The organism is Candidatus Binatia bacterium, from assembly GCA_036563615.1.
In the GTDB taxonomy this organism is placed as follows: Bacteria; Desulfobacterota; Binatia; order UBA12015; family UBA12015; genus DATCMB01.
In genome coordinates this window covers 57,672-115,342 of the sequence record DATCMB010000013.1, presented here as the reverse complement: position 1 = coordinate 115,342, position 57,671 = coordinate 57,672, and the positions used below count along the sequence as shown (strand labels likewise).

Annotated in this window: 46 protein-coding genes (2 of these 46 cut by a window edge); 20 read left to right on the top strand and 26 right to left on the bottom strand. The window is 71.6% G+C overall.

Going from position 1 to position 57,671, the window contains the following annotated elements; genetic code table 11:
* Nucleotides 1–365, bottom strand: partial view of a hypothetical protein gene (locus VIS07_10195; GenBank protein ID HEY8515870.1) — the 5' end (the start) only. It extends 523 nt beyond the left edge of the window; the window shows 365 of its 888 coding nt (coding positions 1–365); it begins with the start codon at nt 363–365; the stop codon falls past the left edge of the window.
* Between the two features lie 19 nt (nt 366–384).
* Nucleotides 385–1,524 (bottom strand): SGNH/GDSL hydrolase family protein, encoded by a 1,140-nt coding sequence (locus VIS07_10190; protein HEY8515869.1) that lies wholly within the window; start codon nt 1,522–1,524, stop codon nt 385–387.
* A 235-nt stretch (nt 1,525–1,759) separates the two neighbouring features.
* Here VIS07_10190 and VIS07_10185 point away from each other — a divergent pair, with 235 nt between their 5' ends.
* From VIS07_10185 to VIS07_10170, 4 genes are all read left to right on the top strand, one after another.
* Nucleotides 1,760–2,521, top strand: a complete 762-nt coding sequence (locus VIS07_10185; protein ID HEY8515868.1) for a GntR family transcriptional regulator — start codon at nt 1,760–1,762, stop codon at nt 2,519–2,521.
* Nucleotides 2,518–3,624 (top strand): ferritin-like domain-containing protein, encoded by a 1,107-nt coding sequence (locus tag VIS07_10180; protein ID HEY8515867.1) that lies wholly within the window; start codon nt 2,518–2,520, stop codon nt 3,622–3,624. The genes VIS07_10185 and VIS07_10180 overlap by 4 nt, the downstream gene beginning before the upstream one ends.
* A gap of 245 nt (nt 3,625–3,869) precedes the next feature.
* Nucleotides 3,870–6,212 carry a PAS domain-containing sensor histidine kinase gene (locus VIS07_10175; GenBank protein ID HEY8515866.1) on the top strand — a complete coding sequence of 781 codons (2,343 nt, stop codon included), beginning with the start codon at nt 3,870–3,872 and terminating at the stop codon, nt 6,210–6,212.
* 137 nt (nt 6,213–6,349) lie between these two features.
* Nucleotides 6,350–7,345 (top strand): MlaA family lipoprotein, encoded by a 996-nt coding sequence (locus VIS07_10170; protein HEY8515865.1) that lies wholly within the window; start codon nt 6,350–6,352, stop codon nt 7,343–7,345.
* 6 nt (nt 7,346–7,351) lie between these two features.
* Here the strand turns inward: VIS07_10170 and VIS07_10165 are convergent, their stop codons facing one another.
* Nucleotides 7,352–7,981, bottom strand: coding sequence for an ABC transporter substrate-binding protein (locus VIS07_10165; GenBank protein HEY8515864.1), 630 nt, complete (start codon nt 7,979–7,981; stop codon nt 7,352–7,354).
* Between the two features lie 136 nt (nt 7,982–8,117).
* Here VIS07_10165 and VIS07_10160 point away from each other — a divergent pair, with 136 nt between their 5' ends.
* Nucleotides 8,118–8,537: a hypothetical protein gene (locus VIS07_10160; GenBank protein ID HEY8515863.1), complete on the top strand. Its 420-nt coding sequence runs from the start codon at nt 8,118–8,120 to the stop codon at nt 8,535–8,537.
* A gap of 371 nt (nt 8,538–8,908) precedes the next feature.
* Here the strand turns inward: VIS07_10160 and VIS07_10155 are convergent, their stop codons facing one another.
* Complete coding sequence (locus VIS07_10155; GenBank protein ID HEY8515862.1) at nt 8,909–9,883, bottom strand: hypothetical protein; 975 nt, start codon at nt 9,881–9,883, stop codon at nt 8,909–8,911.
* Here VIS07_10155 and VIS07_10150 point away from each other — a divergent pair.
* The 6 genes from VIS07_10150 (at nt 9,882) to VIS07_10125 (ending at nt 13,782) form a co-directional block, all read left to right on the top strand.
* The gene (locus VIS07_10150; GenBank protein HEY8515861.1) at nt 9,882–10,553 is read left to right on the top strand and encodes an O-methyltransferase; all 672 of its coding nucleotides are present in this window, start codon (nt 9,882–9,884) and stop codon (nt 10,551–10,553) included. The genes VIS07_10155 and VIS07_10150 overlap by 2 nt on opposite strands.
* On the top strand, nt 10,550–11,026 hold the full coding sequence (locus VIS07_10145) for a peroxiredoxin (GenBank protein ID HEY8515860.1): 477 nt from the start codon (nt 10,550–10,552) through the stop codon (nt 11,024–11,026). Before VIS07_10150 ends, VIS07_10145 begins: the two co-directional genes overlap by 4 nt.
* Nucleotides 11,023–11,802, top strand: a complete 780-nt coding sequence (locus tag VIS07_10140) for an SDR family oxidoreductase (protein HEY8515859.1) — start codon at nt 11,023–11,025, stop codon at nt 11,800–11,802. Before VIS07_10145 ends, VIS07_10140 begins: the two co-directional genes overlap by 4 nt.
* Nucleotides 11,803–11,896: 94 nt before the next feature.
* Nucleotides 11,897–12,793: a GDSL-type esterase/lipase family protein gene (locus VIS07_10135; protein HEY8515858.1), complete on the top strand. Its 897-nt coding sequence runs from the start codon at nt 11,897–11,899 to the stop codon at nt 12,791–12,793.
* A gap of 114 nt (nt 12,794–12,907) precedes the next feature.
* Nucleotides 12,908–13,363 (top strand): MaoC family dehydratase N-terminal domain-containing protein, encoded by a 456-nt coding sequence (locus VIS07_10130; protein ID HEY8515857.1) that lies wholly within the window; start codon nt 12,908–12,910, stop codon nt 13,361–13,363.
* Nucleotides 13,364–13,365: 2 nt separating this feature from the next.
* Nucleotides 13,366–13,782: a MaoC/PaaZ C-terminal domain-containing protein gene (locus VIS07_10125; protein HEY8515856.1), complete on the top strand. Its 417-nt coding sequence runs from the start codon at nt 13,366–13,368 to the stop codon at nt 13,780–13,782.
* A 38-nt stretch (nt 13,783–13,820) separates the two neighbouring features.
* Here VIS07_10125 and VIS07_10120 read toward each other — a convergent pair whose 3' ends face one another.
* The 6 genes from VIS07_10120 to VIS07_10095 form a co-directional block, all read right to left on the bottom strand.
* Nucleotides 13,821–14,609: an alpha/beta hydrolase gene (locus VIS07_10120; protein ID HEY8515855.1), complete on the bottom strand. Its 789-nt coding sequence runs from the start codon at nt 14,607–14,609 to the stop codon at nt 13,821–13,823.
* A gap of 39 nt (nt 14,610–14,648) precedes the next feature.
* Nucleotides 14,649–15,230 (bottom strand): hypothetical protein, encoded by a 582-nt coding sequence (locus tag VIS07_10115; GenBank protein HEY8515854.1) that lies wholly within the window; start codon nt 15,228–15,230, stop codon nt 14,649–14,651.
* A complete protein-coding gene (locus tag VIS07_10110) occupies nt 15,227–15,874 on the bottom strand; it encodes a PqiC family protein (GenBank protein ID HEY8515853.1) in 648 nt (215 codons plus the stop codon). The genes VIS07_10115 and VIS07_10110 overlap by 4 nt, the downstream gene beginning before the upstream one ends.
* 14 nt (nt 15,875–15,888) lie before the next feature.
* Nucleotides 15,889–16,803, bottom strand: a complete 915-nt coding sequence (locus tag VIS07_10105) for an MlaD family protein (protein HEY8515852.1) — start codon at nt 16,801–16,803, stop codon at nt 15,889–15,891.
* The gene (locus VIS07_10100; GenBank protein HEY8515851.1) at nt 16,800–17,546 is read right to left on the bottom strand and encodes an ATP-binding cassette domain-containing protein; all 747 of its coding nucleotides are present in this window, start codon (nt 17,544–17,546) and stop codon (nt 16,800–16,802) included. The genes VIS07_10105 and VIS07_10100 overlap by 4 nt, the downstream gene beginning before the upstream one ends.
* Nucleotides 17,547–17,626: 80 nt before the next feature.
* A complete protein-coding gene (locus VIS07_10095; GenBank protein HEY8515850.1) occupies nt 17,627–18,784 on the bottom strand; it encodes an ABC transporter permease in 1,158 nt (385 codons plus the stop codon).
* 121 nt (nt 18,785–18,905) lie between these two features.
* Between VIS07_10095 and VIS07_10090 the strand changes: the two genes are divergently transcribed.
* Nucleotides 18,906–19,961 (top strand): formylglycine-generating enzyme family protein, encoded by a 1,056-nt coding sequence (locus tag VIS07_10090; protein ID HEY8515849.1) that lies wholly within the window; start codon nt 18,906–18,908, stop codon nt 19,959–19,961.
* A 101-nt stretch (nt 19,962–20,062) separates the two neighbouring features.
* Here VIS07_10090 and VIS07_10085 read toward each other — a convergent pair whose 3' ends face one another.
* The 4 genes from VIS07_10085 to VIS07_10070 form a co-directional block, all read right to left on the bottom strand.
* Nucleotides 20,063–22,945, bottom strand: coding sequence for an AsmA-like C-terminal region-containing protein (locus tag VIS07_10085; protein ID HEY8515848.1), 2,883 nt, complete (start codon nt 22,943–22,945; stop codon nt 20,063–20,065).
* Nucleotides 22,946–22,963: 18 nt separating this feature from the next.
* Nucleotides 22,964–23,416, bottom strand: coding sequence for a hypothetical protein (locus VIS07_10080; GenBank protein HEY8515847.1), 453 nt, complete (start codon nt 23,414–23,416; stop codon nt 22,964–22,966).
* Between the two features lie 110 nt (nt 23,417–23,526).
* The gene (locus tag VIS07_10075) at nt 23,527–25,425 is read right to left on the bottom strand and encodes a carboxylesterase family protein (GenBank protein ID HEY8515846.1); all 1,899 of its coding nucleotides are present in this window, start codon (nt 25,423–25,425) and stop codon (nt 23,527–23,529) included.
* Nucleotides 25,426–25,436: 11 nt separating this feature from the next.
* Nucleotides 25,437–25,973, bottom strand: a complete 537-nt coding sequence (locus VIS07_10070) for a VOC family protein (GenBank protein HEY8515845.1) — start codon at nt 25,971–25,973, stop codon at nt 25,437–25,439.
* 259 nt (nt 25,974–26,232) lie between these two features.
* Here VIS07_10070 and VIS07_10065 point away from each other — a divergent pair, with 259 nt between their 5' ends.
* On the top strand, nt 26,233–27,987 hold the full coding sequence (locus tag VIS07_10065; protein ID HEY8515844.1) for a phosphoenolpyruvate carboxykinase (GTP): 1,755 nt from the start codon (nt 26,233–26,235) through the stop codon (nt 27,985–27,987).
* An 80-nt stretch (nt 27,988–28,067) separates the two neighbouring features.
* Here VIS07_10065 and VIS07_10060 read toward each other — a convergent pair whose 3' ends face one another.
* Nucleotides 28,068–29,435 (bottom strand): ATP-dependent 6-phosphofructokinase, encoded by a 1,368-nt coding sequence (locus VIS07_10060; protein ID HEY8515843.1) that lies wholly within the window; start codon nt 29,433–29,435, stop codon nt 28,068–28,070.
* 86 nt (nt 29,436–29,521) lie between these two features.
* Here VIS07_10060 and VIS07_10055 point away from each other — a divergent pair, with 86 nt between their 5' ends.
* From VIS07_10055 to VIS07_10040, 4 genes are all read left to right on the top strand, one after another.
* Nucleotides 29,522–31,030, top strand: a complete 1,509-nt coding sequence (locus tag VIS07_10055; protein ID HEY8515842.1) for a glycosyltransferase family 39 protein — start codon at nt 29,522–29,524, stop codon at nt 31,028–31,030.
* Between the two features lie 484 nt (nt 31,031–31,514).
* Nucleotides 31,515–32,639, top strand: a complete 1,125-nt coding sequence (locus VIS07_10050) for a YCF48-related protein (protein ID HEY8515841.1) — start codon at nt 31,515–31,517, stop codon at nt 32,637–32,639.
* A gap of 335 nt (nt 32,640–32,974) precedes the next feature.
* Nucleotides 32,975–37,624, top strand: a complete 4,650-nt coding sequence (locus tag VIS07_10045) for a beta-propeller fold lactonase family protein (GenBank protein HEY8515840.1) — start codon at nt 32,975–32,977, stop codon at nt 37,622–37,624.
* A 1-nt stretch (nt 37,625) separates the two neighbouring features.
* Complete coding sequence (locus VIS07_10040) at nt 37,626–38,699, top strand: fatty acid desaturase (protein ID HEY8515839.1); 1,074 nt, start codon at nt 37,626–37,628, stop codon at nt 38,697–38,699.
* Here the strand turns inward: VIS07_10040 and VIS07_10035 are convergent.
* Genes VIS07_10035 through VIS07_10015 form a run of 5 tightly spaced genes read right to left on the bottom strand, consistent with a single transcriptional unit; the run spans nt 38,618 to nt 47,861 of the window.
* Entirely contained in the window at nt 38,618–39,802 is a 1,185-nt protein-coding gene (locus VIS07_10035; protein ID HEY8515838.1) for a class I SAM-dependent methyltransferase, read from the bottom strand. The genes VIS07_10040 and VIS07_10035 overlap by 82 nt on opposite strands.
* The gene (lnt, locus tag VIS07_10030) at nt 39,795–41,357 is read right to left on the bottom strand and encodes an apolipoprotein N-acyltransferase (protein HEY8515837.1); all 1,563 of its coding nucleotides are present in this window, start codon (nt 41,355–41,357) and stop codon (nt 39,795–39,797) included. Before lnt ends, VIS07_10035 begins: the two co-directional genes overlap by 8 nt.
* The gene (locus VIS07_10025; GenBank protein HEY8515836.1) at nt 41,354–45,967 is read right to left on the bottom strand and encodes an adenylate/guanylate cyclase domain-containing protein; all 4,614 of its coding nucleotides are present in this window, start codon (nt 45,965–45,967) and stop codon (nt 41,354–41,356) included. The genes lnt and VIS07_10025 overlap by 4 nt, the downstream gene beginning before the upstream one ends.
* On the bottom strand, nt 45,964–46,338 hold the full coding sequence (locus VIS07_10020; GenBank protein HEY8515835.1) for a hypothetical protein: 375 nt from the start codon (nt 46,336–46,338) through the stop codon (nt 45,964–45,966). The genes VIS07_10025 and VIS07_10020 overlap by 4 nt, the downstream gene beginning before the upstream one ends.
* Nucleotides 46,335–47,861, bottom strand: coding sequence for a sigma 54-interacting transcriptional regulator (locus VIS07_10015; GenBank protein ID HEY8515834.1), 1,527 nt, complete (start codon nt 47,859–47,861; stop codon nt 46,335–46,337). Before VIS07_10015 ends, VIS07_10020 begins: the two co-directional genes overlap by 4 nt.
* Before the next feature lie 300 nt (nt 47,862–48,161).
* Between VIS07_10015 and VIS07_10010 the strand changes: the two genes are divergently transcribed.
* Nucleotides 48,162–48,902: a hypothetical protein gene (locus tag VIS07_10010; GenBank protein ID HEY8515833.1), complete on the top strand. Its 741-nt coding sequence runs from the start codon at nt 48,162–48,164 to the stop codon at nt 48,900–48,902.
* Nucleotides 48,903–49,236: 334 nt separating this feature from the next.
* Entirely contained in the window at nt 49,237–50,397 is a 1,161-nt protein-coding gene (locus VIS07_10005) for a hypothetical protein (GenBank protein HEY8515832.1), read from the top strand.
* Nucleotides 50,398–50,467: 70 nt separating this feature from the next.
* Here VIS07_10005 and VIS07_10000 read toward each other — a convergent pair whose 3' ends face one another.
* Nucleotides 50,468–52,177 carry an AarF/UbiB family protein gene (locus VIS07_10000; GenBank protein HEY8515831.1) on the bottom strand — a complete coding sequence of 570 codons (1,710 nt, stop codon included), beginning with the start codon at nt 52,175–52,177 and terminating at the stop codon, nt 50,468–50,470.
* 12 nt (nt 52,178–52,189) lie between these two features.
* The gene (locus VIS07_09995; protein ID HEY8515830.1) at nt 52,190–52,786 is read right to left on the bottom strand and encodes a hypothetical protein; all 597 of its coding nucleotides are present in this window, start codon (nt 52,784–52,786) and stop codon (nt 52,190–52,192) included.
* Between VIS07_09995 and gap the strand changes: the two genes are divergently transcribed.
* Nucleotides 52,767–53,801, top strand: coding sequence for a type I glyceraldehyde-3-phosphate dehydrogenase (gene gap / locus VIS07_09990; GenBank protein ID HEY8515829.1), 1,035 nt, complete (start codon nt 52,767–52,769; stop codon nt 53,799–53,801). The genes VIS07_09995 and gap overlap by 20 nt on opposite strands.
* Nucleotides 53,802–53,924: 123 nt before the next feature.
* On the opposite strand, the gene VIS07_09985 is transcribed toward gap, so the two are convergent.
* The 4 genes from VIS07_09985 to VIS07_09970 form a co-directional block, all read right to left on the bottom strand.
* The gene (locus VIS07_09985; GenBank protein ID HEY8515828.1) at nt 53,925–55,844 is read right to left on the bottom strand and encodes an alkyl sulfatase dimerization domain-containing protein; all 1,920 of its coding nucleotides are present in this window, start codon (nt 55,842–55,844) and stop codon (nt 53,925–53,927) included.
* 378 nt (nt 55,845–56,222) lie between these two features.
* Complete coding sequence (locus VIS07_09980) at nt 56,223–56,420, bottom strand: hypothetical protein (protein HEY8515827.1); 198 nt, start codon at nt 56,418–56,420, stop codon at nt 56,223–56,225.
* Between the two features lie 61 nt (nt 56,421–56,481).
* Nucleotides 56,482–56,625 (bottom strand): hypothetical protein, encoded by a 144-nt coding sequence (locus tag VIS07_09975; GenBank protein HEY8515826.1) that lies wholly within the window; start codon nt 56,623–56,625, stop codon nt 56,482–56,484.
* Nucleotides 56,626–57,076: 451 nt separating this feature from the next.
* Nucleotides 57,077–57,671, bottom strand: the end of a protein-coding gene (locus VIS07_09970) for a PBP1A family penicillin-binding protein (protein ID HEY8515825.1). The gene runs 1,673 nt beyond the window's last position; the window shows 595 of its 2,268 coding nt (coding positions 1,674–2,268); its start codon lies beyond the right edge, outside the window — the gene reads right to left on this strand; its stop codon occupies nt 57,077–57,079.

Below are 57,671 nucleotides of genomic sequence, written 5' to 3'. Positions count from 1 at the left end.
AGACGCACCGACGCGCGCTGCGCGTCGCGCCGCGGGGCCGGGGCGAGCGACAGCAGGGTGTCGCCGGGCAGCCACGGCGGCTGCGGCACGACGCTCACCGCGGGCGCGCGCCCGTCCGCCGCCGCGGCCTCCGCATCACGCTCGAGAACGCACGCCGAGTGGCTGCGGTCGGGGTGGAGCCCCGCGTCGCGCGGCCGGACGATCCGCCAGCCGCCGAGCTCGCCACCGCACGGCGGCAGTCCGGGCTCGGCGCACGCGCCGACGCCGGTCGCGCACGCCGCGCCCGGACGCGCCGCCCGGACGCCGAATACGAGCGCGGCGACCACACAGAGCAGAAGGACGAGACGAGGGAGCGACCGGACCACGTTCGAGGGCAGGCGCCGATCAGCGGTTCGACGTCGAACGTCCGGCGGACTCGGCGAGCGCGCGCCGCACCGCGTCCGCGACCGTGGTGGCGATCAGCGCCTGACCCTCGGCGTTGGGGTGGACCCAGTCGAGGTGCAGGCGGTCGTTGCCGGCCGCGTCGAACACGGGTGCGAGGTCGATGACCTGCACGCCCTCGCGCGCGCCGACCCTGCGGGTGATGTCCTGGTAGACCGGGTGCGCCGCGATGTTGGCCTCGACCTGATCGAGCGGCTGGTTCCAGTGGCGCGCGATCGCCTCCGGCATGCCGGGCGGGATCGAGAGCGACGGGTAGACGAGTAGGATCGGCGTGCTGCCCGCCTCGCGCAGCGCGCGGACGGTGCGCACGAGCTGCTCCTCGTACTCGTCGGGTGCGACGTCGGGGACGTAGCGGCTCGCGGGCTTGGGCGGCGCGGGCGGCGCCTCGGGATCGGGCGCGGTCGCGACGTCGAAGAGCAGCGCGCAGGCGCGGCTGCGGAAGCAGGCGTACGCGGCGCGCCGCGCCCACAGGCTCCAGAAGCGCGTACGGGTCGCCGGGAAGTGGTCGTTGAAGCCGACCATGACGAGCGTCACCGGGGCGTGCGCGCCGTCGCGCTCGGCGAGGAGACGCGCCTCGTAGACCGTGTAGCCGGGCACGCCGAGGTTGCGGACCCGCACCGGCGCGCCGGATCCGCTCGCGAGCAGCGCCTCGAGCCGTGCGGGGTAGGTCTCGTCGTCCGGCACGCCGTAGCCGAAGGTGCTCGAGTCGCCGATGCAGTCGACGGCGACCTCCTCGGGGGCCGTGGGGGCGGTCCCGTGGACCCGGTTGCCGTTCGCGTCGGTGCGAAACGGGATCGCCAGGTCGAGCCCCCGGTAGTCGAGGTTCGGCTTCAGCACCCAGCCGAGCTCGCGATGCGGCTCGTACATCGCGGGAAAGCGCGGGAAGAGCGCCATCCGGGGACGCAGGTCGGGCGGCTGGTAGCCGGCAAGGCGCAGCGCGACCTCGAGCACGACCCAGGGGGCGAGCAGCGCCAGCAGGATACGGACGGCCGTGCCGGCGCGCCTGCGCCAGGGGCGGTCCGCCGGGCGACGTCCATCCCCGGCGTCGCGGGCGCCGTGCATCTCGGCGGGCAGCCCCGTCATGCCGCACCGCCGACGCAGCGTGCGGCGGCATCCGTGCGCTCGTCGTCCCTCATGTGCGCGGCCCGCGTCCGGGCGCAGTGTGGGGCACATCGGTCGGGCGCGCAAGGACGGCCGATCGCCGGGGGTGGGCAAGGCCGAGTCCGCACACGGACGGGCCGTAGACGGCCATATCAAGACATCAAGACCTGATCACCACCCGTTGACAATTGGTTGGACCATCAGATAGCTGGATCTCATGACCGCCACGTCGCGCACCGTCGTGCCCTTTCAGCCGCCACGGCGCCGCCGCCTGCACCAGGACGTCTTCGAGCAGCTGCGCGACGCGATCCTCGACGGCCGCTACCAGCCGGGCGACAAGCTGCCGCCCGAGCGCGAGCTCGCCGAGGAGTTCCAGGTCAACCGCACCTCGGTGCGCGAGGCGATCAAGGTGCTCGAGGGGATGCGGCTCGTGTCGGTCCGTCAGGGCGACGGCGCGACCGTGTTGCCGCTGATCGACGCCTCGCTCGACGTGCTGCCGGCGATGATCTTCCACGGCGGACGCGTCGACATGACGCTGCTCGCCGAGCTCAACGAGGTGATGCGGCCGCTGCTCTTCGAGATGGGCCGCCTCGCGATCGAGCGCAACGGCACGGCGCGCCTCCCGGAGCTCAAGGCGCTGCGCGACACCGTCGCCGACACGACGCTCGACCTCGAGGAGCGCGCACGCGCGCTGCGCGCGGTGCTGCTCGTCCTCTCGGACATGACCGGCAACCGCGTGTGGCAGATGCTCGCGCGCCGTACGCACGCGTTCCTCACCTCGGAGCCGCTGCAGGCCGCGCGCGGCAAGCTGCGTCCCGATCCCGGACGCGTCGTGCCGGCGATGGACGAGTGCATCGCGGCGCTCGAGGCGGGACGCATCGAGGACGCGGTCGCCGCGCTGCAGCGGGTCATCCGCACCATCGAGGAGAACACGATGCGCGATACGCGCAACGACAGCACGGACCGGAGGAAGGCATGACCGAGTTCACCATCGACACGCCGACGCAGGAGCCGCCGCTCGAGACCGCGATGAAGGTGGTCTACCAGTGGAGCTACGACCCGGCGGTCGACGAGCTGCGCAACCTGTACGTCAAGGCGACGGAGGCGCAGTGGGTCGCCGAGCGCGACATCGACTGGGAGCGCGACATCGACCACGCCAAGTTCGCGACCACGCCGCTCGGCTCGCCGCTGCCGATCGAGAAGACGTCGTACTGGCGCTCGCTCAGCGAGGAGCAGCTCTGGGAGATCACGCGGCGGACGGCGTCGTTCCGCCTGAGCCAGTTCCTGCACGGCGAGCAGGGCGCGCTGATGGTCGCGGCGCAGCTCGTCAACTCGGTGCCGCACACCGACGCGAAGTTCTACGCCGCGACGCAGACGATGGACGAGGCGCGTCACGTCGAGGTGTTCGCCAAGTACATCGAGAAGCTCCACGAGATCCGCCCGATCGCGGCGCCGCTGCGGCGCGTCCTCGACTCGACCCTGCAGACCGGCAACTGGCTCGAGAAGCTCGTCGGCATGCAGATCGTCGTCGAGGGGCTCGCGCTCTACAGCTTCAAGGACATGCGTAGCTTGACGCAGGAGCCGCTGCTCAAGGACCTGCTGACCTACGTCACGCGCGACGAGGCGCGCCATCACGCGTACGGCGTGCAGTACGTCGACCGCTGCGTTCCATGCTTGACGGAGGCGCAGCGCATCGAGCTCGAGGACTTCGCGCTCGAGGCGTCGCGCACGCTGATCGACAACCGCAACCAACAGGCGTTCCTCGCCGAGGTGCTGCGCGTGTGGTCGGAGGCGGGCGTCGACACGAACGAGCTGCTGAATTGCCTGCAGCGCGAGATGGACGAGCTGACGCGCGACGAGAAGAAGGGCAAGCGTCTCGGCCCGGTGCAGGGCTTCGTCATCCCGACGCTGCGTCGCTGCGGCCTGCTCTCCGAGCGCGTCGCCGCGCACTACCACGACTTCCTGCGCCACAACCTGACGCGCAACCTGGTCGGCGAGGACGTCGAGGAGTTCCTGCGCTACCTGCCGGACCTGCCCGAGGACACGGCGGCCTGGGTGCTGAGCGAGCTGCACGAGGCGTAGCGCGCGCGAGGTCGGGGTACGGCGCGGCGCGCTCGTGACCACCGAGCGCACGCGGTGCGCTTCGCCGTGCCCCGTGAACGATCTCGCGCCGCGCTGCGATGCGCAACGCACGGCGTCGCGCGCGCTGCGTCGGCCACGCGAGCCGGGATGGTGCATGCGCCGCAGACGCTGCGGTGCATCCAGGATGCTAGCGGCCGAAAAGTTCAAAGTCTCTAGCGGCACCGCCGATAGAGGTCGTGTCGGCCATGGCATTCGGCTCGATTCGGCGGCGTCTGCAGTTCCTCCCGCTCGGCGGCAAGCTCGCGCTGATCGTGGCGCTGTTCGGCGCGATCGTGGTGACGCTCGTCGTGGTCGCCGTCGTCGAGATGCGCATTCTGTCCGCCGTGCGCGCGTACGTCGGCGGCGAGGGGCTGTGGTCGAAGGGGCAGAAGAGCGCGGTGCTGCACCTGCAGCACTACGCGCGCACGCACGACACGGAGGAGTACCGCCACTTCCGCGAGGCGATCGCGGTGCCGCTCGGCGATCGCGACGCGCGCCTCGCGCTCGATCGCGAGGACCCCGATCGCGACGCCGCGCGCCGCGGCTTCCTCGCGGGCCGCAACCACCCGGACGACATCCCGGGCATGATCGACCTCTTCCTGTGGTTCCGCGACGTGCCGCAGATGGCGCGGGCGATCGAGGTCTGGGCCGCGTCCGACACCTACATCCTCGCGCTCGCGTCGCTCGGCGAGCGGATGCACGCCGCGATCTCGTCCGGTCGCACGCGGCCGTCCGATCTCGAGCCGCTGCTCGACGAGCTGCACGAGATCGACCGCGCGGCGACGGAGCTCGCCGACGAGTTCAGCGCGAGCCTCGGCGACGGCGCGCGTCGCGTGCGGCGGCTGCTGCTGGTCCTGATCGTCGCGCTCGCGGTGCTGCTGCTGTCGGTCGGCGCCTGGCTGTCGTGGATGCTCGTGCGGCACGTCCGCGAGGGCGAGCGTCGCTACCGCCACCTGCTCGACACCGCGAAGGATGCGATCGTCGTCACCGACCCCGCGACCGGGCGGGTCGTCGACGCGAACGCGAAGGCGGGGCAAATGTTCGGCCGACCGCTGCCGCAGCTCGTCGGCATGGCGGCGTCGGATCTGCACCTGCCGTGGGCGGCGCCGGACGGGACGTCGCACGCGCCGCTCACCGAGTCGCGCGCGACGCCGATCGAGATCGAGGCCGTCGCGGCGGACGGCACGCTCATCCCGGTCGAGGTCACGACCGCGGGTGCTGTGATCGACGGTCGTCGCGTCGTGCACGGCATCCTGCGCGACGTCACCGAGCGGCGTCGCGCCGAGGCGGCGCTGCGTGAGTCGCGGCGGCGCCTCGAGGAGGAAGCGTGCGTCTCGGCGGCGCTGGTGCGCGTCGGGCACGGTCTGATCGCGTCGCTCAGCGAGCCGGAGCTGCTCGATCGCCTCTGCCAGCTCACGGTCGAGGTCATGGACTGCGACGCGAGCCAGACCTGGCTCTCGCAGCCGAACGACGGTGCGCTGGTCGCGCGCGCCGGCTTCGGGCCGACGCCCGGCGAGGGCGAGCGAGGACGCGGCGTGCGCATCGCGCGCGAGGAGCTGCAGAGCTTTCTCGCGCGGCTCGAGCGCGAGCGCGTCGTCTGGTTGCGCGGCGACGACGTCGTGCGCGCCGGGCTCGGCGCGCTGGCGCAGCAAGGCGCGCTCGCCGACGGTCTCTACGTCGCGCTCCGTCGCGGCGACGAGATCGTGGGCTTCCAGACGGCCTGCCGAAGGGACGCGACGCGCGACTTCGACGCCGCGCAGCTGCGCGTCGCCGAGGGCATCGGACAGCTCGCCTCGATGGCGCTCGCCAACACGCAGCTGCTCGAGGAGCTCGAGAAGGCGAACCGCGTCAAGTCGGAATTCGTCGCGGCCATGTCGCACGAGCTGCGCACGCCGCTGCACATCATCGTCGGCTACTCGAGTCTGCTGCTCGAGGAAGCTTTCGGCGCGCTCTCGTCCGCGCAGGCCGACACCGTGCAGCGCATCGAGCGCGCGGCCGACGAGCTGTGCGAGCTGGTGTCGTCGACGCTCGACATGAGCCGCCTGCAAGCCGGACAGGTGCAGGTCCTGCCCGAGATGGTCGAGATCGACGACTTCCTGCACGAGATGTCGCTCTCCGTGCAGGTGCCGCGCGACAAGACCCGTCTCACGCTCGACTGGCGCCGCGAAGGCGTCGTCCCGCCGATCTTCACCGATCGTCTGAAGCTCAAGGTCGTGATCAAGAACCTGGTGCGCAACGGGATCAAGTTCACCGACGCGGGGAGGGTGAGCGTCACCGCGCGCGCCGTGCGCGGTGGCGTCGAGTTCGCCGTGCGCGACACTGGGATCGGCATCCCGCTCGAGAAGCAGGCCGAGATCTTCGACGCCTTCCATCAAGGCGCCAACACCGCCGAGCGGTCGTACGGCGGCGTCGGGCTCGGGCTCTACATCGCGAACCGTCTGGTCGCGATGATGGGCGGGACGATCACGGTCGAGAGCGCGCCCGGGTGCGGCTCGACGTTCCGCGTCTGGCTTCCGGCAGTGCTCACCGCGCACAGGCGGGCTGCGTGACGGGCGCGCGTACGGTCGTTTGCGGCGCCCGAGCGGTCTGTACGGCGGACGGGGTTTGGCGTAGCCTGATCTCGTCGCGTCGCACGCGGGCCCGAGCGGCGCGCGACGGGGGCAGGGGGAGCGTGCGGAAGTCGATCATGAGCCGATGGGTCGTGCTGTGCGCGCTGGCGTGGCCAGCGCTCGCGCTCGGCTGCGGTCTCGCGTTCGCGTCCGGTCGTCCGGATTCGGTGATGGAGGAGGTTCCGCCGCCGTCGCGGTCCGACGTGGATCCGCGGACGGACGATGAAGACGCTCGCCCGGAAGGCGCGGACGCCGCGGGAACCGCAGACACCAGCGCGCAAACCGGCGACGGCGAGGACGACGCCTTCGCGGACGACGAGCTCGAGCTCGAGATCGACGAGCGCCCGACGTCCTTCCCTGATCCCTGGGAGAAGTTCAACCGCCGGACTTTGAGCTTGAACCAGACCATCGACCGCTGGTTCTTCGCTCCCGTCGCGCGCGCGTACGGCTACGTCATGCCCGATCGCGCGAAGGAGAGCGTGCGCGACTTCTTCACCAACCTCGAGTCGCCGGCGGTGTTCGTCAACGACGTGCTGCAGGGCGAGCTGTCGGACGCGGCGACCACCTTCGCGCGCTTCTCGGTCAATACCATCTTCGGGCTCGCGGGATTCTTCGACCCCGCGAGCGAGCTCGGCATCGAGAAGCACAGCTCGGACTTCGGCGAGACGCTCGCGAAGAACGGCGTGGGCAGCGGGCCGTTCCTGATCGTGCCGCTGGTCGGCCCGACCACCGTGCGCGACGGCCTGGGCTCGCTGGTCGACGTCGCGATGCAGCCGAGCATCTACCTGCTCGGCCCCACACCGATCGTCGCCGCCGGGCTACAGGAGGGCACCTACGGGATCACGCTGCGCGAGGCGCACGGCGAGGATCTCGAGCGCCTCGAGCAGGGCTCGCTCGACTACTACGCGGCGCTGCGCAGCGCGTACTACCAGGACCGCATGGCGCACCTGGGCGGTGTCGGGGTCGCGGAAACGACGCCGGGCGCCGCCGCGACGGACGCCGCGAGCGACGCCGTCGACGGGTCCGCGCCGCTCGGCGACGCGGATCCGGCGGGAACGCCGCCGAACGGCTGATCGCCGCTACTTGACCTTGCCCGCCGCGAGGTCGGCGATTTTTGCATCGACGCTCGCGAGCAGCGCCGGGAAGCCCTCGCGCTCGAGGATCGCGGTGAAGTCCGCGCGTCGCAGCGACAGCTCGCTCACCGTGCCCTTCAGGTAGACGTCGATCACCTTCCAGCCCGACTTCGTGCGGCGCAGCCGGTAGGCGAGATCCATGTTCTCCGCGCCGGGGTCGATCAGCCGCGTGCGTACGAGCACGGTGTCCTGCGCCGCGGGCTCCTCGCCGAGGGTCTCGAAGCGCTGCCCGTCGTAGCCCTTCATCCGCCCGGCGTAGTTCGCGACCATGAAGCGCCGGAAGGTCGCGATCCAGCGCTGCTGCTCGTCCGCGGGCAGCTTGTCGAAGGCGCGGCCGAGCGACTTGCGCGCCATGAAGTCGAGGTCGAACGCGGTGTCGAGGAGCGGCTCGAGGCGTGCGGCGCGGGAGTCGAAGCTCGACGCCCCGGAGTCGCGCATGACGGCGATCATGCCGTCGTGCAGCGTCTCGATCACCTGCCTGGGTGACGCTTCCTGCGCCGCGTAGAGCAGGCTCACGCACGCGAGCTGCAAGACCCCGGCGAGCGTCATGCGCCCCTTCGTTCCGACCTTCCGCACCGTCACCTCCCGGGCTGCATGGCCAAGCTCAACGTTCACGAACGGCGCGCGTCCGCGCAAGGGCTTTGGCCTGGCGTCGCGCTCGGTGTAGAGCAAGACGCCGCGGCACGGCCGCCGTGGCGAAGGAGGAAAACGCATGACGAGCGCGCGGCGTCTCGCGGCATCGTGCCTGGCCCTGCTTCTGCTCATCTCGTCGGCGACCGCCGATCCCGCCGCGGACGGCTGGGACCCGGCCGCCTGGGCGAACGAGGACGTCATCGAGCTGCGTACCCAGGCGCCCGGCAAGGAGCCACACTGGTTCAAGGTCTGGCTCGTCGTGATCGATGGGCAGCTCTACGTGCGTCTCGGCACGCGCGCGGCGCGGCGCTTCGAGGAGAACGAGACGCGGCCGAAGGTCACGGTGCGCATCGCGGAACGGGAGTTCCCCGCGGTCGTGGGGACGCCGGCGCCGGAGATGGCAGAGAAGGTCGACGCGGCGATGGCGGAGAAGTACTGGACCGACGTCTTCGTGCGGTACTTCGATCATCCGCTGACGTTGCGGCTCGCGCCGGAGTGAGTCGTCGCGCGCGCTGACGTCGGCGCGCGGTGTTCGTGCCGGTGGGCGCGGGCCGTGCGCGCGGTGGCGCGCTCCGCTTGCGACGGTGGCACGGCTGTCGTGGTGACCGGACGGTCGCCCGCGCGCGGTCGGGCAGAGGGGGCCGCGCGCAGCGGTCGCGTGGCCGGGGCGATTGACGAGCACGTCGTGCGCGCCCTGCCGCGCGCGCGATTTGGTGCACGTGCTCGTCTAGATCGCCCCGTCCCCGTGCCCGCTGCGCGCTGACGTCGGTCCGACGCGGGGGCGTTGCGAGAGGATGGGAAGGGAAAGGGAAGGGGAAGGCTGTCGTCCGCAAGAGCTCGCCGGAGCCGAGCTCATTCCGCACGTAGTGCTCACTTCGCGGGGTCTGCGCAGTCGACGCGGTAGATGGGGCTGCCTTCGCCTTCGCCGGCTAGGAGGTAGGCGCGGCCGTCGAAGGTGTAGGTGATGGCTTCGCCCTGCATCTGGGTGGCGCTCGTGAGCGGGACGGGCTTGGCGGTGAACACCTCTTCGAGGGATCGCGCGCCGGGGCGGGCGAGCTCCCAGACGCCGGTGTAGGTGCGGAGCAAGACGCGCTCGCCGCTGGGGTGCTGGTCGGCGGCGGTCGTCAGGCGGGCGAGCGTGGCGGGTGTGGGGAGCGTTGCGACGAGCGTCGCCTTGCCGACGTGACCGTCGCGCATGTCGTCGAGACGGTAGACCTCGCCGAGGCCGTCGACCGATTTGGTGATGACGTAGAGGCGCGCGCTGCGCGGGTCGACGAGCACGCTCTCCGTGTTGCGCGCGCCGTCGGGGTAGCGGAAGGCGTCGGCCTCGACGTGCAGGACGCGGCCGTCGAGGGCGTCGGGCTCCTCGATGCGGCCGATCCACACCTCCTTGCGGCGCAGCAGGTTGTCGCCGGTGTCGGCGAGGTAGATGCAGCTCCTGCGACTGCCCGGTGCGCACGGGCCGACCGCGACGTCCTCGGCGTCGCGCGGGCGCAGCCCGCGCAGCGGAAAGCGCGCCAGCACCTTGCCGCTCTCGTCGATCGCGAACAGCGTGCCGTGGTTGTTGGAGTCGTTGTGCGCCCAGTAGACGCCGGGGTGGCGGCGGCTTGCGGCGATGCCGGAGAGCTCGTGCAGGCCTTCCTGCGTGCGTCCCGTGCGCACCGCCTTCTCCGCGTAGCGTGCGCACGCGCCGACCTCCGCAGCCGCCGCGGACGCGGGCGACATCGCGAGCGCGGCGGCGAACGGCAGCGCGAGCGCCGCGAGCGCCGTGCGCGGTCGGTTCGGCGAGCGCGGCACGTGGCGTCGTTGACATGCCGCGAGCGGCAGCGCCAATGTCCCGTCCATGTCCGACAAGTTCGTCCGGCTCACGCCCGAGATCTATGCCTACGTGCTCGCGCACCGCAGCGAGCGCGATCCCGTGCTCGCCGAGCTGATCGAGGAGACCACGCGGCTCGGCGGCATCGCGATGATGCAGATCGCGCCCGAGCAGGGCGCCTTGCTGACGCTGCTCGCGCGCATCTCGGGGACGCGCAACGCGGTCGAGGTCGGCACCTTCACCGGCTACAGCTCGATCTCGATCGCGCGCGGGCTCGCGCCGGGCGGCAAGCTCCTGTGCTGCGACGTCAACGAGGAGTGGACGTCGATCGCGCGGCGCTACTGGGAGAAGGCCGGCGTCGCGGACCGCATCGAGCTCAAGCTCGCGCCGGCGCTCGACACGCTGCGCGCGCTGCCGCGCGACGAGAGCATCGACTTCGCGTTCATCGACGCGGACAAAGTCAATTACAAGAACTACTACGAGGAGATCCTGGAGCGCATGCGCCCGAACGGGCTCGTCGTGTTCGACAACGTGCTCTGGGGCGGCAACGTCGTCGACGCGTCGAACCAGGACGAGAGCACCAGGGCGATCCGGGAGCTGAACGCCTTCGTCGCGGCGGATCCGCGCGTCGAGTGCGTGATGATCCCGGTCGCCGACGGCCTGCTGCTGGCGCGCAAGCGCGACGCGGAGGGGAGATGATTCGCGAGGGTGAGAAGGCGCCGTCGTTCTCCGGCGTGACCGCCGACGGCAAGACGCTGTCGCTCGACGACTTCCGCGGCAAGAAGCCGCTCGTCCTCTACTTCTATCCGCGCGACAACACGCCCGGCTGCACCAAGGAGGCGTGCGCGTTCCGCGACCACGCCGGCGAGATCCAGCAGGCGGGCGCCGCGATCGTCGGCGTCAGCATGGACTCGCAGGAGTCGCACCGGAAGTTCATCGCCGACCACCGTCTGAACTTTCCGCTGCTGTCGGACCGCGACGCGACGATCTGCAAGGCGTTCGGCGTCGCGCGCTTCGGCGGCTGGTTCCCGCCCAAGCGCGTGACCTTCGTCATCGACCGCGACGGCATCGTGCGGCGCGTGATCCAGAGCGAGCTCGGCATCTCGAAGCACATCGACGAGGCGCTCGCGACGCTGCGCCAGCTCGCCGCCGAGGAGAGGGCGCCGGCATGAGCGCGGCCCGCTTCGCAGGAAAGGTGGCGCTGGTCACCGGCGCGGCGGGCGGCATCGGCCGCGCGGTGTGCGAGCGGCTCGGACGCGAAGGGGCGCGCGTCGTCGCGGCCGACGTCGACGGCGACGCGCTGGCCTCGGTCGTCTCCGAGGTGTCGCGTCTCGGCTCGGAGGCGCACGCGGTGACCGGCGACGTCAGCCGCGCCGACGACGTGCAGCGCTTCTTCGCCGAGGCGACGCGTCGCTTCGGCGGCGTCGATCTGCTGGTGAACAACGCCGGCATCGAGGGCGTCGTCAAGCCGCTCGAGGAGTATCCCGAGGAGGAGTTCGACCGCGTGCTGGCGGTGAACGTGCGCGGCGTGTTCCTCGGCCTCAAGTACGGCTACGCGGCGCTCAAGGCACGCGGTGGCGGATCGATCGTCAATCTATCGTCGGTCGCGGGCATCACCGGCAATCCGTTCGTTTCCGCGTACATCGCAAGCAAGCACGCGGTGATCGGTCTCACGCGCGCGGCGGCGGTGTCGTATCCGGCGGCGGGCATCCGCGTGAACGCGGTGCTGCCGGCGCCGATCGAGACGCGCATGATGCGCTCGCTCGAGGAAGGCTTCGCGCCGGGCGCGGGCGACACGCTGAAGCAGACGCTGCTCACGCAGATCCCGCTCGGACGCTACGGCGAGCCCGCCGAGGTCGCGTCGGTGATCGCGTTCCTGCTCAGCGACGAAGCAGCGTTCGTCAACGGCGCGCTGTACACGGTCGATGGCGGAATGACTCCCTTCTGACCTGACCGTCAATCGCACGGGCGGCGTGCCAGGTTGAGTGACGACCATGGCGCAGCGGTCGCGAATCGGACGGACCCTGATCCGTGGCGGGGCGGTGGTTCTCGCCTCGCTGGTCGCGACCGCTGCGCTCGCCGAGGTCGCGCTGCGCGTCTCGTCGCTCTTCGTCGCGCAGCAGAGCTCGGGCTGGCGTCCGGGCGCGCGCGTCCGCGTGCTCGCCGTCGGCGACTCGCACACCTACGGCGGCACCGTCGAGCCGCACGAGACCTATCCCGCGCAGCTGCAGCGCTTCCTCGACGAGGCCGCACCCGGCGTCTACTCGGTGATCAACGTCGGCATCCCCGGCGTGAACACGGCGCAGGTGCGCAACCGCCTGGCGCTCAACCTCGCGCGCTGGGAGCCCGACGTGGTCGTCTTCTGGTGCGGCATCAACAACGCGTGGAACTCGGCCGAGACCGACGCGGCGACCCCCGCGGGCTGGCTCGACCGCACGCTGCTCGGGCTCAAGGTCTACAAGCTCGTGCGCGTCGTGCAGCACGACCGAGCGCTCCACGTCGCGGCGAGGGAGCACCTTCAGGACGGACGCCACGCGGTCCAGGGCGTCAATCGCAACACGAAGATCGTCCCCTTCTTCGGTGAGGTCGTGATGCGGGAAGAGCGCGAGGTGCGCGTCGACGAGGAGCGCGTGCGCGCCGCGATGGCGGACTACCGCGCGATGCGGCGGCTCACCGAGCGCGCGGGCGCGGTGCCGATCTTCATCTCGTACCACCTCGACTTCGAGCGCTTCACGCTGCCGAACGAGGCGCTGCGCCGACTCGCGCGCGAGGACGGCTTCACGGTGGTCGACGCGCGCGCCGGTCTCGAGCGCGTGCCCGAGGCGGTGGGCCGCTTCACCTGGGCGCTGCACCCGAGCGCGCCGATCTACGGCGAGGTGGCGCGCGACGTGGCGCAGCGCATCCTGCGGCTCGCGCCGCCGCCCGACCCGACGTTCTGATCTTCCGCAGCCGGCCGCTTCGCGCGACGCTTGCACCGACCCCGCTGGGTAGAGGAAAGTACCGATTCCGCCCGAATCCCATCGCGAGCGGATCCCAAAAAGGAGCAGCACAGCATGGCCGAGAATCCGAACCAGGCCCTCGTCGGCAAGGAGGGCCCGCCCTCGACGATCCACGTCGACAAGTCGCGCATCCGTCAGTTCGCGCGCGCGATCGGCTTGACCGACCCCGCCTACTTCGACGAGGCGGAGGCGAAGAAGCGCGGCTACCCGAGCCTGATCGCGCCGCCCACGCTGCCGATCGCGCTCAGCCAGGACGCCGAGCCGGGCGGCGGCGGCGGACCGCAGATCAAGTGGGACGTGCGCAAGCTGCTGCACGAGGGCACGGAGATCGTCTACGACCGGCCGATTTTCGCGGGCGACGTGCTCACGATGAAGAGCCAGCTCAAGTCGATCGGCACGCGCGAGGGCAAGTCCGGCGTGCGCACGATCTACACCATCGAGCAGGCGTTCTACGATCAGCAGGGCAATCGCGTGTGCGCGCTCCTGCTTCGCACCTCGGAGGGACAGTGACCATGGCGGCGCCGAAGTTCGAAGACGTCAAGGTGGGCGATGCGCTGCCGACGTACGTGCACGAGAAGGTGACGCGCACCGACCTCGTCAAGTACGCGGGCGCGTCCGGCGACTACAACCCGATGCACCACGACGAGACGCTCGCCAAGGCCGTCGGGCTACCGTCGGTGTTCGCGCACGGCATGTTCTCCATGGGCCTGCTGTCGAACGTGCTCGTCAACTGGGCGGGACCGGGGAGCGTCAAGCGCTTCGACGTGCAGTTCCGCGCCATCACCTGGCCCGACGACAAGATCACCTGCACCGGCAAGGTGACCGGCAAGCGCGAGGAGAACGGGCAGAAGCTCGTCGACGTCGAGCTGCAGTGCGAGACCAAGCCCGGCACGCGCACGATCATCGGCAGCGCGACGCTCGCGCTGTGATCTTCACCGAGCGGTGAACGCTCGGCGCGCGACGGTGCTCAGCGCACCACCGCGCGCAATCCCGGTACGACCGACCAGCCGCGCGGCTCGAAGGGACGCCACGTTCCCTTCGGCTGCGCGAGCCGGTCGGCGACCACCAGCAGCGCCGCGGGGTGATGGCCCATGCCGCAGTGGCTGGCCATCACCTCGACGTTCTCGCGCTGCTCGCCCGGCTGCTCGAGGCAGCTCCGCCACGCGACGATGCCGTCCGTGCGGCTGAAGATCGACGTCGTCGGCACGGGCAGCGGCTCGCGCAGCCGCTCGGCGATCGCGGCGATGTGCGGCGTCGGCAGCGGTCCGAGCCCGAACGCCGCGAGGCGTCCGACCGTGGTCGCCGACACGTCGCGGAACGGGCTCGCGAGCGTGACCACCTGACGGACGGCGTCGGGGAAGGTGCGCGCGAGCTCGCGCGCGAAGATCCCGCCGAGGCTCCAGCCGACGAGCGAGATGCGCTCGCCGTGGCGCTCGCGGATCTCGAGGAAGCGGCGCCCGAGGGCCTGGAGGATCTCCGGCGACGGACCCAGGTTCCGCCCGCAGCGCCAGCCGTGCACGTGGTAGCCGCGGTCGCGGAGGAACCAGCGCAGCACGCGCGTCGAGACGTCGTCCGACAGGTAGCCGGGCAGCACCAGCACCGGGTGGCCGTCGCCGGTGGGCGCGCTGCGCAGCGCCGGCAGCGCGGGCACGAGCCCGACGAGCTCGAGCCAGGCGCGGACCTCGAAGGGCAGGAGCGCGAGCGGCGGCGGAGGGATCGGTGAGCTCAGGGAGGAGGTCGCGGAGGCGGTGGTCATCGCTTCCCTTCTGACATCAGAGCCCGCCGGCGGGAAAGCTCAAAACGCGACCTGGCAGGCGGCGACGACGCAGTCGAGCCCCGCGGGACGCGGCGTGCCGAGCTTCGCCTTGCAGCTCGCGCAGTCGACGCCGGTGCGCACGTCGATCGCGCGTCCCGCGATGATGCGCCCGGTCGCGGTGGTGCCGCAGACGTCGGCCGTGCCGCCGTTCATGCGCGCGACCCGCGCGCAGCGCACGAGGCGGCCGGCGAGCGCCACGTCGCACTCCTCGCAGGAGTCGACGCGCGCGGTGCGCACGGTCGGGCAGGGCAGCACCGGGTTCGGTCCGCACACCCGGACGTTGCCCTCGATCGGCCGCGTGCGGCCGCAGCTCGAGCTCTGCGCGTCGCTCGGCTCGCGCGCCGTCGACGTCACGCGGACGTCCGTGCGCCGCTTGCCCGCGCGCGCCGCGTGGGCGACGCAGGCGAGGTAGTGGTCGTTGTCGCGCCAGCGTCCGCCGACCGCGGGACCGGAGCACGGGCAGGACGTCGCGAGCAGGTCGACGGCGGCGCTCGGCGAGGCGACGGCGAGCGCCAGCGCGGTCCCGACGAGCGCGAGGAGACGCCGCGTCGCCACGCTCATCGTCCGCGTCCCCCGCGTCGCGGCGTCGTCGGAATCGCCGACGCGATCTCCGTCGCGAGATCGCCGAGCGCCTCGCCGAGCGCCGTGACCGCGGCCGCCGTGCCGCCGCCGCTGATCGGCCGCGTGATCCACGCGTCGCGCGCCGCGACCACGTCGTCCCCCGCGAGCACCTGCCAGCGCGCCACGAGCTCCACGGTGCCGGCGTCGGTCGGCTCGAAGCGCGTCAGGTCGACGCGCACGCGGTAGTCCGGGCGGAACGAGCCGAGCCAGGGAAAGGTCGCCACCGCGGCGCCGCCGAGCCGCGCGGAGAGGTCCTGCGCGAGCACGGCGCGCACGTTCTCCGCGAGCGGCTCGCCCCACTGCTCGTTCTGCGCGAGGCGCAGCTCGTTCGGCGCGACGCGGGTGACGATCTCGCGCCGGTCGAGGTAGCCCGGCAGCGTCACCGGACCGAGGCCGACCGCGAGGCCGCTTCGCAGGGAGCTGCTCGCGCCACCGGCGCCACTCGGTGACGCCGTCAGCACGAAGTACTGGACCGGCACGTTGCGCGGCGTGAACAGCGAGCAGGCGGGCAGCGCGCTCAGCGCCACGCAGCACAACGCGACGCGGAGACGAGCACGGGAGGAGAAGAGGGCGTTCGGTGGCATGCGGGCCTCCTCGTTCACTCGCGGCCGAAGATCAGCTGCGTCGGGTCGCGGTCGAGCGAGTCGCTGAGCGCGCGCACCGAGCGCGCGGCGAGCGACAGCTCGTGCAGCGTGCGCGACAGCTCGTAGGCGAGCGGCGACTCCGGCTCGATCGTCGTGCGGATCTGGGCGACCGCCGCGTCGATGTTCTGCAGCGCGAGGCGCGCGCTCTTCGCGAGGTCCTGCAGGTCGTTCGCGAGCGGATCGATCTGACCGTCGAGACGATCGGTGAGCTGCTGCACGCTCTTGAGCGTCTCGTTGAGCTGGCGCGTGACGTCCTGCGTGGCGCGGTCGGCGACCAGATCGCGCAGCCCCGCCATCGTCTGGCTGATCGAGTCGAACAGCCCCTGCCAGTCGAGCGCCTCGAGCTTCTTGAAGATGTCCTGCGCGGTCTGCGCGACCTGCTCGACGCGCGACGGCACGGTCGGGATCTGCGGGTACTCGCTCTTGGTCTCGTCGAGGTGCGCGGGCGGCGCGTTGGGCTCGTAGTCGAGCGAGACGTAGAGCAGGCCCGTGAGCAGGCTCTGCGACGCGAGCTTCGCGCGCAGCCCGTGCTTGACCGCTTCCTGGATCTCCGGCGGCGTGAAGCCGGCGTCGGTGCCGCCGAGGCTCTCGATGCGCGACTCGTCGAGGCCGATCACCACCGCGATCTGCGGCTCCTGATCGGCGCTCACCGCGAGCTTGATCTGCTCCACCTGGCCGACCTGCACGCCCTTGAACTTGACGGGCGCGCCCACCGTCAGGCCGTCGACCGAGTCGTTGAAGTAGAGCACGAAGCGGTAGATGGTGCTGAACCACGTCGCCGAGCCGACGATCACGATGGCGGCCACCACGAGCGCCAGCGCGCCGACGACGAACGCTCCGATCAGCGTCGGACTCACTCGTTTCTTCACCGCGACACCTCGTTCGCGAAATGCGGTGGCAGATCACCGCCACGCGTCAAGAAGCGTTTGACCTTGTCGTCGGTCGTGCTCTCCGCGAGCTCGCGCGGGTTGCCGCGCGCGGTCATCGTCTTGCGATCGGCGTCGAGGAAGATCGCGTCGTCGCCGATCGCGAAGATGCTCGCGAGCTCGTGCGTCACCACGACCACCGTGGCGCCGAGGCTGTCGCGCAGCGCCAGGATGAGATCGTCGAGCAGCTTCGAGCTGATCGGGTCGAGGCCCGCCGACGGCTCGTCAAAGAACAAAATCTCCGGATCGAGCGCGATCGCGCGGGCGAGCCCGGCGCGCTTGCGCATGCCGCCGCTGATCTGCGACGGGTAGAAGTCCTCGAAGCCGCGCAGGCCGACGAGCGCGAGCTTCAGGTGCGCGACCTCGCGGATCTCGCGCGGCGAGAGGTCGGTGTACTCGCCGAGCGGCAGCGCGACGTTCTCGGCGAGCGTCATCGAGCTCCACAGCGCGCCCTGCTGGTACAGGACGCCCATGCGCCGCAGCATGCGCTCGCGCTCTTCGGGGTCGGCGCGGGTGAAGCTCTTGCCGCCGTAGAGCACCTCGCCCTTGGCGGGCTCGTGCAGCCCGATCATGTGCCGCATCAAGCTGCTCTTGCCCGAGCCCGAGTCGCCCATGATGACGAAGACGTCGCCGCGGCGGACTTTGAAATTGATGTCGCGCATGACGACGTAGTCGCCGTAGGCCATCGTCAGGTCGCGCACCTCGATCGCGACGTCGTCGTCGCGCTGCGGGTGCCGTGCGTCGCCGTTCGCGCCCGCCACGGTGCTCAAATGCCCAGGACGTCGAAGATCACGGTGAACACCGCGTCCGCGACGATGATCGAGACGATGCCGGAGACCACCGCGGACGTCGCGGCGTCGCCGACCGCCGACGAGCTGCCCGCCGACTGCATGCCGCGCAAGCAGCCGAAGAGCGCGACCAGCGCGCCGAAGAAGACGCTCATCACCACGCCCGGGACGCAGTCGAGCAGATCGATCGCCGCGACCGTCTCGTTCCAGTACTGCGTGAACGACATGCCGAGCATGGTGACGCCGATGGTGAGGCCGCCGATGATGCCGAACACGTCGGCATAGACGCAGAGCAGCGGCATCATGATGACGAGCGCGAGAAAGCGCGGCAGCACCAGGAACTCGAGCGGCGGGATGCCCATCGTGCGGAGCGCGTCGATCTCCTCGTTGACCTTCATGCTGCCGAGCTGCGCCGCGAACGCGGCGCCGGTGCGTCCCGCCATGATGATCGCTGCCATCAGCGCGCCCATCTGGCGCACCATGCCGAGCCCGACCAGGTCGGCGACGTAGATCTGCGCGCCGAACTGCTCGAGCTGCACCGCGCCGACGAAGGCGAGGATCACGCCGACGAGGAAGCTGATCAGGGTCACGATCGGCAGCGCGCGCGGTCCGCAGTCGGTCAGGAACTCGCCGAGGTCGCGCGGGCGGAAGCTCGCGCGTCCGGTGAAGAGCCGTCCGAGCGCGACCGTGAGCTCGCCGACGAAGCGCACGATCTCGCCGGCGCGCCCGAGGTGGTCGAGCGTGCCCTCGCCGAGACGCGCGAGCGTCGGCTCCTTGGCCTTGTCCTTGTCGTCGGTGGTGCGCGACGGCACCGCGCGCGCGAGCTCGACCAGGCGCACGACGCCCTTGGGCAAGCCCGAGGTGTCGACCGTCACGTCGCGCTCGGCGCAGACGTCGAGCACACGGTCGAGGAAGGTGAGGAGGCCCGAGTCCCAGGCGGTGAGGCCCTCGGTGTCGAAGCGCACGGCTTTGGGCGCCGCCGTGCCGCGCAGCGCGCTCGTCACCGCGTCCGGCGACGGCAGATCCGGCGCGAGCCGCCAGGCGCCCGCGAAGCGGATCTCCAGCGCGCCGTCCGCCTGCCGAACGACGTCCGCCGTGGCGGGCTCGTGCGCTTGCACCTTGCTGCTGCTCGTCACCGTCCCTCGCATCGCCCCCGCCGGTCCCGTCTTTGTATGGACGCGATCGTGCGGCGCTACAAGCGGCGCGTCCGCTGCGGGGCGGGTTGTGCGGCGGCGAAGCGCTGGCTAAGCGCGCCCCATGCTCGCCCGCATGGTCGCGTCGCTGCTCGTCGCGGGCTCGCTCGCCGTCGTCGCCTGCGCGGCATCCGCGGCCGAGCCGACCGCCACGCCGCCGACGCCAACGCCGGCGAGCGCGGCTCCGCCGGGCGACGCGCCGCCGGGGATGGTCTGGATCCCGCCCGGGACCTTCACCATGGGCAGCGAGGAGCCGATGATGGCCGACGCGCGCCCGCTCCACCGCGTCTACGTCGACGGCTTCTGGATGGACCGCACGGAGGTGACGAACGAGCAGTTCCGCGCCTTCGTCGACGCGACCGGCTACGTGACCGTCGCCGAGCGCCCGCCGCGCCCCGAGGACTTCCCCGGCGTGCCGGCGGAGGTGCTCGTGCCCGGGTCGATCGTGTTCACGCCGCCGGAGGGCGAGGTGTCGCTGCGCGACCATCTGCGCTGGTGGCGCTACGTCCCCGGCGCGAGCTGGAAGCATCCGGAGGGTCCGTCGAGCAGCATCGCCGGGCGCGAGCAGCATCCGGTCGTGCACGTCGCCTACGAGGACGCCGTGGCGTACTGCACCTGGGCCGGCAAGCGTCTGCCGACCGAGGCCGAGTTCGAGCGCGCCGCGCGCGGCGGCCTCGAGGGCAAGCGCTACGCCTGGGGCGACGAGATGAAGCCCGGCGGCAAGGCGCAGGCGAACACCTTCCAGGGCAAGTTCCCGACCTCGGACAGCGGCGAGGACGGCTACCGCGGCACCGCGCCGGTCGCGTCGTACCCGCCGAACGGCTTCGGCGTGTACGACCTCGCGGGCAACGTCTGGGAGTGGTGCTCGGACTGGTACCGGCCGGACACCTACGCGAAGCGCGCCGGCAGCGGTCCCGACGGCGTCGTGCGCAACCCGCAGGGGCCGCCGGACAGCTTCGACCCGCAGGAGCCGGGCGTCCCGAAGCGGGTGCAGCGCGGCGGGTCGTTCCTGTGCAGCGACCAGTACTGCACGCGCTACGTGCCCGGCGGGCGCGGCAAGGGCGCGATCGACACCGGCACGTCGCACGTCGGCTTCCGCTGCGTGAAGAGCGCGTCGTGACGATGTACTCGCGCGCGCGTCACACCGCGCGCGTTCGGCGCTGAGTCCGGGCGGCGCATCCGTCGTCGGTGCGGCCGTCGCCGGCTCGCGGCGGCGCGGCGCTACCAGCCGCTCGGCATCTTGCGCATGAACTTCCGCAGCACGCCCGGCGCGAGCGAGTTGAGCGGCTGCACCGAGACCTTCGGATCCTGGAGCGTGCCGTTCACCGTGAAGTCGATCGCGATCAGCCCTTCACCCTCCTGACCGCGGAACAGACCGCCGATGATCGGGATCTTGCCGGGCAGCGCGTTGAGCCCGTAGAGCGGCGGCACCAGCGTGCCGTTCATCGCGACGCGGTTGCGCGGTCCGTCGATCGTGCCGTCCAGCAAGAGGCGCAGCGACGGACCGGTCGCCACGCCGTCCTTGAACGTCACCGCGCCCGAGTCGTACGCGATCCCCGACGTCAAGCTATCGAACGGGATGCCGCGGTCCTCGAGCGCGTCGACGATGCCCGGGAGCGAGGCGAGGGTCAGGAGCCGCGCGAGCGTCGGCGACTCGGTGAGCGTGAACGAGCGCACGGCGAGGTCCGCGTCGATCTTCCAGCCGTGCGCGAGCTTCTCGAGGTTGCCGGTGAACAGCAGCTTGCCGCCCGACGTGCGCGTCTCCGGCAGCAGCACCTGCAGCAGCGTGCTCGCGTCCTCCGACGTCAAGCGAAAATGATTGCCGACGTGCGCGGGCTCGAGCGACAGGCTGAAGTCGGGACGCTCCGCGCCCTGCGTCGCGGCGGGCAGCTCGCCGCTCATCTCGAGGCGCGCGAGGTGTCCGCCGTTGAGCGTCGCCGAGCCCGCCGCGCTGGCGCCGCCGGCCTCGAGCTGGAACGAGCGCACCGAGACGATCGATCCGTTCGCGACGATCAGCGTCGCCTGCGCCGTGCCGGGCGCCCCGGGCGGCTTGTCGAGGCGCAGCGCCGGCGCCGCGAGCGTCGTGTCACGCAGGTCCGCGACGAGCCGCGCGGTGCCCTTGCCGTCGTGCTGCTGCTCGACGTGCACGGTGACCGCCATCGGCCCGCTCACCCAGGGGCGCAGGTCGAAGCCGAGCGCCGCGCGGCCTTCGGTGCCGACGTCGCTCGTCACGTCGACCGTGCGCGTCACGCCGCCGAGCTCCGAGCCGAGGAGCTCCTTCCACTCGACCCGGCACGACACGCCCGCGAGCGCGGCCGTCCCCGACACGGTGAGCCGCTCGTTCGCGACCGCGAGCTGCAGGACGCCGTCGCTCAGCGACCATTCTCCGACCACGTGCGGCAGCGCGACGTCGCGGAGCTGCGCGTCGACGATCGCGCCGAGGTCGCGCGGTACGGGCGCGCCGTCGAGCGGGAAGGCGAGGCGCACTCGTCCGCTGACCGTGCCGCCTGCGTCGCGCGGCGCGATGCCGATCTCGCGCGCGTAGCCGAGCGGCTCGTGGTCGACGAGCGCCAGCGCGTCGCGCAGCGTGCCGCGCGCGCTCGCGTCGATCGCGATCCGCGGCACGCTCGAGCCGATGCCGGTGATCTCGACCTTCGCATCCGGCACCACGAGGCCCGCGACGCGCGCGCGCCCGACGCGGAAGCTCCAACCGTTGGCGGAGAACAGCGCCGTGCCGGAGACGTCGGTCGCGACCGGCATGGTGTCGACGTAGCGCACCGCGAGGCCGTCGTACGTCAGGCGACCCTCGAGACCGCGCAGCGTGAAGCTCGGCGCGTCGCCGAGCGCGACCTCCGCCTGCAGCGCGACGCGCGCGTCGCTGACCTTGCCGGACGTGATGTTGCTCGTGATCCACTCGCGCGCGTCGGTCGCGGCGTCGGCCGGCCACCACGACGCGAGCTCGTCGACCGGAAACTGCATCACGGTCGCCTGCAGCGTGAGCGCGCCGCCCGACGCGGCGGCCGTCCAATCGCCGGAGGCGCGCACGACGGGCACGCCGAGGTCGACCTCGAGCTGGCGCAGCGTCGCCGTCGAGGTCGCGACGTCGAACGAGCCGCCGACCGCCAGACGCTCGATCGGGACGACGCGCGAGAGCGGCGCGGGCAGCTCGAGCTCGCCCGCAGCGCCGGTGACGTCGACGTCGGCGTGGTGCACGTCGGTGCCGGCGAGCACCAGCGTCAAGGACCCTTCGAGCGGGACGTGCACCGCCGAGGCGGCGTCGATCAGCGCCGCGGCGAGCGAGTCCGTCTCGGGCACGAGCGCGCTCGTCGCCTGCACGAGCGCAGCCGGCTGGACGTCGCGAAACGACAGCACGACGTGCCCCGGCTCCTCGCCGGTCGCGCGCGCGAGCTGCATCCGCACGGGAATGCGTTGGTCGCCGACCGCGAGCTCGGCGGCGAGCGCGACCTCGAGCCGCTCGTGCTTGCGCTGCACGTCGATCGTCAGGACCTCGGCGCTGCTCGCGAAGCCGCTCGCGAGATCGGTGAAGTCGAGGCGTCCGTCGCGCACGACGATCGTGCGCAGCCAGGTCGCGGCGGGCGCGTCGCCCGCGTCGTCGTCGTCGCCGGCGAGCAGCCGCTGCACGACGGACGTGCCGTCGTCGCGGCTCGCGTCCGCGTCGCGCCCGAGGCCGAGCCCGATGCTGCCGTCGGGCTCGCGCAGCAGCCGCAGCTGCGGTCCGACGATCTCGAGCTCGCTCGGCGCGAGCTCGCCGTGCAGCAGCGCCGGGACGCTGAGCTCGATGGCGAGCTCGGGGAAGCTCGCGACCGGCGCGCCATCGCGGCCGCGGAACACGACGTCGCGCACGGTGAGGTCGACGTCGTGCCAGCGCTCGGTCCACACGAGCTCGGTCGCGCCGATCGTGACGCGGAAGGAGCCGTCCGCGGGCTCGAGCGCCTCGATCACCCACGGGGTCGCGAAGTCGAGCGAGATCGGCCCGCGCGCGAGGCGCCAGAGCAGCGCCAGCGCGAGCAACACGACCAGCGTCGTCAAGGCGAGGAGCGCGCGGAAGATGCGTCGCACGAAGCGACCGCGGGCTGGCGTCATCAGCGCGCTGCGCGAAGCCTAGTCGGTACCGAACAGACGCTGGCCGAGCGACGGCGTCGGCGTCGGGCCGGTGATCGGCTCGCTGCGCTCGACGTTCGTGACCAGGATCCGCTGCGGCCCGAACGCGGTGTAGCCGATGATCTTGAGGAGCTGGTTCGGCTGCGCGGTCGAGATCTTCTCGAGCACGTCCTGGTCGCCGTTGAAGATGAAGTTCGGGTGGATCGGCTGCACCGCGGCGAGAACGTCGGGACCCGAGACCTCGCCCGCCGAGAGGACGATCAGGTTCGTCAATGCAAACTTACGATTGGGAGGGCGCTCGATCCAGACGTCGAGCATCGCCCACGGCTTCACCTGCTCCTCGGACGCGTCGATGTAGCCCTCGATCTTGACCTGCACGGGCTCGCGGATGATCCGCCCGGCGGTGAGCAGCGGGAGCGTCGCGACGAGCACGAGCAGGGCTGCGGCGCGCACGCTGCGCAACGTCCGGTCCGAACGATGTCCCGTCGTCTGGCGTCGCATCGCGCTGCCCCGAGTACCACAAGCGCGCAGCGGGGACACGCGTCGGCGCACGTGCGACGCGCTCAGGCGTCGTCCCAGGGGTATGCGTCGAGCGGGAAGGAAGCGCAGGAGCCGCCCGCGACCTTCCAGTAGTCCTCGGCCGTGAAGTGCCACGACTGGACCAGGGTGCGGTAGAGCGCGCAGCGCTCCTTGCGGCTCGGAAGCCGCGGGTCCTGCTCGACGTCGGCGAGGATCTTCTCGCGTGTCTCGACGATCTCCTCCATGCGGACGCCGCCGTCCGCAGGCGTGTCGAAGACCATCGTCTGCTTGCCGCGCCACGGCAGCCACTGCGGGTGCTGGCCGCCGCCGGTGCCCGGGTTGCCGGTGCGCGCGAACTCTGCCCAGTACGCCATCATCGCGTCGGCGAGCTGCTCGCGGCCGGCGAGGTTGTCGTCGGTGAAGATCATGTTGCCGGCGCGGCCGAGATCGAAGTGGCCGAACACGAAGGGGATCTCGAACGCGTGCGCCGCGCCGAGCATCTTCGAGAGATCGGCGCCGAGCACGGTCGGCTCCTCGTCCCAGTCGAAGCGGTAGACGTAGGCTTCCGCACCGCCGGCGCGGCGTAGCGCGCTCGCCGGCTCGTCGGCGCCGGCCGCCTTCCACATGCGAGCGAGGTACTCGGCGTGCGTCAAGTACATCTTCTCGTCGACGAAGCGCGGCAGGATCCACAGCCGGTAGGTGATCCACTCCGGGCTCGCGAACATGAACAGCTTGTTCTCGTCGCGGTTCGTGCCGGCCATCAGCGGGACGTCCGCGTGCGCGCCGGGACGCGCGAGGCTCGCGAGCGGCTCTGTGGGCAGCACTGCGCCGTCGGCGAACAGGCGCGGCAGGTTGATCATCCCCGAGTCGCCCTGCGGCTCGTACGCCGTCAGGATGTCGTACGCGCTCTTGCCGCGCAGGTAGCTCGCGACGTCCTGCTCGCTCATCGCGGCGAGCCGCGCCTTCGCGGCGGCGCGGTCGGCGGCCGTGCCGTCGCGCTGCAGCAGGCGCAGCAGGATCTCGTTCGAGCTCTGCGGGTGACCCTCGCCGGCCGGATCGTCGGCGAAGCGCTCGGCGACGTCGGCCGACGTCGTGGCGGTGCCGCCGCTCTGCGCGATCGCGCGGTGGAAGAGCCCGCGCGCCTGCGGCGCGAGGACCAGCGCGTAGACGTTCCTGGCGCCCGCGGACTCGCCGAAGATCGTCACGTTGTTCGGGTCGCCGCCGAACGCCGAGATGTTGTCGCGCACCCACTCGAGGGCGCGAATCTGGTCGAGCGTGGCGAAGTTGCCCGAGCGCTCGGCGTCGTCGGAGGCGTCGGCGCGCAGCGCGGGGTGGCGCATCCAGCCGAACGGCCCGAGCCGGTACTGGATCGCGACCACGACGACGTTCTCCTCGGCCGCGAGCCGGCCGCCCTCGTAAAACGATGCAGTGCCGATCGTGTTGCCGCCGCCGTGGATCCACACCATCACGGGAAGCCGGTCGGCGCCGGTCGGCACCTGGCCTGCGGGGAAGCGCGGCGTCCACACGTTGAGCGTCAAGCAATCTTCCTGGCCGGCGGGCGTGTTCGGCTTAGCGTCGGTGACGCCGCCGAAGACGCTCGCGTACTGAACGCAGGGCGGACCCGAGACCAGCGTCTCGCGCGTGCCGTTCCACGGCTCGGGCGGCTCGGGCGCGCGCCAGCGCAGGTGGCCGATCGGCGCTTCCGCGAACGGGATGCCGAGCCACGCGTACGAGCCGTAGCGGCCCTCGCCGCCGACGACGTCGCCGCTCGTGGTCGTGCGCTTGGTCGCGGGGTCGGCCTTCTCGATCGCAAAGGGCTGCGACTTCCGCGCGCACGCGGCGACCGTCAGCAGCGCGAGCAGGGCGAGCGCGGTCGTCGCGAGCGTCGTCGTCGGCGGACGCGGCGCACGCGCGCCGGACGTCGGGCGCCCGGGCCAGCTCATCTCGGCCGGGCCTACGCGGCGACGCTGGTCTTGCGCAGCGGCGGGTGGAACTTCTGCGACTTCGGCTGCTCGAGCGGCGGCGCCGGGTCGGTCAACAGACGATGCGCTTCGCGGATCTCGTCCTCGGTGAAGGCGCGCGTCGTGCAGCAGAACTCGACCATGATGCCGTTCGGGTCGGTCGCGTAGATCGACGTGCACCACTCGTGGTCGACCTCGAGGACGCCGATGCCGTTCTCCTGCCAGCGACGGCGGATCGCGGCGAGCTCGTCGAGCGACTTCGCCTCCCAGGCCAGGTGGTTGACCCACACCGGCAGACCGAGGCTCTGCGCGTGGTCGGTCTTGAAGCTGCGCCCGATCTTCGGGTCGTGCAGGTCCCAGAAGGCGATCATCTCGCCGCGGCCGGTGTCGTAGAAGACGTGCTTCGCCCAGCCGCCGCCGGGGGTCGGGCCGACGACCACCTTCTTCAGCTCGAAGCCCATGACGCGCGTGTAGAAGTCGTGCGTCGCCGCGAGGTCCCTGGTGCCGAGCGCCACGTGATGGAAGGGCATCGTCGTCCTCCGTGTCCGAGCTTTGGAGAGTTACGCCCATCGTTCGGGGGACTCAAGGACGAACGCCGCGCGGGCTTTCTTCGTACGTGCTGCGGTTTGCCATGGCGGGCGGTGCGCGGCGTGCGGTCCGATGCGCGTTTCCTCGTCCGGGGTTGTCGCTCCGGGACGACGCGTCTATGCAGTTCACGAAAGCCTCTTTCGCAAACCCGTCCCCGGCTGCTAGTAGTGAAAGATCGGCTTTCTTTTCCGCGATGGAGATATCATGCAGCCTAATGCGCACGTGAAGAAGTGGGTCGACGAGATGGCCGAGCTGTGCCGGCCGGATCGGATCGTCTGGTGCGACGGCTCCGAGGAAGAGCGCGAGCGGCTCACCGCCGAGGCGGTCAAGACCGGCGTGCTGATCCCGCTCAACCAGGAGAAGCTGCCCGGCTGCTACTTGCACCGCAGCGACCCCAACGACGTCGCGCGCACCGAGCACCTCACCTTCATCTGCACGCCCAACGAGGAGGACGCGGGCCCGACCAACAACTGGATGTCGCCCGCCGACGCCGATCAGCGCGTGCTGCCGCTGTTCAAGGGCGCGATGAAGGGCCGCACGATGTACGTCGTGCCCTTCCTGATGGGCCCGGTCGGCTCGAAGTTCTCGAAGGTCGGCGTCGAGATCACCGACAGCATCTACGTCGTCCTCAACATGCGGATCATGACCCGCATGGGGAACGTCGCGCTCGAGCACCTCGGCGACTCCGACGACTTCACGCGCTGCCTGCACTCGCTCGGCGACCTGTCGCCGGACCGCCGCTACATCTGCCACTTCCCCGAGCGCAACGAGATCTGGAGCGTGGGTTCGGGCTACGGCGGCAACGCGCTGCTCGGCAAGAAGTGCCTCGCGCTACGCATCGCGAGCACGCTCGGCCGCAAGGAGGGCTGGCTCGCCGAGCACATGCTGATCGTCGGCATCACCACGCCGGAAGGAAAGACGCACTACGTGACCGGCGCCTTCCCGAGCGCCTGCGGCAAGACCAACCTCGCGATGCTCGTGCCGCCGGCGTCGATGAAGGGCTGGGAGGTGCGCACGGTCGGTGACGACATCGCCTGGCTGCGTCCCGGCGCCGACGGTCGTCTGTACGCGATCAATCCGGAGGCGGGTTTCTTCGGCGTCGCCCCGGGCACCAGCAGCAAGACCAACCCGAACGCGATGGCGACCATCCAGCGCAACACGATCTTCACCAACGTTGCGCTGAAGCCGGACGGCACCGTGTGGTGGGAGGGCCACGACGATCCGCCCGTCGAGGGCATGCTCGACTGGCAGGGACGTCCGTGGGATCCGAAGAGCGGCGAGAAGGCTGCGCACCCGAACAGCCGCTTCACCGCGCCCGCGGCGCAGTGTCCGTCGATCTCGCCCGAGTGGGAGAACCCGAACGGCGTGCCGGTGAGCGCGATCCTGTTCGGCGCGCGTCGTCAGCGTCGCGTGCCGCTCGTCTTCGAGGCCGAGAACTGGCAGCACGGCACGTTCCTCGGCGCGACGCTGTCGTCGGAGACGACGGCCGCCGCGACCGGCAAGGTCGGCGTCCTGCGCCGCGACTCGATGGCCATGCAGCCGTTCTGCGGCTACAACATGGGCGACTACTTCCGGCACTGGCTCGAGGTCGGAAAGAAGCTCACCAACCCGCCGCGCATCTTCCGCGTCAACTGGTTCCGCACCGACGCCAACGGCAAGTTCCTGTGGCCGGGCTTCGGCGACAACCTGCGCGTCGTGAAGTGGGTGCTCGAGCGCTGCGAGGGCCGCGGCAAGGCGCGCAAGACGGCGATCGGCTGGGTGCCGACGCCCGACGCGCTCGACCTGCACGGTCTCGACCTCGACGAGAAGGACCTCAACGAGCTGCTCGACGTCGATCCGCGCGAGTGGCACGAGGCGGTCGAGCTGCAGCGCGACTACTTCGAGAAGTTCGGCTCGCACACCCCCGAGGGGATCTGGCAGGAGCACCGCGAGCTCGCGAAGCGGATCGCGGCGTGAGCCGCATCACGCCGTGAGCAGCGTCACGGCGTGAGCGACGTCGGGGCGTGAGCTGCACGCGGCGAGCGGGCGATCCCCGCTCAGACCGCGTGCAGGTACGCCCGCTGCCCCGTCGCCTCGAGCACGCGCTGCCACTCCTCGCCCGCGGGGTCGAGGTAGCGGCGCTCGGCGACCACGAGCGGGATCGGCACGTTCGCGAAGCGGTTGCTCCAGGCGCAGACCACCATGTTGGTCCGCCCGGCGAGCGCCGCGTGCACCGCGTGCTGTCCGAGCGTCAAGCAGAACTGCGCGTCCATCGGGTTCGCCGGCAGGCTGCGGATGTAATAGGTCGGGTCGAAGTAGCGGATCGTCACCGGCTTGCTGCGCGCAGCGAACCAGCGGGTGATCGCGTCGCGCAGGAAGACGCCGATGTCGGCGAGCTTGACGTTGCCCGACGCGTCGTACTGCACGGGCTTGCCGGCGGACGCGAGGTCCTGACCGGTGCCCTCCGCCACCACCACCACCGCGTGGTGACGCTCGTCGAGCCGCCGCTCGAGCGCGGGCAGGAAGCCGCCCTCGCCCTCGAGCACGAGCGGCACCTCGGGCACGAGGCAGAAGTTGACGTCGCTGTTCGCGAGCGTCGCGTGCGCGGCGATGAAGCCCGAGTGCCGACCCATCAGCTTGACGAGCCCCACACCGTTCCACGCCGCGCGCGCCTCGACGTGCGCCGCCTGGATGATCGAGCGCGCGGCCTCGACCGCGGTCGAGAAGCCGAACGTGCGCCACGTCCACTGGAGATCGTTGTCGATCGTCTTCGGCACGCCGACCACCGCGATCTTGCGTCCGCGGCGCGCGATCTCCTGATGGATCGCCTGCGCGCCGCGCAGACCGCCGTCGCCGCCGAGCACGAACAGCGCGCCGACGCCGAGCCGCTCGAGGGTGTCGACCATGCCGCCGACGTCCTGCGGACCGCGTGAGGAGCCGAGCAGCGTGCCGCCCTGCTCGTGCAGCGTGTCGACGACGCGCGGCGTGAGCTCGATCGGCTCGTACGGGCTGTTCGCCGCGAGTCCGGCGAAGCCGTAGCGGAAGCCGAGAATTTGCTTGACGCCGTACGCGTAGGTCGCGCTCAGCACGATCGCGCGCACGACGTTGTTGAGCCCCGGGCAGAGGCCGCCGCACGTCACGACCCCGCAGACGAGCTCCTTGGGATCGAACGCGATGCGCTCGCGCGGGCCGGCGGGCTCGAAGCTCGGCGGCTCCGCGCCGGACCGGAGGAACGGCTCGAGCTCGAGGCGCGTCTGGCAGAGCAGCACGCGGTCTGCGTCGTCGACGAAGGGCTCGCCGCGCGGCGGGATCGGCGAGGGGTATTCGCAGGGCCCGACGGTCGCGACCGTGAGCTCCTCGGCCGTCGGCCAGTCGGTGCGGCGTCTGCTGCTGCCGCGATCGTCTGCGTCTGCTTGCGTTGCCACGCTGCGAAGGATCTTAGAGGCCCCGGCGTGGAACGTAAACACGGCCTTCGCTACGTTCGCCGACTCCGACGCGACGGGAGGAAGCGATGACGTTGGACCAGGTGCAGGCGCGTCCCGCGTCGGACGCGACGGCGCTCGCGAGTACGCGCGCGCCGGCCCGCGCGTGGTGGCACGTGCCGGCGCTGGCGGGGATCGCGCTGCTGCTGTTCACGCCGTGGTCCGGCGACCGTCCGCTGCACGGCGACGCCGCGATGTACGCCGCGATCGCGAAGACCGTCGCGCAGACCGGTGAGCTCACGCACCTGAGCTTCAACGGGCTGCCCTACCTGAACAAGCCGCCGCTCTTCTTCTGGCTCACGGCCGGCGTGTTCGAGCTGGTCGGCTTCAGCACCGTGTCGGCGCAGCTCGCCTCGGGTCTGCTCGGCGTGCTGAACGCGCTGCTGCTGCTCGCGATCTGCCGACGCATGGGCTTCGACCCCGCGGCGGCCTTCGCCGCCGGGCTCGCGTACGTGACTACGCCCGAGGTCGTGCACTGGACGCGCGGCGTGCACCTCGAGAGCTTGCTGACGTTCTGGCTGCTGCTCGGCGTGTACGCGGCGTACCTCTCGCTGTCGCGCCCCGACGCGATCTTGCTGCTCGGCATCGCGGCCGCGGGCGGCTGGATGTCGAAGGGACCGCAGGGGCTGTTCGCGGTCGCGATCGCGCCGATTCTGTGGTGGCGCGACGGTCTGCTCCTGGCGCGACTTCGCTCGCGCTGGATCCCGGTCGCGGCGCTCGTGTTCGTCGTGACGGTCGGCCCGTGGACCTGGGCGCGCATCACCGAGGGAACGGGCTACGCCGAGGTCTACTTCCGCGGCCAGATCGGCGGCGTGCTGGTCGACTCGCCCGACGTCCGTCGCCGGCCGCTCTGGTACTTCGTCAAGCTGCTCGAGTCGTACTGGCCGTGGCTGCCGTTCGCGCTCGCTGGCATCGTGACGCTCGTGCGGCGCTGGGCGGAGGATCCGGCGGCGCGCGCCTGGCTCTCGTACGGCGCGCTGGTGATGGCCGTCACCACGGCCGCGTCGGTGCGGCGTCCGCGCTACCTGGCGCCGCTCTACCCGATGCTCGCGGTGGCGGCCGGCGTGACGCTCGGTCGGATCGCGCGCAGCCGCCCGCGGCTGCTCGCGCAGCTCTCGGCGGTCGCCGCCGTCGCGGCGATCGTGGTGGCAATGGTCGCGCGCGAGAAGTCCACCGAGGAGTCGAACCGGATGCGCGCCGAGGCGGTCGAGGTGGCGAGCGCGCTGCCCGAGAACGCCGAGGTGTGGATCGCGTCCGACGTGCCGCAGGAGGGCATGCCGGGCATCACCAAGGTGCTCGGCTTCTACGCGAAGCCGCTGCTCTGCGCCTGCGGCGGGCGTTGTCCGGTGCGTGGGGACGCGCGCGTCGGCTTGCGGGTGATCACGCTCGCGCAGTCGGCGGACGAGCTCGCGCGCGCGACGGGCTCGTCGATCGAGATGCGCAACCGCACGCTCGCGGTGCTGCGTCCGCCGCTGGGGTCGCGCGATCGGTTGCGGGCGGAGGTCTGCGCGCTCGAGCCGGTGATGCTGCCGTGGTGAGCGCGCGGCGGCGGTGCGGGCTGCGTGTGCGCAGCGGCCCGGGCTCGTGTGCCGCCGTTTAGGACCGTCGCTGCGGCTCGTGTGACGGTGTGCGCGGCGCGCCGGATCGGACCGACGCCGCAACGTTGGTGCCGGTGGGCGCTCCGCTTGCTGCGGTGGCGCGGCGTTCGTGGTGACCGCACGGTTACGCGCGCGTGCCGCTTTGGAGGTGGCCGCTGCGCGCTGACGTCGGCGCGACGCGCAGGCGATGGAGATGGGAAATGAGTCGTGCGTGCTGGTGAGCGCGCTAGAGCGGCCGCTGTCGCATGGGATGTGAGCGGTCGCATCGCTGCGCTGATGGAGGCGGTCGCTGCGTAATTTTCCGCGTTGACACGTCGAGCTGGCGGGACGTATCTCAGCACGGTCAGCTCGGAACTCGCTCGAACCGCCTCTCGCGTTGCGATTGTCGCGTGCGCTCAGCGACCGGGCTCCGAAGTGCACCGCCATGCATGCAGCGCTCATCCGTTACGGTCTCATCGTGCTCGTCGTCGGAGTTTTCGCTTGTGGCGATCGCAACGGCGCTCCGACGCTTCCTGGCGATCCGCCGAGCTCCCCGGTCCCGACGGTCACGCCGACACCGACGAACGTCCGTGCGGTCGCCGTGGGCGGCTACCACGGAAGAGACGGGCAGAGCGGAGCCATCGTGGAGTCGAGCGATGGCGGCCTCACGTGGAACCTGCTCTTGGACAACGACCTTCAGCTGTGGAGCGTCGACTTCGTGTCGCCGCAGACTGGATGGGCGGTCGGGTGGTCGTCGCTCAGGATCACGACCGACGGCGGCGGGAGCTGGAACTCGCAGAACGACAACATCGCGAACGACGGCTACCTGTCGGATCTGTACGCCGTTCGGTTCCGTAGCTCGACGGAAGGAATCGCCGTCGGCGCGTGGGGGGACAACTCGCTCAATCACGGGCCCATCATCTTGGTCACGGCGGACGCCGGACAGTTCTGGAACGTGGGGCTGATCCTTCCCTCGGACAATCCGGCGCTCGCGAACGGCACCTTGTGGGATGCTTGCTTCCTGGAAGACGGGACCGCGATTGCCGTGGGCAACGGGACGAGAGGCGCGATCGTCCTCCTGAGCGTCGACGGTGGCGAAACCTGGCACGACATCACGGACAGGTTCGAACGAGCGCCCAAGGGGAATGGGGTCGCCTGCGTCGGCGACTCGCTGATCTGGATCGTCGGTGAGGAGGGCGAGCTGTTCCACTCGAAGGACGCCGGCGGCACCTGGATCGATCTCTCCGCCAACCTTCCACCCTTGTCGGGAGCGTTGCGCTCCGTCTCGTTCCGCAATGCGAACGAAGGCATCGCAGGCGGAGATGGCCCTGTCCTGCTCGAGACGAGCGACGGCGGCCAGACCTGGACGCAAGTCGAGCTGCCGCCGACCAACTCGGGCAAGATCTGGGGCGTCAAGTACGGCCCGAGCGGTGCACTGGCCGTGGGCGAGGAGCGCGACGACAACGACCGGCAAACCCACCTCGTCCTCGTACCTGGCCCCCAAGGCTGGCAGAAAGCATCCGTGCCGCAGGACGTGAGTCTCTTGACGGACGTCACCTTCGTGCCCTGACGCCGCGCAAGGCGCCCACCGGCAGCGACGCTCGCGCGTCGCGTCAGCACGAAGGTCTCGCGTGCCGGCTTCGACATGCGGCAACGGCGCGACGCAATCGCGAGCGCCCTCCGTCGCGTCTTCAAGCACGGCGCAATGTCGACGCGATATATCGAGCGGACCCCACCCCGACGCCCGCCCCGCGCCCAGCGCACGCCGCACGGACACGCAGCGCGCCGCAACGTCCGGCACGCAGGCTGCTCCCCCGCGCGCCGATGGCGTCCCGCGAACATCGTCGACAAGCACCGCCGTACAGGAGTACGCAGGTCGGTAGGCCCCACCGCGAGGAGGCGACGATGGACCGGAAGCAGCCGAGTCCGATCGAGGGCGCAGCGGACGAGCCGGCCGTCGCCGCCGAGGAGCGGCGACGCCCGAGCGCGCGGCGCAGCCTGCGCCCGCGTCCGCTGGTATTCTTGACGACGGCGGCGGCGCTGCTCGCCGTGCTCGCGGGCGCGCGGAGCGCGCACGCGCTGTGCAACATCATCCCGCCCGCGCAGAGCGCGTTCCCCTCGACGCAGGGCAGCGTCCGCAGCCCGATCGCCGCACCGGGCGACGAGGTGACGATCTCGCTCGACGCCTGCGATCCTGGCCAGGGCTTCCACACCACGCCGACCAGCAACGTCGTGACGATCACCTTCCTGCCGGCGGGCGATCCGCAGGCGGTCGTCGCCGTGACCTCCGGCATCGCCGTCGAGGAGTGCGCCGCGCCGCCGGGTCCATGCTTGACGCTGCGCTTTCCGATGCCGTCGACGACGAGCGCCCTCCATCCCGACGGCCTCGCGGGCCCGGCCGAGATCCGCGTCACGAACGGCGGCGAGACCGTCGCGCTGATCGGCCCGCTCTTCCAGCCGCGTCCCGACACGACCTGCGACAAGGCGCCCGAAACCATCTTCCGGAACTTCACGGTGCTGCCGCCGCCGAACGTCTTCCAGGAGCTGATCGACGATCCCTCGACCCGCGTGCTCGCGGCGCTCGACGGCAGCGGCTCGCTGCTGATCCCGTTCGACTACCGCGACGTGCTGCCGCTCGGACCCGCCGCGCCGGTCGCCGCGCTGCTCTCCGGCTCGACGACGATCGACGCCTTCCAGGGCTCCGGACAGCCGATCGCGATCCCCGACTCGAAGTGGGTGCGCTCGTTCACCATCGACGGCCGCCCGGTGCCGCCGCTTCTCCGCGCGACCGACGCCGGCAACGAGGTGTTCGGCGCGAGCGACGGCGCCGAGGGCATCGTGCGCGTCGCGCGCTCGCTCGACGGCGCGCCGCCGATCTTCGACCTCACGTACCTGCGCACGAGCAACGGACGCGGCCCTGTTGTGATTGACGCAGGTCGCTACACCGTCGAGCCCGGCGTCGCGGTTCCGCTCGCGAATCTGCGCGCGTCCTCGACCACCGCCGCGTTCGCGCGCGACGAATCGATCGAGGGCAACCTGAACGGGCCGCCGTTCAGCCCCGACGCCGACACCGACGACGACGTCGTGCAGATCGTCGACGTGCCGACGTTCACCAGCACCCTCACCGGACGCGCCGCCTCGCCGATCGTCAATCCCATCACCGGCGGCGTCGTCGAGACGGCGGACGGTCTGGTCGCCTTCCTCGAGTCCGAGGCGCAGCAGGGTGGGCTCGATCTCGACGGCGACGGCGAGCCCGCGACCGACGACGTGCTGCGCGTCCTCACCGCGAGCGGCGAGGAGCTCACGCCGACGTCGCCCGCCGCGGCGCTCGTCGGCAGCCCGTTCCCGGGCGTCGACCGCAAGCCGATCGCGATCGACGGCACGCTCGTCTACTTCCGCGAGCCCGCGGTCGGCTTCCAGGCGCCGAGCGGGCTCCTCGATCAGGCGCTCGGCGTCGCCGTGAGCCCGGACGGCCGTCTCATCGCGACGACCAACCCGACGACCGCGGTCGGCTGCGGCGAGGTGCGCGTGCGCCGTCGCGACGGCGCAACCGGAAGGTTCGTGCCGCTCGCGCTGCCGGGGACGCGCACGACGTGCGGCGTGACCAACGGGGTCGACGACGTCGTGTTCAGCCCGTCCGGGCGCCTGCTCTACACCGCAGCGCCGACGGCGGGACGCGTCGCCGCGTTCCGCGTCGACGCGTCGCCCGAGACGATCTCGGTCGGCGGCGGCATCGCCGAGACCAGCGTCGCCGTGCCCGGCGCGAGCCGGCTCGCGGTGACGCCGTTCACGCCCGACGGCACCGTGCTCGCGCGCCGCGCGTCGCTGTACGCGACCTCGATCGTCGAGGACAGCATCACGGCGTTCGACGTCTCCGAGAGCGACATCGAGGTGCAGCCGACGCTCGGGCTCGCGCGCATCGTGCAGAACGCGGCGAGCTGCATCCCGACGGCGACGCGCGAGTGTCTCGCGAACCTGGTGAACCCGCGCGGCGTCGCGACCAGCCCGGACGGACGCCACGTCTACGTCGCGGTCGAGGGCAGCAGCCGCATCGCGGTGTTCACGCGGCTGATCGGCTCGGCCGTGATCAATCGCGTGCAGGAGCTCGTCGACGACGGCAACGGCGGTCCGCTGCTCGCGAATCCCTTCGACGTCGCGGTGAGCCCCGACGGCCGCTTCGTCTACGCGCTGTCCGGCACCGAGGACGGGATCACGATTTTTTCGCGCGACGCCGGCACCGGGCTCCTCACCTTCGTCGGCACCGTGCCGCAGGGGATCGACGCCGACGGCATCGGCGGCGGGCGCAGCGTCGAGGTCAGCCCGGACGGGATCGGCCTCTACTACGTCAACTCGGCGGCGCAGGTCGTGGTCTTCGCGCGCAACACCGCGACCGGCCTTCTCACCTTCGATCGCCGGGTCGGCGGCGGCTTCTCCGGGCTCACCTCGGTCGGGCTCGCGATCAGCCCGGACAGCGAGCACGTCTACGTGCAGAACGGCAACCAGGACGCGGGCGATCTGTTCTCGCGCGAGAGTCGGCTGCGCGCCTTCGACGTGGCGACCGGCGCGACCCGCCCCGGCCTCGACGCGCAGACCTCGAGCGCGAAGCTCGCCTCGGTCGCCGCCGGCCACGCGGCGTTCATCCGTCCGTCGGAAGCGCTCGGCATGCTGCTGCCGAGCGTGTCGCTCTACGATGCGGCGTCCGACGCGCTCCTCGAGCTCCACCCCGCGTCCGCCTTCGGCAACAAGGTCGCGCTGTCGGCGCAGATCCTCGCCGTCGCCGCGCCGGAGAAGGTCTTCGTCGGCAATGCCGACAGCGACGGCACGATCGACGAGGACACGCTCGTCGTCGCGTCGCTCGCGACGCCGGCTGCCCCGCCCGCGGTCGTGGGCGTCGATGCGATCGAGGTCGGCGCGACCGACGTCTGCGTCGGGGGCGCGTTCGCCGGCGACGCGTGCGACGGCGACGGGGATTGCCCCGGCGGCGCCTGCCGCGGCGTCGCGGTCGCGACCTACGGCAACAAGGTGATCGACTTCGAGAGCGGCGCGGAGGACGTGTCGCTCGCGATCCAGCGCAGCGGCGTGCCGGGCTTCGTCGGCGTCGGGCGCAACGTCGTCGACTTCGAGGCGAGCGGCAACCTGATCGCGTTCCGCGACCGCGAGACCGGCGTCTTTCGCGTGAACTGCTCGGATCCGAACGAGCTCGCGTACGACAATCCCGACGGCGACTGCACGGACATCGTGATGCGCGTCTACGACCTGGTGACCAACCAGGTGCTCGACACCAACCAGGCGACGGTGCGCTGCGAGCAGCCGGGCTGCGAGCCGGGGCTCCCGTACAAGATCTTGTGCTCGACGTCGAGCGACGGACGTCGCTCGTGCGACGCGGTCGCGTTCCTCACGCGCGAGCAGGATCAGGGCGGGCAGGACCTCGACGGCGACGGCGACGCGAACGACACCGTCGTGCAGATCTTCAACGTGCGCACCGCGCGTCGGCAGGTCGTGAGCACGCGCGGGCAATTCCGCATGCCGCCGCTGCCGACCACCTTCCTCGGCGAGCCGATCCTCTACCAGGAGGCGCACGAGGCCGACCTCGGCCGCGACGTCAACGAGGACGGCGATCAGAACGACGTCGTCGTGCTGGTCGACGGCGACACGGACGGCGACGGCGTCTTCGACGCGAAGGACCTGTGCGTCGAGCAGCCGGACCCCGATCAGCGCGACAGCGACGGCGACGGGCTCGGCGACGCGTGCGATCCGACGCCGCGCTGCCCGCCGGTCGCGCCGCCCGCGCCGCCCAAGCCGCCGGCCGCCGCCAACGCCTGCCAGGACGCGATCGGCCGCGGCACGCAGAAGCTCTTCAAGACCTACGCGAAGGCGCTCTCGTCGTGCCTCGACCGCTTCGCGTCGGGCCGCGTGACCGGCGATCCCGACGTCGCGTGTCGGGCGCAGAGCGGCTTCGGCGGCTCGACGCCGGGGCTGCCGACCGATCCGGCGACCGCGAGCCGGATCACGCGCGCGCTCTCGGCGCTCGAGACCACGCTCGCGCGGCAGTGCACGCCGGCCGTGCTCGCGCAGCTCGACGCCTGCGCGACGACGGTGCCCGCCCTCGTCACCTGCCTGCGCCGGCAGGCCGCGCTTGCCGCGATCGAGGTGTCGGAGGTCGCCTACGGCAACCTCGTGCGCATCACCGACGCGAAGCGGCTGCGCTGCCAGAAGGTGATCGGCCGGCAAGCCGTCAACTATACGTCGGTCGCCGGCGACGCGCTGCGCGCGTGTCTCGACCGCGTCAACGACGGCAAGCTCGCGGGCGACGCGGCGCAGCTCTGTCTCGGCGCGGACGGGCCGCTCGGCGTGATCTCCCCGACGGATACGCGCACCGCGCGCAAGCTCGCGACCGCGGAGCAGAGGCTTCGGAGCGCGCTCGCGCAGCCGTGCGCGGGGCAGGCGGCGCCGCTCGATGCCTGCGGCGACGATCCCGCGAGCGTCGCCACGTGCGCACGCTGCAGCGGCTACCGCGAGGCGCTCGGCCTCATCGAGGCGTCGTACGGACCCTAGCGTGCGAAACGAGCCGGCGACGGTGCCGCTGCGCGAGCTGCGGGCCGCGGTGCCCACGCGCTGCTTCGCGCCGTCGACCGCGCGCTCGCTCGCGCACCTGGCGTTCGACGTCGCGCTGCTCGCGACGCTCTACGCGCTCGCCTGGCGCGCGCCCGCGTGGACCGCGCCGCTCTATTGGCTTGCACAGGGCACGATGCTCTGGGCGCTGTTCGTCCTCGGCCACGACTGCGGGCACGGCGCGTTCTCGCGCCGGCGCTGGCTCAACGGGCTCGTCGGCCACCTGACGCACACGCCGCTCCTCGTCCCGTACCACGCCTGGCGGATCAGCCACCGCATCCACCACCGCCACGTCGGCGACGTCGAGCGCGACGAGACCTGGGTGCCGCTGACCGCGACGCAGATCGCGTCGTTGCCCTGGTACGTCCGCCTGCTGCGCTTCCGGCTGCCGCTCGTCGCCTTTCCGTTCTACCTCGTGCGGCGCTCGCCGGGCCGCGTGGGCTCGCACTTCGCGCCGCGCGGGGCGCTGTTCCGCGACGGCGAGCGGGCGCGCGTCGCGCTGAGCGTCGCGGCGTGCGCGGCGTTCGGCGCGTTGCTCGTGGCGTTCGCGGTCGTCGCGGGTCCAGGTGCGCTCGTGCGCTGGTACGTCGGGCCGTGGCTCGTCTTCGTCGTCTGGATCGACCTCGTGACGCTGCTGCACCACACCGCGCCGGGCGTGCCGTGGTACCGCGGTGCTGCGTGGAGCTTCGCGCGCGGCGCGCTCTCGACCCTCGACCGGCGCTACGGCGCTCTCGAGTGGCTGCACCACGACGCCGGCTGCCACGTCGTGCACCACCTCTTTCCGACGATCCCGCACTATCGCCTGCGCGAGGCGGCGCGGGCCGTGCGTCCGCTGCTCGGCGAGAGCTACCGCGAGGACCGCCGGGCGCTGCTCGTCGCCCTGCGTGAAGCGATTCGCGACTGCCATGCGGTGCCGGAGAGCGGCGACGTCGCGCTCTACGAGCCGCGCCGCGAGGCGAAGGTCGGCGCACGCTCGCTCGCGAGCGGCGCGGGATCGCGTCCCGCGACGACGTGGTAGGCCTGCGTGCGGTTGGTCGCGAGGAAGTGCTGCGAGCCGCGCAGGAAGAGCAGGAACGCGCGCACCGTGCTCTCGCCGAAGTCGCGCGCGAGCTGTGCTCGGTGCGCTTCGAGCGCGTCCGCCCAGTCGCGCACCGTGCAGGCGTAGCTCAGCGTGTCGTCGCGCATCTCGTGCACGTTGAAGCCGTGCGTGAGCAGCGCGCGCACGAGCCGCGCCGGGTTCACGTAGGTGATCGGTCCCGGCCAGATGTGTCGCTTCATGAAGCGTCCGATCGCGAAGTCGGTGCGCTGCGCGCAGAAGTCGGCCCACACGCGCGCGTGCGGCGCGAGGTGGCGGGCGAGGAACGCCGCGACGCGTTCGTACTCCGGGTTGTGCTCGAGCGTGCCCATGAACACCGCGCCGTCGAACGGGCGCGCGGGACGGAAGACGCGCAGATGGACGAGCTCGCTCGTGCACGGCAGGCGCAGCCGCTCGATCAGCGCGCTCACGAAGCGGTGCTGCGCCTCGGAGATCGTGATCGAGCGCACGCGAATTCCCTGCAGCCCGGCGTACTCGACGAAGCAGCCCCAGCCGCCGCCCATGTCGAGCACCTCCATGCCGGGCTCGAGCCCGAGCGCGTCGATCGCGGTCTGCATCTTGCGCGCCATCGCGTCCGCGATCGGCTCGTCGTCGCGCGCGTAGAGGCCGTGCGAGTAGCAGCGCCAGCGGTCGAGCCAGGGCAAAAAGAACTCCGCCGGGCGGTCGTAGTGAAACGCGATCGACTCGCGGTCGTAGGCGAGGCGGTCGCGCACGAGGAGACGCAGGGCGAGGCGCGCGCGGTCGAGCAGCGAGGCGTCGAGCGTCAAGGTCTCGGTGACCTTCATCACCTCGAGCAGCGAGCCGTCGACGTCGATGTCGCCGCGCAGGTAGGCTTCGGCGAGCCCCAAGTGGTCGCCGCGCGCGAGCGCGCGCAGCGGCTCCTCGCTGCGGAAGGTGACGACGGCGCGCGGCGGCGGCGCGCCGATCGTGAGCGGCTCGCTCCCAGGCACCTGCACGGTCAGCGCGGCGCCCGCCGCCGCGAGACGCTCCGCGTGGCGCGCGAGCGCCGCGCGCGCGTCAAGCACGGCGCACCGCCGCGGCGAGCGCGACCACGGCGCACGCCCAGCCGAAGAGGTCACCGAAGCGCACGTACGGCGTGAGCTCGCGTCGTGGCACGACGTCCGCGTCGATCGCGGACCGCTCGTCGAGCGCCGCGTACGCGACGACGCGGCCGCGCGGGTCGATCAGCGCCGACGGTCCCGAGGTCGACGAGCGCACGAGCCAGCGCCGCGTCTCGATCGCGCGCAGGCGCGACATCTCGAACACGATCGCCGCGTAGCGCTCCGCGCCCACCCAGCCGTCGTTGCTCAGGTTGACGAGCAGCTCGGCGCCGCGCCGTACGCGGTCGCGCGCGACGTCGCCGTACAGCGCCTCGTTGCAGATCAGCACGCCGGCCGCGCCGGCGGGCGTCGGCAGCGGGTCGTGCCGCGCGCCGACGCTGAACTCGCGCACGCGCCCGAAGCGTCGCCGCAGCGCGCCCTGCGCCGGCAGCGGAAAGTACTCCGCGAACGGCACGAGGTACTGCTTCTCGTACACCGCGTGGACTTCCCCGGCGGGCGTCAAGACGAATGCCGCATTGAGATAGCGCGGCTCGCGCGGGCTCGCGCCGGGCGCGACGCGCGGCCCGCCGGTGAGCAGCACGGCGTCGTGCGCCGCGAGCACGCGCGCGATCGCGCGCCGGTAGGCGGGCTCGTCCTCGAGGAAGAAGGTCAGCGCGTTCTCCGGCCAGACGACGAGACGCGCGGGACGGCGCGCGAGCGCCGCGTCGGTCGAGCGCAGGTACGCTTCCAGGTTCTCGCCGTAGAGCTCGGGCCGCCATTGCGAGCCCAGATCGAGGTTGCCCTGGATGACCGCGACCGGCACGGGCGCGCCGTCGTCCGCAGCGACGACGGCTGTTGCCCCGTCAGCGGTGCCGAGCGAGCGCGCCGCACCGTAGGCCAGCACGAGCGCGACGACGCCGGCCGCGGCGAGTAGCCCGCGTCGCGCGCCCGCACGCTCCGCCGCACGCGTCCGCGCGTCGAGCTCACGGCGCATCGCGACGAGCTGCGCGAGCGCGGCATTGACGGCGGCGACGGCGAAGCACACGCCGAACACCCCGGTGACCTCCGCGATCTGCACGAGCGGTGGCGCCGGCACCAGCGCGTAGCCGACGAGCGCCCACGGATTGCCCGCTGGCGACACCGCACGCAGCAGCTCGGACGCGGTCCACGCGGCGGCGCCGAGCAGCACGCCCGCGGCACCGCCGTAGCGCGCGACCCGCCGGTAGAGGAGCGCGAACAGCACGGTGTACGGCGCGACGGTGACGAGCGCGCAGATCAGGAAGACCGCGACCCCGACCGACGCCGGCTGCGCGTAGTAGCGCGTCACCGCGACCGGCATCCAGGTGCCGACCGAGTACGCCGCGACGACGCCCCAGACGACGCCGAGCCCGATCACGCGCAGCACGCCGGCGCCGCGCAGCGCGAGGAAGAACGGCGCCAGCGTGACCCAGGCGACGAGGTGCCAGCCGAGCGGCGGGAAGGCGAGCCCGTAGCAGGCCGCCGACAGCAGCGTGCACGGGAGCGCCGAGCGTCCCGTCATGCCGCGCTGCCGATGGTCGCGAGCTCTTGCTCGAGACCGAGGACCTCGAAGCAGCGCCGCGCGTCGATCAGGTGCTGGCGCGCGCTGCGTCCGCCGACCACGTCTCCCGCGCGCCCGGCGGCGAGCAGACGCTGCGCGATCTCGACCTGCGTGCGCGCGTGCTCGGCGCCGGCAGCGAGCCGGTCCGCCGCTTCGAGCGAGCGCTCCCACCAGCGCAGCGCGCGGCGCCGCTGCCCGACCAGCCAGCAGCAGGTGCCGGCGTGGCGGAACACCTCGGGACGGAGCCAGGCGACCCGCAGCGCGAGGCGCACCGCGCGCCGCACGCTGCGGCGAGCGTCGGAGAGCGCGTGCGAACGAGACATACTGGACGCGCGCTCGGCGCACGCCAGATCGAGCAGCGCGTGCGAGCGCGCGCAGTGCGCGCGGTGCAGCGGCGGCACGCGTCCGAGGCGCGCGATCAGCGCGTCCGCGTCGGCGAGCGTCGCGGCAGCCGCGCCGAGGTCGTCGAGCAGGACCTCCACCTTGGCCTTCATGCCGAGCGCGATCACGTTGAGCAGCGGCTCGTCGTGCTCGACGACGTAGGTCTCCGCTGCGCGCAGCGCCTCGGGCAGGCGGCGCTGCTCGAGCCGCAGCGTGGTGCAGACGCTGTGCCGATTCGAGCTCGCGAGGTCGTAGTCGTAGCGCTGCTCGATGTCGGCGATGCGCGCGACGCGCTCCTCGGCTTCGGCGAAGCGTCCCTGCAGGACGAGCTTCGTGCCTTCGAGCCCGAGGTGGGTCGCGACGTCCCAGAGCTGACCGCGTGCGACGCCGCCGGCGAGCAGCGCCGCGTCGATCTCGAGCTCGCGCGACCAGTCGCCGGCGAGGAACGCGTGCGTGAAGCGCATCATCTGGAACACCAGCACCTCGCTCGGATCGTCCGGGTCGAGGTAGCGCTCGGCGAGGCGCAGGAAGCGCGCGCTGACGTCGAACGAGATCCCGCTGTAGGCGAACAGCCCCGCGGTGCTCGCGAGCAGCGAGCAGGCGCCGGGCACGCTGGCGGGATCGAGCCGCGTCAAGCGCCGCAGCGCCTCCATCGTGTCGACGACGAAGCGCGTCGGGTCGCCGGTGGTCTGGGCGCGCGCGCGGTCGAGCATCAGCTCGAGGATCTCGAGGTCGCGCGCGCTCGCCGCGGGGCGTCGCCGTCCGACCGGCAGGTAGAGCGGCGGCAGCGACGCGAGCAGCGAGCGCACGAGGCTCAGCTCGAGGTCGCCGCGGCTGCGCGGCACGTGCACGCCGAGGCGGCCGAGCGCGCGGTTGAACTGCTCCGCGGCCTCGACCAGACGCCCGCGGTAGAAGTACGCGGTCGCGAGCTTCTTCTCGAGCGCGACGAGCTTCGCCGGGTCGCCACCGCCGCCGTGACGCTCGAGGTAGAGGCGCGAAGCCTCCTCGAAGAAGTACACCGCTTCCGCGGACGCCGACGCGCGCGCGGCGTCGTCGCCCGCGCGCAGCAGGTGCTCCTCGGCGCGCTCGACGTCGCGTCCGCGGCCCCAGTGGTAGGCGAGGAGCCCGTGCCGCGCCGGATCGCTCGCGTCGCCCTCGGCTTCGAGCGCCGCGGCGACGGCGCGGTGCAGCTCCTCACGGCGCGTCTGCAGGATCGCGTCGTAGGCGACCTCCTGGATCATCGGGTGCTTGACGGCGAGCTCGCTGCGTCCCTCGCGCGTGCGGTCGACGAGGAGCTGCGCGTCGAAGAGACGCTGCAGCGCGTCCGTCACGCCCTCACGATTGCCTGCCACTGCTTCGAGCAGACGTCGCGGGAAGCCGCGCCCGATGACCGCCGCGATCTGCAGCGCCTGCTTCGCGCTCGGATCGAGCCGATCGACGCGCGATAGGATGACCTCCTGCACGGTGCCCGGAACGACGACGTCGTCGAGCGCCGCTGCGACCTGCAGCTTGTCGCCGGAAGGTTCGAGCACGCCCTGCTCGACGAGGGTGCGCACGACCTCTTCGAGGAACAGCGGGCTGCCGGCGGCGTTGCCCTCGAGTCGCTCGCGCAGCGCGCGCGGCAGCTCGCCGTGCGCGAACAGGCCGGCGAGCAGACGGCGCACGCTCGAGCGGTCGAGCGGCTCGAGGTCGACGCGTCGGAAGCGCTCGCCGACGACTTCCTGCGCGACCGACGCGACCGCGTCGGCGCTGTCGGCGAAGCCCGGGCGCGCGGCGAACGCGAGCAGGATCGGAGCGTCGAGCGTCACGCGCACGAGGCTCGCGAGCATCTCGACCGACGAGCGATCCGCCCAGTGCAGATCCTCGAACACCACCGCGAGCGCCGTCGTCGCGGCGATGCCCTCGAGCAGCTCGCGCACCGCGCGCAGCACGAGCCGGTCGAGCGCGTCGCCCTTCACCGCGTCGACGCGCGCTTGCAGCTCCGGCGGCAAGCGCAGCGCCAGCACGACGGCGAGAAACGGCAGCAGCTCGTCCGCGGCCTCGCCGCGCACCGCGCGGCTCGCGGCGCGCAGCTTCGCGAGCGCGGCCTCGTCGTCGTCGCCGCGCTCGATCCCGGCGAAGGCCTGCAGCAGGTCGACGAACGGGTGGAAGCGCAAGGGCGCGCCGATCGCGAGCGAGCGTGCCTCGAGGCAGCGCACGCCGAGCGTCCGGGCGTGCGAGCGCAGCTCGTCGAGCAGGCGTGACTTGCCGATGCCGGGCTCGCCGAACAGCGCGAGCACCGAGCCGCGACCCGTCGCGACGTCGTCGACCGCGGCGCGAAGCCACTCGAGCTCCCGCTCGCGGCCGATCAGCTCCGCGAACAGCGTCTCGCCGCGCCCGAGACGCGGACGGTGCACGCGCACGTCTTCCGACAGCAGCTCGTAGGCTTCGTCCGTTGGCGCGCTTGCGGAGGAATGGTCGCCGTCCGTGGGCTCGACCCGCCGCACCTCGAAGCGGTCGCGCGTCGCGAGCACGGTCTCGCGGCCGAGGTAGATGCGGCCGTTCGGCGCGAGCGAGGTGAGGCGCGACGCGCGTCCGACCGACTCGCCCATCAGCGCGAACTCGCGCACCAGCGGACCGCTCACCTCGCCGGCGATGCCGAGCCCGGTGTCGATGCCGATGTGCACGTCGAGCGGCGTCACCAGCGCGCGGCGCTCGTTGTAGGCGCGGACGTTGCGGCGCATCTCGATCGCCGCGTTGACCGCGGCGCACGGCGCGTCCTCGATCGCGACCGGCACGCCGAACGTCGCCATGATGGCGTCGCCGAGATACTTGTCGACGGTGCCGCCCCACTTCTCGGCGGTCGCGTGCAGAAGGCGCAGGCAGCCGGTCACCGCGTCGTACGCCTCCGCCGGGTCGAGACGCTCGGAGAGCGCGGTGAAGCCCGAGATGTCGGCGAAGAGCACGGTCGCTCGGCGACGCTCGGCCTCGCCGCTGCGCTCGACGTCACCTTCCTGACGACGCTCGAACTCGAGCGCCGGCGCGACCAGCGCGCCGAAGATCAGGCGCAGCGGATGGCCGCGCGCACGCTCGAGGACGAGCCCGCGTGCGGCGTCGTCGAGCGACGAGCCGGCCTCGACGTGCGCGAGGAGCTCGCGCGCTTCGTCGTCGGAGAGCGCTGCGAGCGGAAGCTCTCGGTGGCGCGCGCCGGCGCGCGCCGCGGCGCGGGCGACGCGCACGGCGGTCGTCTCGTCGCGCGTCGCGACCAGCAGCAGCGCCGGATGAGCGGTCGCCGCCTCGCACAGTCCCGTCAGCGCGTCGTCCTCGAGCGGCGGCTGCGGCTCGTCGAGCGCCAGCGCGAGCGGACCGGCCGTGCTCGCGAGCGTCGCGTGGGCGGCGGCGAGCGTGCGCGCTGCGCGCAGCGCGAGCGAGCCGCCTTCCGCACGCTCCGCGGCGAGCTCATCGCCGAGCTCGTGCAGGAGACGCGTCTTGCCGGAGCCGACCTCGCCGACGAGCGTCACGACGCCGCCCACGCCGCCTTCGAGCTCGCGCAGCGCCGCGCGCAGCGCGCCGAGCTCGTCCGTCCGCCCGACGCGCGGCGTGAACACCGTCGCGCGCGGCCAGGCAGACTCGGTGTCGTCGGGCGCGGCGTGCGCCTCGTACGCCGCGACGCTCGTCGACTTGCCCTTCAGCGCGAGCGGCGCCATCGGCGTGAAGGCGAACAGCGCGCGCGCGTCGTCTGCGGCGTCGCCGCCGACGAAGACGCAGCCCGCCGGCGCGCGCTCCTTGAGACGCGCGGCGACGTTCACCGCGTCGCCCATGACGTGGAACTCGCGTACCACCGCGCCGCGCAGATCGCCGGCCGTCATCATGCCGCTGTTGACACCGGCCTTCAGCGCGAGCGCCACCGGCGATTGTACTTGACGGTTGTACGCCTCGACCGTGCGCTGCATCTCGAGCGCCGCGGCGAGCGCGGCCGCGGACGAGTTGTCGAGCGGCGCCGGGATGCCGAACACCGCCATCAGCGCGTCGCCGAGGTACTTGTCGACGACGCCGCCGTGACGCCGCGCGACGCCGTCGAGCAGCTTCAGGCAGCCGGTGACGATCGCGTACGCGTGCTCGACGCCGGCGCGCTCGCAGAGCGGCGTGAAGCCGACGATGTCGGCGAACAGCACGGTCGCGCGGCGGCGGTCGAGCGTGCGCGGGCTCATGCGTGGTCCCGTCCGGTCACGAGCCGCGCGCCGCCGCCAGCGAGCACGCCGACCAGCGCGCCGGTGCCGACGTTCAGGCTCGCGCAGTCCGGTCCGCAGCCCGGTGTGGCGAGCGACACGATCGCCGGCGGCAGCATGACCAGCGCGCCAAAGAGCGCGCCGCGCAGCCACCATGGTCGCGGCCACGTCGCCGCCGCGACCACGATGCCGATCAGCATGCGCGCCACGTACCAGCCCCACACCGCGACCGGTCCGTTGAGACGCACGCGCGCGAGCTTCTCCGGGATCGGGCCGTGCAGCAGGAACGGGATCCACGCGGCTGCGAGGCCGGCCGCGACGCAGACCAGCCGATACCGCGTGGCGGGGCTCATCGGAGCCCGAGGCGCTTCATCAAGCGGGACAGGTTCGACTGGGGCAGGCCGAGCCGTCGCGCCGCTTCGGTCTGGCTGCCGCCCGCCGCGTCGAGCGTGCGCTGGATCCGCAGCCGCGTGAAGGTGTCGATCGCGGCGCGCAGCTCGAGGTCGTCGGGCACGCCGTCGCCGCCGCCGTTGGTCGCCGGCGAGGGGAAGGGCTCGCGGATGTCGCGCGGCAGGTCGGCGACGCGGATCTGCGGACCCTTCGACAGCACGATCGCGCGCTCGACCGCGTTCTGCAGCTCGCGCACGTTGCCCGGCCACGAGTACGCGCACAGGCAGGCGAGCGCCTCGGGCGACACCTCGAGCAGCGGACGCTTCATTTCGCGGCAGAAGTGCTGCACGAAGTGCTCGACGAGCCCGGGCACGTCCTCCATGCGCTCGCGCAGCGGCGGCAGGTCGATCGTGATGACGTTCAGCCGGTAGTAGAGGTCCTCGCGGAAGGTGCGCGAGCGCACCGCCTCGCGCAGGTCGCGGTTGGTCGCGGCGACGATGCGCACGTCGACGCGGATCGTCTTCTCGCCGCCGACGCGCTGGAACTCGCGGTCCTGCAGCACGCGCAGCAGCTTCGCCTGCAGGGACGGCGCGAGGTCGCCGATCTCGTCGAGGAACAGCGTGCCGCCGTCGGCGATCTCGAAGCGTCCCTTGCGCTGCGCGACGGCGCCGGTGAAGGAGCCGCGCTCGTGGCCGAAGAGCTCGCTCTCGAGCAGCTCCGGACTGAGCGCCGTGCAGTTGACGGCGACGAACGGTCCGCTCGCGCGCGCGCTCCACTGGTGGACCGCGCGAGCGACGACTTCCTTGCCGGTGCCGGACTCGCCGAGCAGCAGCACCGTGCTCGACGACTCCGCCGCCGTGCGCGCGAGCTCGAGCACGCTCTGCATCGCGCCGCTCGGACCGAGCACGAGCTTGTAGCGCTCGCCCGCCGCGGCGCGCAGCTCGGCGTTCGAGCCGCGCAGCGCCGACATCGTCCGCGCGCGCTCGAGCGCGCTCGCGGCGACGCCGCCGAATGCCGTCAGCAGATCGAGGTCCGAGTCGGTGAAGCCGTCCGCGCGCTGCGGATTGATCGCCTCGATGATGCCGAGGATCCTGCCGCCGAAGCGCAGCGGCGCGCACAGGATCGCGCGCGTGCGAAAGCCGGTGCGCTCGTCGATGCCCTTGAAGAAGCGCGGGTCGCGCGACACGTCGTTGACCAGCACGCCCTCGCCGTGCTTCGCGACCCAGCCCGCGATGCCGACGCCGGTCTCGACCTCGAACTCGTCGAGCTTCGCGGGGCCGCGCGACAGCACGAAGCGCACGCGCGACCCGGTCGGGTCGACCAGCCCGATGCTCGCCGCCTCGAGGTCGAGGAGCGAGATGACGGCGTCGAGGATGGCCGAGAAGACGTCCGCGGGCTCCGCATCCCCCGCGAGGCGGGCGCTCGCGTCGACGAACCCTCGCCACCGACGTTCGCCGGCGTCGCGAGCTTCTGGCACGGCGGCCATCGGGCCGATCTTTGGTGCAAAGCAGGGGCCCGGTCAACGGCGATCCTCGGCGGGCGTCAAGCGTGCGATCGAACGGGCAGGACGACGGACGCGCAACGACCGATCGGCAGCAGCTCGAATCCGGTCGCGAGAAGGTCATCGACAGCTCGACCGTACATGGCCTAGCGGTCGCATCGTCTCCGTTCGAGGCGTCGATTTCTTGTTGGACGGCTTGGCGCAGCGCCGCCCGCGAAGGGTCGCGGTGGCTCTTCGCGAGTGCGCGTCCGCGCCGAGGAGGTCGCCACGCGTCGTTCGAGGCTGGTGCTCGCAGGTCTGTCGCTCACCGCGCTCGGCGCGGCGGCGCTCGCCGTCGCGGCGCCGACGGGGGTGCTCGGCGGCGTGCGCGGCTCGGGAATCCAGGCGACGCCCGACGGCGAGCGCACGCTGATCAGCAAGGACGTCGACGGCGCGCGCTGGCCGATCACGCGCAACGCCGACGACGGCACGGTGACCGGCAACGTCTACTTCCCCGACGGCGGCGAGCCGCTGTTTCCGTTCTTGCGAGGAGACGAGCGCGACCGGCGACGAGTGACGCCGTCCTGCTCGGGCGCCGAGGGCTGCGTCGCCGCGCCGTGCGGCGGCTTCGACTTCATCAGCGAGGTGACCCTGCCGCTCTCGTTCTTCGCGCTGCCCGAGCCGCCGCCGCTGCCGCAAGGAGCGCTCGGACGCCGGCGCTTCTCGATCGACCCGCAGGCGAGCGGGCTGCGCTCGTACAGCGCCTTCGGTCCGACCGACGCGCTCGGCTCCGAGGGCGAGGACGAGCCGCACGCCGGCGTCTGCACCGGGCCGCCCGTCCTCGGCACGAGCCGAGGAGGACGGTCCGGGGACGCTGGTTCTCGGTTCCGTGACCTACGACCTCGAGCCGCCGAGCTTCCCCGGCCTGCGCGTCGACGTGATCACCGACTTCCTCTTCGACGACTGAGGTTCGGAGCGCGCGCGATCTGCGACGTCGCCGTGTCGCGGCGGCGTCGGACGGTGCGACAATCGAGCAAAGTCGGTTGAATGCCGTGTGCGGTGGGCGCATAAACGGCGCGGCGGCGTGGTCCACGGAAGGCCGACTCGCGCAGCGAGGCACGCCGCCAGCGAATCCGTCGACGACAATCGAAACCCGGCGCAGTGACGCTCACGCACGGTATCCGACGTCCTGGTTCGACTCCCTCCCGCACCCGCGTTCCTCGTGCGTTCGCGCGCTGCGCCCAGCACGCGAGCGAAGACGCGCCAGGCGGCCCCCCTCGTGTCTTCGCCCCAACTGCCCGCGTGCGCCGCGCCGCAAGCGCGCGCGACCACAGGAGGGACACATCAGATGTCGCACCGGTTTCGTGTCACATGGATGGCAATGGCCGTCGCAGGCCTGCTCGTGTGCGCGCCGAGCGCGCACGCGCAGCTCGGAGTCAGCATCGACCCGACGTCGGGCTTTCCCGGTGACCTCGTCACCGGGCAGGTGAACGTCGCCGACGTCGCCGCGCAGTGCACCACCGACCTGACGGAGTTCCAGGCGAAGTTCGAGGCCGTGCTCGCCGGGCCGTACGACGGCGGCAGTCCGAGCGGCGAGCTCTTCTCGCGCTTCTTCCCGGGGGACGAGTTCGTCTTCGAGAACTGCGACCAGGCCGCGTACAGCATGACGGGCCTGGTGCTGTTCGGCGTCGTGCTGAACCTCAACGGCGCCGCCGAGACCGCGTTCGAGCGCAGCTTCGCCTTCACGTTCGCCGACATCCTGACGCAGGAGCCGGTCGGCGAGCTCGGTCAGTTCGATCCCTTCACCGGTGAGGGCTCGGTGACCGTGCCCGACTTGACGCCCGGTCTGTGGGCGGTCGCGGCGGCCTGCGTCGAGCCGGTGCTCGACCTCGATCAGCTCGAGGCGGGGATCCGCACCAGCGGCGCCTTCCTCGAGTCGCTCGGCTTCCCGACCTGCGACATCAACGCGCCGGAGTTCGTGGAGTACATCGAGCAGCTGCTCGGGCCGGGCACGGACATCTTCGGGTTCCTGTTCGCCTTCGGTCCGGAGTTTCTCCAGCCGATCGTGACGCCCCAAGCGCTCGGCGTGCAGCTCTTCACGATCCTCGAGCCGGCGCCGATCGAGATCAAGGTCGCGAACGCGTTCCGCAGCCGCAGCAAGCCCGGGCGGATCAACATCCGCGGTAGCCTGCAGACCGGGCAGTTCGGTCCGAACGACGCGCTCGATCCGAACTCCGACTTCTCGCTGCGGGTGACCGACGGGCTGAACCTCGACGTGACGCTCGACGTCGACGCCGACACCTGCACGAGCAACCCGCGCGGGCGGATCCTCTGCAAGGACGCGGCGAAGACGTACCAGATCTCGTTCGCGCCGCAGGGCAAGGTCGCGGGCACCTACCGCCTCGACATCAAGCTGCGTCAGCTCGACATCGGCGCGCCGCAGGTCGGGCCGCTGACGCTCGAGCTCGACTACGGCATCCCGCGGCAAGGGACGGCAGCCAACTGCCGCGTCGACGCCGCGAAGCTCTCCTGCAAGGGCTGAGCTCCGTGCTCCGGGGCGCGCGGCGGGGGAAGCTTTCCCGCCGCGCGCCCGCGGCTCTCTCCCCAGACCTTCAGAACCTTCCCGAGCGTAGGAAACCCCAGGCGACGATCAGGTAGCCGCTGCCGGCGGTCAGCAGCCCGAGGATCCCGAGCAGCGCGTTGGCCGGGACGCCGAGGATGCTCGGCCCGCCGCCCGCGGCGAGCAGCGTCGCCGAGCCGACGATCAGCGCGCTCACCATCAGGCTCAGCGCGAGTCGGTTCGCGCCGCGCGCGCGCTCGAGGATCGCGCGGTCGTGGCCCTCGAGCTCGGTCACGACCTTGAAGCGTCCGCTGCGCAGGCTCGCGAGAATCGCGGTCAGCTCGCGCGGCAGGCGCGCGAGCAGCGTGACGGTCTCCTCGCCGGCGCGAATCGCGTCGCGGGCGAGGAAGCGTGGGTCGGCGAGGCGCTCGAGGTAGTAGCGCAGCACGAGCGGGCGCATCGCCTGCATCGGGTCGAGGCGCGGATCGAGGATGCGCGCGAGCCCCTCGACGGTCGCGAGCGCCTTGCCAGTCAAGAGCAGCTCGGGCGGCACCTGCACCTGGTGGCGTGCCAGCACGTCGAACAGCTCGGCGATGAACGCGCCGATGTCGACCTCTTCGAGCGGCAGCTCCTTGTAGGCGTCGAGCATCTCCTGGGCGTCGCGGCGCAGCCCCGCGAGGTCGGCGCGCTCGTCGACCAGCGCGAGCCGCTGGAACAGCGCCACGATCTTGCCCGCGTCGCCGAGCAGGATGCCGGTCATCAGCTCGAGCAGGGCGTCGCGCATGTCGCGGTCGAGGACGCCCATCATGCCCATGTCGATCGGCGCGATGCGGCCGTCGCGCAGGATGAAGATGTTCCCGGGGTGTGGGTCGGCGTGGAAGAAGCCGTGCTGGAAGACTTGCTTGACGACGAACTCGACGCCGCGCCGGGCGAGCGCCGAGCGGTCGATGCCGGCCGCCTCGAGCGCCTCGACGTCCGACGCCTTGATGCCGTCGATGTACTCCATCGTCAGCACGGCGCGGCTCGACAGCTCGGGGTAGTTCTTCAGCACCTTGACGCCGGGGTCGCCGCGGAAGTTGCGCGCGAAGCGCTCGATGTTGCGCGCCTCGCGCGTGAGGTCGATCTCGCGTCCGATCGAGCGACGAAACTCCTCGGCGATCGCGCGCGGCGAGAACTGGCGCGACTCGGGGAGGTTGTCCTCGAGCAATCCGGCGAGCGCGATCAGGATGTCGAGGTCGTTGGCGATGATCGCCTCGAGCCCGGGACGGCGCACCTTGACCACGACCTCCGTGCCGTCGTGCAGCGTCGCGCGGTGCACCTGCGCGATCGACGCCGCCGCGAGCGGCACGTCGTCGAAGCGCGCGAACAGCTCGCCGATCGGACGTCCGAGCTCGCGCTCGATCTCCTGCCGCGCCTGCTCGGCGGGAAACGGCGGGACGCGGTCCTGCAGGAGACGCAGCTCCTCGATCAGGCTCATCGGGATGAGATCGGGCCGCGTCGCGAGCACCTGGCCGAGCTTGATGAAGGTCGGGCCGAGCTCCTCGAAGGCCATGCGGATGCGCTGCTCGGTGGTCAGCGCCTCCGCGACCGGATCCGGCGCCTCGCCGCGCAGCCGGCGCCGCATGCGCTCGATCCAGCCGACGACGCCGAGGCGCGGCACGAGGTCGCCCCAGCCATACTTGACGAGCACCCGGACGATCTCGCGCAGACGCTGCAGATTGCGCACCGTCTGCGGGATGCGGATCAGCGTCGAGAGCTGCATGGCGGATGAGCTTCAGGTGCGCTCGCGCTCGGCGCGCGAAGGCGCTGATCCGTTCGCCGCGAGCGCGCGCTCGATGCGGGCGACCGCGTCCTCGAGCGCCGCGATGCGCGCCGCGAGCTGGTCCATTCCCGGATCGCGCGCCTGGTCACGCGGCGCGTCGTCGAGTAGCGCGAGCAGGCGGCGCGGCTCGCGCAAAGCGTCCGCCACCAGGTCGCGGGCGCGCTCGATGGCGGCGTCGACGGCGCCCGTCAAGCGCGCCGCGAGGTCCGGGGCGAGGTGTCCCGCCCGCTCGAGCTCGCGGGCGATGCGCTGCGCGTCCTCACGTGCGCCCGCGAGGCGGCGGGCGACGAAGCTTCGGCTGTCGGAGAGCACGGGCGCGCTATATCGCATCGCAGCACGCTTGCGCACCCGCGCAGCCGGCGCGCGCGGACGGACGCGCCGGGCACGGTCGCGCCGCGCGCCGGAGGGCGCCGCGCGTCCGACGAGCGTGCCAATTCGGCCATTGAGAACCAGGGCGCGACGCCCTATCGTAGAACGAGATCCCGCACCGGACGGCCGGACCCGGCCCCATTTCAGGAGGGAAGAGCGCATGGCGATCCGTATTGGCATCAACGGCTTCGGCCGTATCGGCCGGCTTTTCTACCGCGTCGCGGCGGAGCGCGGCATCGAGGTGGTGGCGGTCAACGACCTCGTCCCGGCCGACAACCTCGCCTACCTCCTGCAGTACGACACGATGCACCGGCGGCTGATGCTCAACGGCAAGCCTGCCGAGGTCTCGGCGACCGAGAACAGCTTCACCGTCAACGGCAAGACCACCAAGACGCTCTCCGAGCGTGACCCCGGGAAGCTGCCCTGGAAGGACCTCGGCGTCGACTACGTCCTCGAGTCGACCGGCCTGTTCACGGATCTCGAGCACGCCAAGCTGCACCTTTCCGCGGGCGCCCGGCGCGTCGTGATCTCGGCGCCGACCAAGAGCACGCCCGAGGAGGTGCCGACCTTCTGCCTCGGCGTCAACCACGACAAGTACGACCCCGCGAAGCACACCGTGATCAGCAACGCGAGCTGCACGACCAACTGCCTCGCGCCGGTCGCCAAGGTGCTGCACGACAACTTCGGCATCGAGGAAGGCTTGATGACCACCGTGCACGCCGTGACGGCGACGCAGCCGACGCAGGACGGGCCGAGCAAGAAGGACTGGCGCGGCGGCCGCAACGCCTACCAGAACATCATCCCGGCGAGCACCGGCGCGGCGAAGGCGGTGACGCTCTGCATCCCCGAGCTCAAGGGCAAGCTCACCGGCATGGCGTTCCGCGTCCCGACCGCCGACGTCTCGGTCGTCGACCTGACGTTCCGCACGAGCAAGGACACGAGCCTCAAGGAGATCAACGCGGCGATGAAGAAGGCGGCGGAGGGCCCGCTGCGCGGCATCCTCGCCTACACCGAGGAGGAGGTCGTTTCCTCGGACTTCATCGGCGATCGGCACTCGAGCATCTTCGACGCCGGCGCCGGCATCGAGCTCAACAGCCGCTTCTTCAAGGTGGTGAGCTGGTACGACAACGAGGCCGGCTACGCGACCCGCTGCGTCGACATGATGGAGATGCTCGCCACCAAGGACGGCAAGTAAGCCGCGAAGACGACGAGCGGCGCACCGTTCACGCACGCGTGTCCGGCGCGCCGCTCGTGACCGCATCGTGAGCGCTGACGGCGTCGGCGGCCGCGGCCGAGCCCTGTGGATGCGCCGACGCGTCTACGGCGTCACGATGTTGAACCAGAAGTCGAAGGTGTCGAGGTTGGCGAGCATCTCCTCGAGCTTGCCCTCGCTGCCGTCGATCTTGACGTCGCCCTTGGCGACCGCGTCCTTCAGCGTGGTCTGCTGAAGCACGATCTCGTTGAGCGTGTCGCGCGACAGCGTGACCGTCGCGTCGGCGTTCGCCGCCTGCTTGCCCTGGGTGTGGTTCAGGACGCCGTTCACCATCTCGAGGACGTACTTTTCCTCGATGTCGGGGAAGCTCAGGTTGAGGACGATCTGCTTCCCCTGCGCCTTCGGGCCGTTCAGCCGCATGGCGAGGAAGTCGAAGAACAGGTCGAGGTCCATCGCGCGCACCGTGTCCGGGCTCGCCGTCTGCGGGACCGGTAGCTTCGCGACGCCTTCCCGCAGCTCCTTGGCGCCCGTCAAGTAGAAGTTGCGCCAGGGGCCGCTCTCGGCCTGGTAGCCCATCTGCTCGAGCGCGTTGGCCTGCAGGTTCTTCGCGGCCTGATCGTTCGGGTCGGCGAAGACCGCGTGGTTCACGACCTCCGCGACCCAGCGGTACTCGCCCTTGTCGTAGTACTCGCGCGCCTTCTGCAGCAGCGCGTCGGCGCCGCCCATCATCTCGACGTAGCGTCTCGACGCCTCCACCGGCGGCAGCGTGTGCAGCGTCGCGGGATTGCCGATGAACCACCCGAGGTAGAGCACGTAGGTCGCCTTCACGTCGTGGTTCACCGATCCATAGTAGCCGCGGTTCGAGAAGTGCCGTGCGATCGCCTCCGGTAGCTCGATCTGCTCCGCGATCTCGACCATCGTGTAGCCCTGGTTCGCGAGCCGCAGCGTCTCGTCGTTGATGTAGCGGTACATGTCGCGCTGCAGGCCGAGGTGCTGCTTGATCGCGTCGCTGCCCCAGACGGGCCAGTGGTGCATCGCGAACATGACCTCGGCTTGATCGCCCCACATGCTCAGCGCCTGGTTCAGGAACTTCGACCACGCGAGCGGGTCGCGGATCTTGGCGCCGCGCAGCGAGTAGGTGTTGTGCAGGGTGTGCGTCGAGTCCTCGGCGGCGTTGATGGCCTGCTTCTCCTTGATGAAGAACAGCATCTCGGCGGGAGCTTCGGTTCCCGGCGCGTAGAGGAACTCGTAGGTCAAGCCGTCGATGACGCGCGTCTCGCCGGTCTTCGCGATGGTGTCGGTCGGGCGGATCAGCGTGACCGTTCCGGCCGACGTCGTGGTGCCGAGTCCCGCGCCCACCTGACCGGTCGCGCTCGGCGGCAGCAGGTTGCCGTACATGTAGCTCGCCCGCCTGCTCATTGCGGTGCCGGCCATCACGTTCTCGGCCACCGCCGCCTCGAGGAAGCCCGCGGGCGCGTAGACCTTGACCTTGCCGGACGAGACGTCGGCTTGGTCCACCACGCCGCGCACGCCGCCGTAGTGATCCACGTGGCTGTGCGTGTAGATCACGGCGACCACGGGCTTCTTCGGCCGGTGCTGGTAGTACAGGTCCAGCGCCGCCTTGGCGGTTTCCGCCGAGACCAGCGGATCGAAGATCGTGATGCCGCTCTTGCCCTCGACGATCGTCATGTTCGACAGGTCTTGGTTGCGGACCTGGTAGATCCCGTCGGTGACCTCGAAGAGGCCCGAGACGTTGATGAGCTGAGACTGCCGCCAGAGACTTGGATTGACGGTATCGGGAGCCGACTCGCCCTCCTTGATGAAGTCGTACTTCGCGGGGTCCCAGATGAGGCCGCCCTCGCCCTTGATGACCTCTTGCGGCAGCGGCGCGATGAAGCCCTTGTGCGCGAGTTCGAACGGCGTCTTGTCGGCGAACGGCAGCTCCTTGAGCAGCGCGGCGTTGGCCGCCTTGGTCGACTCCGTCGCCGGCTTCGGGGCTTCCGCGGCCACCGCGCCGCGCGTCACGCACAGGCACGTTGCAGTGAGCGAAATCAAGGTCGCGGTGGTCGCGCAGGCTTTCGTGCTCTCTCGTCGTCGAATCACGTCGACCTCCTCTGGCTGCGTTGCGGCAGCGGCTAGCCGGTCGGGAACAGGAGCTGCACCTGAACGCGCAGCGTGGTGTCGCCGACCGCGCTGGGTCGCTCGGCGTTGTAGTGGCCCTGCAGCGAGGCGTTGATCGGCTGGGTGCCCACCTGAACACCGTGCCGAAGCCGCCCCCGACGGGGACGAGCCAGCGCTGATCGTCGGGCGCCCGCCAGTTGGCGGTCATGATTGGCGCCGAGACCAGATACCAGCCCGTCGCCCCGAAGTTGTAATTGACAAAGGGCTGGAGCAGCATCTGGTTCACGTAGGGCGTGTCAAAGTCGCCGGCGAGCGAGAAGGCGTTGCTGACGAGCGCGCCCAGTGCTGCACGTCGCCCAGGCCGAAGGTGCCGCCGGTGCCGCGCGTCACGTCGGGCTGCCAGTCGAGCGGCACGATGGTCCGGTTGAGCAGATTGACCTCACCGACGCCGATCGGGATCGCCGGCTGGACGTTCAGCACGTTCTGCCTCCGGCCGTGCGGGTTCGCGCCGAAGGTGGTGTGTTCTGAAAGGGCAGCGAGATCAGGTCGCGACCGGGTTCTGCGACTGCTTGGCGAGGTCGACGTCGCTCTGCGCGACGCCGTCGCAAGGCAGCACGAGCAAGGCGAGCCAGACGATGACTGCCGGCGCGGCGCCGCGCGAGGGCGCGTCACGCCGCGGCGGCATCGCACGACGTGCACCGCGCCGTTCGCACGCGCGGACGCTGCGCCGGGCTCGCCGAGCAGGCGTCGAGGTCGTGCGGAGAGGCAGCGCTCCTTCGTCCATCGCGGTCCCGTCCATGCGCATCACCGGGCAGTGCGGATGGAGTCGCATCGCGCACGCGCGATCTCGCGTCTTGGGCCATGTAGGTCAGCGTCTACGCGCTGACGATGCAGATCGTGAACGAATCGCTTGCGACGACGTCTCGTCGATCACCTCGCGGCAGGCGCGTTGCCGCGTTCGCCGCGACGTCCCGGGGGCCCCGGCTGCGATGGCGTCGATCGAAGGTGGCTCGCCGACGTTTCCTCGGCGGTACTAGCGGGGCGATCTCCAGTCAACGACCTTCGGGAGATCGGACGCTTCGACATCGTGTGGCCGATTTTCGAGCTCGACGGTCGAACGATGCGCGGACGACGAACTAGTGATCGACGGAGGCGTCATGGATCTCGTCCGAAGTTTCTTCCGCGCGCGGCGCCGAGCGCTTGGGCTCGGTGCCCGCGACGAACGCCTGCATCCGTGACGCGCGCCCCTTGACCGCGAGCAGCCCGGTCGCCGCGTCGATGCGCACCATCTTGACGTCGTCCGGCTGCGGGAAGTCGCGCACCGGGCGGCCCTCGAGCGCGCGCTCCATGAACTCGGTCCAGATCGGCGCGGCGGCGCGTCCGCCGGTGAACGAGCCCAGCGTGCGCTCGGCGTCGAAGCCGACCCAGACGCCGACCAGCATCTCCGGCGTGAAGCCGACGAACCACGCGTCCATCGACTCGTTGGTCGTGCCGGTCTTGCCGGCCGCCGGACGCCCGAGCTTCTTCGCCTCGCGCGCCGTGCCGGCCTCGATCACGCCGCGCATCATGTCGGTGACGACGTAGGCGGTCGCCGGGTTGAGCACGCGCGTGAAGCGCGGCCGCGTGCCGGGGAAGTCGCTCGGCTGTCCGTACGCGTCGCGCACCGAGGTGATGAAGACCGGATCGAAGCGCTGTCCCATCGTGGCGAAGACGCCGTAGGCGCGCGTCAGG

What these genes read in the sequence shown, in the direction of transcription:
- VIS07_10190 (HEY8515869.1), bottom strand. Translation starts at nt 1,524, where the DNA reads ATGACGGGGCTGCCCGCCGAGATGCACGGCGCCCGCGACGCCGGGGAT.
- VIS07_10185 (HEY8515868.1), top strand. Translation starts at nt 1,760, where the DNA reads ATGACCGCCACGTCGCGCACCGTCGTGCCCTTTCAGCCGCCACGGCGC.
- VIS07_10180 (HEY8515867.1), top strand. Translation starts at nt 2,518, where the DNA reads ATGACCGAGTTCACCATCGACACGCCGACGCAGGAGCCGCCGCTCGAG.
- VIS07_10175 (HEY8515866.1), top strand. Translation starts at nt 3,870, where the DNA reads ATGGCATTCGGCTCGATTCGGCGGCGTCTGCAGTTCCTCCCGCTCGGC.
- VIS07_10170 (HEY8515865.1), top strand. Translation starts at nt 6,350, where the DNA reads ATGAGCCGATGGGTCGTGCTGTGCGCGCTGGCGTGGCCAGCGCTCGCG.
- VIS07_10160 (HEY8515863.1), top strand. Translation starts at nt 8,118, where the DNA reads ATGACGAGCGCGCGGCGTCTCGCGGCATCGTGCCTGGCCCTGCTTCTG.
- VIS07_10150 (HEY8515861.1), top strand. Translation starts at nt 9,882, where the DNA reads ATGTCCGACAAGTTCGTCCGGCTCACGCCCGAGATCTATGCCTACGTG.
- VIS07_10155 (HEY8515862.1), bottom strand. Translation starts at nt 9,883, where the DNA reads ATGGACGGGACATTGGCGCTGCCGCTCGCGGCATGTCAACGACGCCAC.
- VIS07_10145 (HEY8515860.1), top strand. Translation starts at nt 10,550, where the DNA reads ATGATTCGCGAGGGTGAGAAGGCGCCGTCGTTCTCCGGCGTGACCGCC.
- VIS07_10140 (HEY8515859.1), top strand. Translation starts at nt 11,023, where the DNA reads ATGAGCGCGGCCCGCTTCGCAGGAAAGGTGGCGCTGGTCACCGGCGCG.
- VIS07_10130 (HEY8515857.1), top strand. Translation starts at nt 12,908, where the DNA reads ATGGCCGAGAATCCGAACCAGGCCCTCGTCGGCAAGGAGGGCCCGCCC.
- VIS07_10125 (HEY8515856.1), top strand. Translation starts at nt 13,366, where the DNA reads ATGGCGGCGCCGAAGTTCGAAGACGTCAAGGTGGGCGATGCGCTGCCG.
- VIS07_10120 (HEY8515855.1), bottom strand. Translation starts at nt 14,609, where the DNA reads ATGACCACCGCCTCCGCGACCTCCTCCCTGAGCTCACCGATCCCTCCG.
- VIS07_10115 (HEY8515854.1), bottom strand. Translation starts at nt 15,230, where the DNA reads ATGAGCGTGGCGACGCGGCGTCTCCTCGCGCTCGTCGGGACCGCGCTG.
- VIS07_10110 (HEY8515853.1), bottom strand. Translation starts at nt 15,874, where the DNA reads ATGCCACCGAACGCCCTCTTCTCCTCCCGTGCTCGTCTCCGCGTCGCG.
- VIS07_10100 (HEY8515851.1), bottom strand. Translation starts at nt 17,546, where the DNA reads ATGGCCTACGGCGACTACGTCGTCATGCGCGACATCAATTTCAAAGTC.
- VIS07_10090 (HEY8515849.1), top strand. Translation starts at nt 18,906, where the DNA reads ATGCTCGCCCGCATGGTCGCGTCGCTGCTCGTCGCGGGCTCGCTCGCC.
- VIS07_10085 (HEY8515848.1), bottom strand. Translation starts at nt 22,945, where the DNA reads ATGACGCCAGCCCGCGGTCGCTTCGTGCGACGCATCTTCCGCGCGCTC.
- VIS07_10075 (HEY8515846.1), bottom strand. Translation starts at nt 25,425, where the DNA reads ATGAGCTGGCCCGGGCGCCCGACGTCCGGCGCGCGTGCGCCGCGTCCG.
- VIS07_10070 (HEY8515845.1), bottom strand. Translation starts at nt 25,973, where the DNA reads ATGCCCTTCCATCACGTGGCGCTCGGCACCAGGGACCTCGCGGCGACG.
- VIS07_10055 (HEY8515842.1), top strand. Translation starts at nt 29,522, where the DNA reads ATGACGTTGGACCAGGTGCAGGCGCGTCCCGCGTCGGACGCGACGGCG.
- VIS07_10050 (HEY8515841.1), top strand. Translation starts at nt 31,515, where the DNA reads ATGCATGCAGCGCTCATCCGTTACGGTCTCATCGTGCTCGTCGTCGGA.
- VIS07_10045 (HEY8515840.1), top strand. Translation starts at nt 32,975, where the DNA reads ATGGACCGGAAGCAGCCGAGTCCGATCGAGGGCGCAGCGGACGAGCCG.
- lnt (HEY8515837.1), bottom strand. Translation starts at nt 41,357, where the DNA reads ATGACGGGACGCTCGGCGCTCCCGTGCACGCTGCTGTCGGCGGCCTGC.
- VIS07_10025 (HEY8515836.1), bottom strand. Translation starts at nt 45,967, where the DNA reads ATGAGCCCGCGCACGCTCGACCGCCGCCGCGCGACCGTGCTGTTCGCC.
- VIS07_10020 (HEY8515835.1), bottom strand. Translation starts at nt 46,338, where the DNA reads ATGAGCCCCGCCACGCGGTATCGGCTGGTCTGCGTCGCGGCCGGCCTC.
- VIS07_10015 (HEY8515834.1), bottom strand. Translation starts at nt 47,861, where the DNA reads ATGGCCGCCGTGCCAGAAGCTCGCGACGCCGGCGAACGTCGGTGGCGA.
- VIS07_10005 (HEY8515832.1), top strand. Translation starts at nt 49,237, where the DNA reads ATGGCCGTCGCAGGCCTGCTCGTGTGCGCGCCGAGCGCGCACGCGCAG.
- VIS07_10000 (HEY8515831.1), bottom strand. Translation starts at nt 52,177, where the DNA reads ATGCAGCTCTCGACGCTGATCCGCATCCCGCAGACGGTGCGCAATCTG.
- gap (HEY8515829.1), top strand. Translation starts at nt 52,767, where the DNA reads ATGGCGATCCGTATTGGCATCAACGGCTTCGGCCGTATCGGCCGGCTT.
- VIS07_09995 (HEY8515830.1), bottom strand. Translation starts at nt 52,786, where the DNA reads ATGCCAATACGGATCGCCATGCGCTCTTCCCTCCTGAAATGGGGCCGG.
- VIS07_09975 (HEY8515826.1), bottom strand. Translation starts at nt 56,625, where the DNA reads ATGCCGCCGCGGCGTGACGCGCCCTCGCGCGGCGCCGCGCCGGCAGTC.